This window comes from Kitasatospora sp. NPDC034533, assembly GCF_055575155.1.
The window spans coordinates 1-43,838 of record NZ_JBVITE010000070.1 but is presented as its reverse complement, the minus strand read 5'-3'; the positions used below and the strand labels follow the sequence as shown (position 1 = coordinate 43,838).

General features: G+C 73.0%; 42 protein-coding genes and 1 pseudogene. 19 read left to right on the top strand and 24 right to left on the bottom strand.

All coding sequences use genetic code 11. From position 1 onward, the window contains the following. Nucleotides 1-119 precede the first annotated feature (119 nt). The 5 genes from ACZ55U_RS33230 to ACZ55U_RS33210 all read right to left on the bottom strand — a co-directional run bounded on the left by ACZ55U_RS33230 (nt 120) and on the right by ACZ55U_RS33210 (nt 4,019). Nucleotides 120-794: a phosphonatase-like hydrolase gene (locus tag ACZ55U_RS33230; protein ID WP_465532219.1), complete on the bottom strand. Its 675-nt coding sequence runs from the start codon at nt 792-794 to the stop codon at nt 120-122. Nucleotides 795-803: 9 nt separating this feature from the next. After that, nucleotides 804-1,925 (bottom strand): TIGR03364 family FAD-dependent oxidoreductase, encoded by a 1,122-nt coding sequence (locus tag ACZ55U_RS33225; RefSeq protein ID WP_465532217.1) that lies wholly within the window; start codon nt 1,923-1,925, stop codon nt 804-806. 96 nt (nt 1,926-2,021) lie between these two features. Beyond that, nucleotides 2,022-2,537 (bottom strand): pyridoxamine 5'-phosphate oxidase family protein, encoded by a 516-nt coding sequence (locus ACZ55U_RS33220; protein WP_465532215.1) that lies wholly within the window; start codon nt 2,535-2,537, stop codon nt 2,022-2,024. Between the two features lie 151 nt (nt 2,538-2,688). Next, a complete protein-coding gene (locus tag ACZ55U_RS33215; protein ID WP_465532213.1) occupies nt 2,689-3,351 on the bottom strand; it encodes a phosphatase PAP2 family protein in 663 nt (220 codons plus the stop codon). Continuing rightward, complete coding sequence (locus ACZ55U_RS33210; protein ID WP_465532211.1) at nt 3,351-4,019, bottom strand: DedA family protein; 669 nt, start codon at nt 4,017-4,019, stop codon at nt 3,351-3,353. Before ACZ55U_RS33210 ends, ACZ55U_RS33215 begins: the two co-directional genes overlap by 1 nt. 114 nt (nt 4,020-4,133) lie before the next feature. Here ACZ55U_RS33210 and ACZ55U_RS33205 point away from each other — a divergent pair, with 114 nt between their 5' ends. From ACZ55U_RS33205 to ACZ55U_RS33195, 3 genes are all read left to right on the top strand, one after another. Continuing rightward, nucleotides 4,134-4,538: a BlaI/MecI/CopY family transcriptional regulator gene (locus tag ACZ55U_RS33205; protein ID WP_465532209.1), complete on the top strand. Its 405-nt coding sequence runs from the start codon at nt 4,134-4,136 to the stop codon at nt 4,536-4,538. Beyond that, the gene (locus ACZ55U_RS33200; RefSeq protein ID WP_465532207.1) at nt 4,535-5,749 is read left to right on the top strand and encodes a M56 family metallopeptidase; all 1,215 of its coding nucleotides are present in this window, start codon (nt 4,535-4,537) and stop codon (nt 5,747-5,749) included. The genes ACZ55U_RS33205 and ACZ55U_RS33200 overlap by 4 nt, the downstream gene beginning before the upstream one ends. A gap of 230 nt (nt 5,750-5,979) precedes the next feature. After that, on the top strand, nt 5,980-7,422 hold the full coding sequence (locus ACZ55U_RS33195; protein ID WP_465532205.1) for a GAF domain-containing protein: 1,443 nt from the start codon (nt 5,980-5,982) through the stop codon (nt 7,420-7,422). A 59-nt stretch (nt 7,423-7,481) separates the two neighbouring features. Here ACZ55U_RS33195 and ACZ55U_RS33190 read toward each other — a convergent pair whose 3' ends face one another. After that, a complete protein-coding gene (locus tag ACZ55U_RS33190; RefSeq protein WP_465532203.1) occupies nt 7,482-7,982 on the bottom strand; it encodes an SsgA family sporulation/cell division regulator in 501 nt (166 codons plus the stop codon). Nucleotides 7,983-8,318: 336 nt separating this feature from the next. Here ACZ55U_RS33190 and ACZ55U_RS33185 point away from each other — a divergent pair, with 336 nt between their 5' ends. The 3 genes from ACZ55U_RS33185 (at nt 8,319) to ACZ55U_RS33175 (ending at nt 12,254) form a co-directional block, all read left to right on the top strand. Continuing rightward, on the top strand, nt 8,319-9,611 hold the full coding sequence (locus tag ACZ55U_RS33185; protein WP_465532201.1) for a hypothetical protein: 1,293 nt from the start codon (nt 8,319-8,321) through the stop codon (nt 9,609-9,611). Nucleotides 9,612-9,834: 223 nt separating this feature from the next. Beyond that, nucleotides 9,835-11,163, top strand: coding sequence for a TerD family protein (locus tag ACZ55U_RS33180; RefSeq protein ID WP_465532223.1), 1,329 nt, complete (start codon nt 9,835-9,837; stop codon nt 11,161-11,163). Between the two features lie 125 nt (nt 11,164-11,288). Continuing rightward, on the top strand, nt 11,289-12,254 hold the full coding sequence (locus ACZ55U_RS33175) for an SGNH/GDSL hydrolase family protein (RefSeq protein ID WP_465532199.1): 966 nt from the start codon (nt 11,289-11,291) through the stop codon (nt 12,252-12,254). Between the two features lie 56 nt (nt 12,255-12,310). Here the strand turns inward: ACZ55U_RS33175 and ACZ55U_RS33170 are convergent, their stop codons facing one another. Then, entirely contained in the window at nt 12,311-13,003 is a 693-nt protein-coding gene (locus ACZ55U_RS33170; protein ID WP_465532197.1) for an RraA family protein, read from the bottom strand. Between the two features lie 148 nt (nt 13,004-13,151). Here ACZ55U_RS33170 and ACZ55U_RS33165 point away from each other — a divergent pair, with 148 nt between their 5' ends. Beyond that, nucleotides 13,152-13,751: a Uma2 family endonuclease gene (locus ACZ55U_RS33165; protein WP_465532195.1), complete on the top strand. Its 600-nt coding sequence runs from the start codon at nt 13,152-13,154 to the stop codon at nt 13,749-13,751. 61 nt (nt 13,752-13,812) lie between these two features. Here the strand turns inward: ACZ55U_RS33165 and ACZ55U_RS33160 are convergent, their stop codons facing one another. Beyond that, nucleotides 13,813-14,742: a proline dehydrogenase family protein gene (locus tag ACZ55U_RS33160; RefSeq protein ID WP_465532193.1), complete on the bottom strand. Its 930-nt coding sequence runs from the start codon at nt 14,740-14,742 to the stop codon at nt 13,813-13,815. 206 nt (nt 14,743-14,948) lie between these two features. Beyond that, on the bottom strand, nt 14,949-16,577 hold the full coding sequence (pruA, locus tag ACZ55U_RS33155) for an L-glutamate gamma-semialdehyde dehydrogenase (RefSeq protein WP_465532191.1): 1,629 nt from the start codon (nt 16,575-16,577) through the stop codon (nt 14,949-14,951). A 424-nt stretch (nt 16,578-17,001) separates the two neighbouring features. Here pruA and ACZ55U_RS33150 point away from each other — a divergent pair, with 424 nt between their 5' ends. After that, nucleotides 17,002-18,603 (top strand): PucR family transcriptional regulator, encoded by a 1,602-nt coding sequence (locus ACZ55U_RS33150; RefSeq protein WP_465532189.1) that lies wholly within the window; start codon nt 17,002-17,004, stop codon nt 18,601-18,603. A gap of 30 nt (nt 18,604-18,633) precedes the next feature. Here the strand turns inward: ACZ55U_RS33150 and ACZ55U_RS33145 are convergent, their stop codons facing one another. After that, complete coding sequence (locus ACZ55U_RS33145; protein WP_465532187.1) at nt 18,634-20,124, bottom strand: alkaline phosphatase PhoX; 1,491 nt, start codon at nt 20,122-20,124, stop codon at nt 18,634-18,636. Between the two features lie 250 nt (nt 20,125-20,374). Further along, nucleotides 20,375-21,589 (bottom strand): hypothetical protein, encoded by a 1,215-nt coding sequence (locus ACZ55U_RS33140; RefSeq protein WP_465532185.1) that lies wholly within the window; start codon nt 21,587-21,589, stop codon nt 20,375-20,377. 207 nt (nt 21,590-21,796) lie between these two features. Here ACZ55U_RS33140 and ACZ55U_RS33135 point away from each other — a divergent pair, with 207 nt between their 5' ends. Then, nucleotides 21,797-22,270, top strand: coding sequence for a VOC family protein (locus tag ACZ55U_RS33135; protein WP_465532183.1), 474 nt, complete (start codon nt 21,797-21,799; stop codon nt 22,268-22,270). A 4-nt stretch (nt 22,271-22,274) separates the two neighbouring features. Here ACZ55U_RS33135 and ACZ55U_RS33130 read toward each other — a convergent pair whose 3' ends face one another. Beyond that, a complete protein-coding gene (locus ACZ55U_RS33130) occupies nt 22,275-23,900 on the bottom strand; it encodes a hypothetical protein (protein ID WP_465532181.1) in 1,626 nt (541 codons plus the stop codon). Nucleotides 23,901-24,258: 358 nt separating this feature from the next. Between ACZ55U_RS33130 and ACZ55U_RS33125 the strand changes: the two genes are divergently transcribed. Then, on the top strand, nt 24,259-25,593 hold the full coding sequence (locus tag ACZ55U_RS33125) for an MFS transporter (protein ID WP_465532179.1): 1,335 nt from the start codon (nt 24,259-24,261) through the stop codon (nt 25,591-25,593). 199 nt (nt 25,594-25,792) lie between these two features. Here ACZ55U_RS33125 and ACZ55U_RS33120 read toward each other — a convergent pair whose 3' ends face one another. Together ACZ55U_RS33120 and ACZ55U_RS33115 are read right to left on the bottom strand one after the other, a co-directional pair. Next, the gene (locus ACZ55U_RS33120) at nt 25,793-26,323 is read right to left on the bottom strand and encodes a GNAT family N-acetyltransferase (RefSeq protein ID WP_465532177.1); all 531 of its coding nucleotides are present in this window, start codon (nt 26,321-26,323) and stop codon (nt 25,793-25,795) included. After that, on the bottom strand, nt 26,320-27,216 hold the full coding sequence (locus ACZ55U_RS33115) for a tetratricopeptide repeat protein (protein WP_465532175.1): 897 nt from the start codon (nt 27,214-27,216) through the stop codon (nt 26,320-26,322). The genes ACZ55U_RS33120 and ACZ55U_RS33115 overlap by 4 nt, the downstream gene beginning before the upstream one ends. Before the next feature lie 594 nt (nt 27,217-27,810). Between ACZ55U_RS33115 and amcB the strand changes: the two genes are divergently transcribed. The 5 genes from amcB to ACZ55U_RS33090 all read left to right on the top strand — a co-directional run bounded on the left by amcB (nt 27,811) and on the right by ACZ55U_RS33090 (nt 31,063). Continuing rightward, nucleotides 27,811-28,956, top strand: coding sequence for a cyclophane-forming radical SAM peptide maturase AmcB (amcB, locus tag ACZ55U_RS33110; protein WP_465532173.1), 1,146 nt, complete (start codon nt 27,811-27,813; stop codon nt 28,954-28,956). Next, entirely contained in the window at nt 28,953-29,135 is a 183-nt protein-coding gene (amcA, locus tag ACZ55U_RS33105) for a multiple cyclophane-containing RiPP AmcA (protein WP_465532171.1), read from the top strand. Before amcB ends, amcA begins: the two co-directional genes overlap by 4 nt. A 68-nt stretch (nt 29,136-29,203) precedes the next feature. After that, the gene (locus tag ACZ55U_RS33100) at nt 29,204-29,890 is read left to right on the top strand and encodes a pentapeptide repeat-containing protein (protein WP_465532169.1); all 687 of its coding nucleotides are present in this window, start codon (nt 29,204-29,206) and stop codon (nt 29,888-29,890) included. Nucleotides 29,891-29,912: 22 nt separating this feature from the next. Further along, nucleotides 29,913-30,629, top strand: a complete 717-nt coding sequence (locus ACZ55U_RS33095) for a hypothetical protein (protein WP_465532167.1) — start codon at nt 29,913-29,915, stop codon at nt 30,627-30,629. 80 nt (nt 30,630-30,709) lie between these two features. After that, a complete protein-coding gene (locus tag ACZ55U_RS33090) occupies nt 30,710-31,063 on the top strand; it encodes a hypothetical protein (protein ID WP_465532165.1) in 354 nt (117 codons plus the stop codon). A 356-nt stretch (nt 31,064-31,419) separates the two neighbouring features. On the opposite strand, the gene ACZ55U_RS33085 is transcribed toward ACZ55U_RS33090, so the two are convergent. The 8 genes from ACZ55U_RS33085 to ACZ55U_RS33050 form a co-directional block, all read right to left on the bottom strand. Further along, nucleotides 31,420-31,797: a metal-sulfur cluster assembly factor gene (locus ACZ55U_RS33085; RefSeq protein ID WP_465532163.1), complete on the bottom strand. Its 378-nt coding sequence runs from the start codon at nt 31,795-31,797 to the stop codon at nt 31,420-31,422. Between the two features lie 22 nt (nt 31,798-31,819). After that, on the bottom strand, nt 31,820-32,272 hold the full coding sequence (sufU, locus tag ACZ55U_RS33080; protein WP_380455912.1) for a Fe-S cluster assembly sulfur transfer protein SufU: 453 nt from the start codon (nt 32,270-32,272) through the stop codon (nt 31,820-31,822). Nucleotides 32,273-32,285: 13 nt separating this feature from the next. Continuing rightward, the gene (locus ACZ55U_RS33075; RefSeq protein WP_465532161.1) at nt 32,286-33,545 is read right to left on the bottom strand and encodes a cysteine desulfurase; all 1,260 of its coding nucleotides are present in this window, start codon (nt 33,543-33,545) and stop codon (nt 32,286-32,288) included. Beyond that, entirely contained in the window at nt 33,542-34,306 is a 765-nt protein-coding gene (sufC, locus tag ACZ55U_RS33070; protein WP_316527098.1) for a Fe-S cluster assembly ATPase SufC, read from the bottom strand. The genes ACZ55U_RS33075 and sufC overlap by 4 nt, the downstream gene beginning before the upstream one ends. A 6-nt stretch (nt 34,307-34,312) precedes the next feature. After that, a complete protein-coding gene (locus ACZ55U_RS33065) occupies nt 34,313-34,630 on the bottom strand; it encodes a bifunctional 3-phenylpropionate/cinnamic acid dioxygenase ferredoxin subunit (protein ID WP_153463212.1) in 318 nt (105 codons plus the stop codon). Nucleotides 34,631-34,635: 5 nt separating this feature from the next. Further along, nucleotides 34,636-35,868 carry a Fe-S cluster assembly protein SufD gene (gene sufD / locus ACZ55U_RS33060; protein ID WP_465532159.1) on the bottom strand — a complete coding sequence of 411 codons (1,233 nt, stop codon included), beginning with the start codon at nt 35,866-35,868 and terminating at the stop codon, nt 34,636-34,638. Nucleotides 35,869-35,931: 63 nt separating this feature from the next. Beyond that, complete coding sequence (gene sufB / locus ACZ55U_RS33055; RefSeq protein ID WP_465532157.1) at nt 35,932-37,347, bottom strand: Fe-S cluster assembly protein SufB; 1,416 nt, start codon at nt 37,345-37,347, stop codon at nt 35,932-35,934. Between the two features lie 9 nt (nt 37,348-37,356). After that, nucleotides 37,357-38,199: a helix-turn-helix transcriptional regulator gene (locus tag ACZ55U_RS33050; RefSeq protein WP_465532155.1), complete on the bottom strand. Its 843-nt coding sequence runs from the start codon at nt 38,197-38,199 to the stop codon at nt 37,357-37,359. Nucleotides 38,200-38,375: 176 nt separating this feature from the next. Here ACZ55U_RS33050 and ACZ55U_RS33045 point away from each other — a divergent pair, with 176 nt between their 5' ends. Beyond that, nucleotides 38,376-39,302 (top strand): ABC transporter ATP-binding protein, encoded by a 927-nt coding sequence (locus tag ACZ55U_RS33045; RefSeq protein WP_465532153.1) that lies wholly within the window; start codon nt 38,376-38,378, stop codon nt 39,300-39,302. Nucleotides 39,303-39,349: 47 nt separating this feature from the next. After that, nucleotides 39,350-40,069 carry an ABC transporter permease gene (locus tag ACZ55U_RS33040; protein WP_465532221.1) on the top strand — a complete coding sequence of 240 codons (720 nt, stop codon included), beginning with the start codon at nt 39,350-39,352 and terminating at the stop codon, nt 40,067-40,069. A gap of 106 nt (nt 40,070-40,175) precedes the next feature. Here the strand turns inward: ACZ55U_RS33040 and ACZ55U_RS33035 are convergent, their stop codons facing one another. Together ACZ55U_RS33035 and ACZ55U_RS33030 are read right to left on the bottom strand one after the other, a co-directional pair. Then, entirely contained in the window at nt 40,176-40,871 is a 696-nt protein-coding gene (locus ACZ55U_RS33035) for an LAETG motif-containing sortase-dependent surface protein (protein WP_465532151.1), read from the bottom strand. Nucleotides 40,872-41,191: 320 nt separating this feature from the next. Then, on the bottom strand, nt 41,192-42,499 hold the full coding sequence (locus tag ACZ55U_RS33030; RefSeq protein ID WP_465532149.1) for a choice-of-anchor A family protein: 1,308 nt from the start codon (nt 42,497-42,499) through the stop codon (nt 41,192-41,194). Between the two features lie 291 nt (nt 42,500-42,790). Here ACZ55U_RS33030 and ACZ55U_RS33025 point away from each other — a divergent pair. Both ACZ55U_RS33025 and ACZ55U_RS33020 read left to right on the top strand, forming a co-directional pair. Then, nucleotides 42,791-43,261 (top strand): annotated as a pseudogene (locus tag ACZ55U_RS33025) (COX15/CtaA family protein); the annotation flags it as partial. Between the two features lie 178 nt (nt 43,262-43,439). Then, nucleotides 43,440-43,718, top strand: a complete 279-nt coding sequence (locus ACZ55U_RS33020; protein WP_465532225.1) for a hypothetical protein — start codon at nt 43,440-43,442, stop codon at nt 43,716-43,718. The last annotated feature ends 120 nt before the right edge of the window (nt 43,719-43,838 follow it).

The window sequence follows — 43,838 nt, the reverse complement described above, 5'->3', positions numbered from 1 at the left end:
CCCCCCTCCCCCCCCCCTCCCCCCCTCTCCCCCCCCCCCCCCCCCCCCCCCCCCCCCCCCCCCCGCCCCCCCCCCCCCCCCCCCCCCCCCGCCCGATGCCCGCCCCGCCCGGTGCCCGGTCAGCCCAGCAGCGCGGGCAGTTCGGCGATCGAGCCGAGCACGTGGGTGGCGCCGTCGGCGCGCAGCCGGGCCTCGTCGTGGGCGCCGGTGAGGACGCCCGCGACCACAGAGGCGCCGGCCCGGGTGCCGGTCAGCATGTCGTAGCCGGTGTCCCCGGCGACGGCGATCTGCCGGACGGAGTCGGTGCCGGTGCGCAGCAGCGCGGTGAGCACCATGTCGGGGTACGGGCGGCCGCGGCCGGCCGCGGCGGGGCAGAGGGTGAGGTCGGCGATCGACCGCCAGCCGAGGGCGTCCAGGATGCGGTCCTGGGTGGCCCGGGAGAAGCCGGTGGTGAGGGCCACCTTGCGGCCCCGGCCGCGCAGTTCGGCGATGGCCTCCTCGGCGCCGGGCAGGGCGGCGCAGTGGCCGGCGTCGACCAGGTCGTGGTAGGCGGCCTCGAAGGCGGTGTTGGCCTGCTGGGCCTTGTCCTCCTCGCCGAACAGGTGCCGGAAGACGGAGATCTTGGACTCGCCCATGGTGGCCCGGACGTGGGCCAGCATCGGGTCGAAGTCCGGGCTGCCGGCCTCGACGCCGAGCTTCGCGGCGGCGGCGGTGAAGGCCTGCTCGACGAGGCCGTCGTCGGCCACGGTGGTGCCGGCCATGTCGAGGACGACCAGGCGGATGTCGGTGGTCACGGGGGTTCCTTACAGGTTGGCGAGGTCGGCGGTGGTCTCGGCGATGGCGGGCGAGCAGGTCATGCCCCGGCCGCCGGGGCCGGTGACCAGCCAGACGCCGTCGCGCACGCGCTCGCGGTGGACGACCCGGGTGGAGTCGACGCACTGCGCGTACACCCCGGCCCAGCGGCGGCGGATTCGGGGCAGCGGGCGGCCGAGCAGGTCCTCGACGACGCCCGCCAGGTGGTCGTACGGGTCCTCGACGACGTCGAAGCCGAACGGCTGGTCGTACTCGTGGGTGTCGCCGATGGTCAGGCCGCCGTCGCACCGCTGGACCATCAGCAGCTGCATCCTGTGCTCGGCGGCGACCGGAGGCTGGGGCTGGGTCTCGCGCAGCCGGTCCAGGGCGGTGCCGGCGAAGGCGGGGTAGTAGCGGAAGCTGTCGCCGTCGGCGACGGAGGTGGTCAGGGTCTCGCCGAGCGGATCGGTCTGCATCATCTGGAGCCGGACCCGGCGCACCGGCAGTTCGGGGGCGAGTTCGCGGACGAGGCCGCCGAGCCAGGCGCCGGTGCACAGGACGACCAGGTCGCCGGTGTGGACGTCGCCGTGGTCGTCGCGGACGGCGTTCTCGCCGATCACCTCGCGCACCTCGCGCCCGGGCAGGAAGGTGTACCGGCCGGTGGACTCCAGGTGCCGGCGCAGCGCGGGCTGGGCGGTGCGGGGCTCGACGGCGGCGTCGCGCCCGCACCACAGGGCGCCGAGCAGTTCGCCGCGCAGGGCCGGGTTGGCGGCGCGGGTCTCGTCCGGGTCCAGCAGCTTGTAGCCGCGGGCGGCGGCGTCGGGCAGGGTCAGGGCCTGCTCGGCGACGGCCAGTTCGGCTTCGGTGCGGATCGCGGTGAGCGATCCGTTGGCCCGGAAGCCGAGGTCGGGGACGCGGGCGCCGATGGACTCCCACAGTTCGCGGGCGCGCAGCGCGGTGTCCAGTTCCTCGCCCTGGGCCCGGCCGCTGACCCAGACCAGGCCGAAGTTGCGCACCGAGGCACCGCGTGCCTCGGTCTCGCGCTCCAGGTGGACGACCTCGTGGCCGCGTTCGACTGCCTGCCAGGCGTGCATGGTGCCCAGCACGCCCGCTCCTACGACGATGACTCTCATGCGTCCAGGCTGGTGCGCCCAGGTGTCCCAGGGGCGTCGCCACGCCGTCCCGCAGATGAACCACCCGGGAAGTTGTACAGACAACCCATCGGGCTGTCAGGGCCGGACCACCCGCGCGCGCAGGTAGTTGCGCCGCCCGAAGTTCGGCTCGTCCACCGCCGTCAGCTCCTCCACCTGGAAGCGGTAGAGCGCCGCCGCGCCGCCCCCGGTGAGGAACTGCCGCCGGGTCTCCTCGTCCCGCGCGAAGGCCGGGTACCGCCCCTGGTACGCGGTCAGCGCCGCCTCGGCCTGCCGCCCCCAGGCCTCGCTCGCGCTGCCGGTGAGCTGGAGGCCGCGCAGCTGCTCGCCGAAGACCGGCGGCGGCAGGAAGACGGTGGCGGCGGCCCGGGCCTCCTCGGCCAGGTGGTGGCTGTGCCGGGTGGAGCGCTCGCTCACGAAGTAGAGGACGAGGTCGTCGTCGTACGCGAAGAAGGCCAGGTTGGCGTGCGGGCCGTGCTCGTGGCCGGCGGTGGCGAGGGTGAGCACCATGGCCTCCGCCAGCAGTCCCTCGACGCCCTTGTGCAGCAAGTCGCCCGGCCAGTCCCCCTGCGTGATGTCGAGTCGGTACGGCATTCGGCACTCCCTCCGCTGGCACGCCCGGCGCCCTCGCGCCCCGAGCACGACTGAGCCGGGCGGGCGCCCCCCGAGGGAGGCCCCACGCCCGGCTCACATGCTCCACCCGCCGTCCGAAACCGGACAAGGGGCGGCCGCCCGGAAATCCGTGCTACCGCGCCCGGTGCGACGCGTACCCGCGGGTCACCACCGGCAGCGAGCCGGGGCCCAGCAGCGGGCGCAGCGCGCCCGACCGCATCCGGTCCACCAGCGGCCCGCAGCGCGCGACCAGCGGTGCCAGCAGCAGGGCGACCAGGGCGCCGACCAGCGCGCCGACCGCCACGTCGTGCGGGTAGTGCACGCCGACCCAGACCCGGGAGGCGGCCATCAGCGCCGCGAACACGGTGGCGACGGCGCCGAGCCGCCGGCCGGCGAACCAGAGCGAGACCGCCGCGGCGAAGGCGATCACCGAGTGGTTGCTCGGGAAGGACCAGTCCCCGGTGCCCGGGCAGGTCTCCAGCGAGACGCTGCCGGGGATCTGGGCGCACGGCCGGAGTTCCTCGACGGAGTCCTTGAACACCGAGTTGACGGCGTAGGCGACGACCACGACCACCGGCGAGGCCAGCACCTTGGCCATGGTCACCGAGTCCGCGCCGCGCGCCCGCCACCAGGCGTAGAGCATGAAGACCGCGAACAGGCCGAGGCCGATCGCGGACCAGACCTTGATCAGCTCGTCCAGCCAGTGCGGGGCCGACTGCGCCCAGCCGTTGACCCGGGTGTACAGGCTGCCGTCGATGCCGCTGCCGTCGTACACGGCGAGCGCCCGGGAGGACATCACACGTCACCTCCGTGACGCCGCGCCTTACGGGCGCGGAACAGTTCGAGAACAATGGGGAGCACGGAGACAACTACTACCAGACCGATGATCGGCAGCAGGTACTGGTCGATGCCCGGGATGGACGAACCGAGCCCGTACCCGGCGAGCACCACGCCGACCGTCCACACCGCGCCGCCGGCCACCTGCCAGAGGGTGAACGAGCGGACCGGCACGTCCAGTACGCCGCAGAGCGGATTGAGCACCGTCCGGACCACCGGGATGAACCGGGCGAGCACGATCGCCTTGCCGTGGCCGTACCTGGCCAGCAGTTCCTCGGCCCGCGCCACGCCCTCCAGCAGGCTCCTCCGGCCGCTGCGGCGCAGCAGCGCCCGCCCGCCGCGCCGCCCGACGAGGTAGCCGACCTGGGCCCCGACCAGCGCCCCGGCCAGGGCGGCGGGCAGCACCTGCCACAGCTCCAGTTGCGGGCCCTTGGTGGCGCCGGGCACGCAGAGCAGTCCGGCGGTGAACAGCAGCGAGTCGCCGGGCAGGAAGAAGCCCACCAGCAGGCCGGTCTCGGCGAACAGCACCACGGCGATGCCGAGCGCGCCGAACGCGGCGAGCAGTGAGGACGCGTCCAGCGGGTTCACCGCGAGGTGAACGGCCGGATCGGCGAGGAACTGGAGCAAGGCCGACGGACCTCCCGTACGTTGGAGGGCGGTTCGCACCGAACCCGCCCGAACCGTCTACAGTGCCGTAGACGGTCTACATGACTGTAGACGAAACTTGGAGGAAGCGCCGCCATGCCCGACGTACCGTCCGCCCGCCGGCCCGCCGGGGAGCTGGAGGCCGAGGTACTGGCCGCCCTCTGGTCGGCCCGGCAGCCGATGACTCCGCAGGACGTCCAGGCCGCGCTCGGCGGCGAGCTGGCCCGCACCACCGTCGCGACGATCCTGGCCCGGCTCTTCGACAAGGGGACGGTCGAGCGCACCCGGGCCGGCCGCGCCTACGCCTACACCCCGACCGTCCAGGACACCGCCGGGCTCGCCGCCCGCCGGATGCACACCGAACTCGGCCGCGAGGCCGACCGCTCCACCGTGCTGGCCCGCTTCGTCTCCGACCTCTCCGCCGAGGACGAGCAGCTGCTGCGCGACCTGCTCGGCGACGGCACCCCGGGGGCGGGCCTGCCCGGAGCGGCCGACCGATGATGCTCGCCGTCTGGGTCCCGCTGCTGCTGCCCTTCCTGGCCGCCCCGCTGGCCCGCCGCCTCGCCGAGGCGCTGGCGCCCCGGGCCGCCGCCTGGATGCTGGCCGGCACCGCCGCCGTCCTGGCCGGCGGCACCCTCTGCTCGCTCGCCCTGCTGGCCGCCGCCGGTCTGCTCCAGCTCCCGCCGGTCGCCGCCCTCGGCCACCTCTCGCTGCCCTGGCTCACCGCGGCCGCGCCCGACGCCCCCTTCGCGGCCGCCCTGGCCGCCCTGGCGCTCCTCGCGCTCGGCGCGCTGGCGGTGCGCACCGCCCGCCGGCGCACGCGCGAACTGCGCGCGGCCCGGGCCGCGCTGCCGGGGCCGCTCCATGCCCCGCCCCCGGACCGCGGCCACCGCGCGGAGCCTGCGGACAACCGCGCCCCGGGCCTCGTTCCGGACCACACGGAGGACCACACCGAGGAGCGCACCGAGGAGCGCACCGCCGTCCGGACCGGCGCCCGTCGGGCCGGCCGCGCCCCCTCCCCTGCCCAGCATCCGGACATGCGCCCCCCGCACGCCTCCGTGCGCCGGACGCGCCCCACCGACCGGCTGGCCGCCCTGCTGCGGCCCGTCGACCACCCCCTGACCGTCCTCGACGACGAGCGCGCCGACGCCTTCGCCCTGCCCGGCCGGCTGGGCCTGCCCGGCCGACCGGGCGAGCCCGGCCGGATCGTGGTCACCTCCGGGATGCTGCGCGCCCTCGGCGGCCCCGAGCGCGCCGCGCTGCTCGCCCACGAACGGGCCCACCTGACCGCCCGCCACCACGTGTTCCTCGCCCTCGCCGAGCACGCCGCCGGTATCCACCCGGCCCTGCGCCCGCTGCGCGCGCCGCTCGGCTACCACCTGGAACGCTGGGCCGACGAGGTCGCCGCCGCCCGGGTCGGCGACCGCGCCGTGACCGCCCGCGCGGTCGGCCGGGCCGCCCTGGCCGCGAGCCGGTCCCCCTGGCCGGCCCGCCCCCGGACGGTCGCCGCCGCCCACTCCGGCCCGGTCCCGCGCCGGGTCGCCGCCCTGCTCCAGCCCCGCCCGGCCGCCACCCCCGGCACCCGGCTGCGGGCCGCCGCCGTGGCCCTGGCCGCCTGCCTGGCGCTCAGCACCGGCGCCGCCCTGGAGGCCACCGCCGACCTGCACCACACGGTGGAAGCCGCCCAACAGGGGCCCGGCGTCCAGCACTGACCCTCCCGCCCCCCGGGCCGGTCGCCGGCGGCCCGGCCGGGGCACCTCCCACCGGCTCTCCGGCCCCTCCCCTCGACCGCCCGCCGGTGGGCACCCGCCCCGGCACCCGGCCCGCATTCCATACGTCCGGTATGCCGACTTGCCCGACCCCGTCCCCAGCGGCGCACCACACCCGTACGCTTTCGTCAGCGCGTCGGCCCCGGCGCGTCCTCGAACGGCGGCGAGGAGCGATGCGAGTGCGGCAGACCGGACGGCAGTCCCGACGGCCAGAGCGCCGCACCCCGCCGAGCGCCGCGGAACTGGCCAGGGTCCACGACCGCGCCCTGGCCGACGCCGCCGCCCGCGACCTGGCCGTTCCTCCCTTCGGCGAGGAGGACGGCGGCCCCGGCCGACTCGCCCCCCGCCCCGAGATCGGCGACTCCTGGGCCCGGCTGCGCCGCCTGGGCCTCGACCCCGACACCGGCGCCGCCGCCCCCCTGCTGGGCCCCGGCGAAATAGAACAGCGCCGCCGCGCCAGCGGGCTCGACACCGTCATGCCGGTGCTCCGCGACACCCTGCTGGAGACGGGCGGCGCCTCCCCGCTGCTGCTGGCCATCGCCGACGCCGAGGGCCACGTGCTCTGGCAGGAGGGCGAGCGCGGCCTGCGCCGCAGCGCCGACCGGATCGGCTTCATCACCGGCGCCCGCTGGATCGAGGAGAGCGTCGGCACCAACGGCATAGCGGTCGCGCTGCGCGCCCGGCGCCCGATGCACGTCCACTCCGCCGAGCACTACCTGCGCAGCCACCACTCCTGGACCTGCGTGGCCGCCCCGATACGCGACCCCGGCACCGGCCGGCTGGTCGGCGCCATCAACCTGAGCGGCCCGGCGCACAACGTCCGCCCGTACCTGCTCCAGCTCACCGCCACCGCCGCCCGGCTCGCCGAGACCGAGCTGCGCGCCCACCGGCTGGAGGCGCTGCACCAGCTGCGCGCCCTGGCCGCTCCGCTGCTGGCCCGGGTCGGCGGCCCGGCCCTGGTGGTGGACGCGGCCGGCTGGACGGCCGCCGCGGCCGGGCTGCCGCCGCCCAGCCGGGTGCGGATGCCCAGCGAGGGCTGGACCCCGGCCGCCGTGCACTGGGTGCCCGGGCTCGGCGAGTGCCTGCTGGAACCGCTCGCCGACGGCTGGCTGGTGCGCCCGGTCCGGACCCCGCCGGAGGACGGCTCCGGCACGGTGACCGCCGAACAGGCCGAGGGGGCCCGGCTCCGGCTCGACCTGCGCCGCCCGGACCGCCCCGAGCTGTCCGTCCGGGGCGCCGCCGACAGCTGGTCGCACCCGCTCAGCCCGCGCCACGCCGAACTGCTGCTGCTGCTCGCCACCGCTCGCGAGGGCAGCACCGCCGCCCAGCTCGCCGAGGCGCTGTTCGGCGACGCGGGCCGGACGGTGACGGTCCGCGCCGAGCTGTCCCGGCTGCGCCGCTACCTGGGCGGGCTGCTGGCCCACCGGCCGTACCGGATCGCCGAGTCGGTGCTGGTCACCGTGGACGGCCCGGACGACCCGTACGACCTGCTGCCCGCCTCCTCGGCCCCGGCCGTCCGGCGGCTGCGGGCCGAGCTGGCCGCGGGGACGGCCCGGCTGCCCGGCTCGCCGCCCCGCCGGCCGCTGCGCGCGCCCGGGGACCGGGAGCGCCGCTGACGCCCGGCTGCGGCGCCGCGGCGCGGCCCTGCCGTGACGCCGTCCCGCCGTTCGGTGCCTCAGCCGCTCGCGAGCAGCTCGGCCAGCTCGGCGTCGGTGGGCCCACAGCTGCGCTCCCGCTCCTCGGAGACCAGCGCGTAGGTGCGGTCCAGCCAGGCCTGCACCCGGGGCCTGGAGGCCTCCAGCAGCGCGCTGCCGTGCGGGGATTCGAGCGCCAGGTGCAGCGTCGAGCCGTGGCACGGGCAGGAGGCCGGCCACAGCTTGACGTCGCCGTGGCCGCTCAGCGCGTGCAGGCCGTCGCGCAGCAGCTCGCGCGAGAACACCCAGTCGGCCTCGTCCGGCCGCCCCAGGTGGAAGGTCAGCAGCACCTCGTACGGGCGCGCGGCGTCGAACCGGAACCGGGTGCGCACATCCCCGACCACCTCCTCGCCCAGCGAGATGCGCAGCGTCAGCACCTCCTCCACCGCCGCCGGAGCGGCGGTGGAGCCGTCCCCATCGCCGCCCGTGGGGGTGGCGGCGAGGGGTGCACTGGAGGCTGCTGACAGCGGGTCGGGCGGCATGACGGTCTCTCCGGGACGGCGTGGGATGCCCTCAGCCTGCGCCACCTCCGACCGGCCGGGCAAGGGTTGCAAGGAGGTTGCAATAATCCCCCTCCGGGGCAACCGCCCCTTACCGCGCTTGTCAGACAGATCGTCAACTTCCGTACGGCGAAGGGGTGTCCACGAAGTGGATACGAGCCGACCACGATGCGGTCACCCGCTGGTACGCTCTCCCCCTCCCCGCGCGGGCCCGCGGCGGAACGGCCCTCGACCACCCCCGACGGCCGGATCGGGACCCGGCGACGGCGCGTGGGAGAATACGGCGACGCGACGGCGGCTTCGGGGAGGAGGGGTCCGGTGGCTGTGCGCGAGGACACCGCGCGGGACGTGCGGCACGAGCCCGCACCACACGGTCGGCACGGTCGTCCGCGACCGTTCGGCGGCTGGTTCCGGCTGCCCACCGTGCGCTTCTCCGGTGCCGCGATGGCGATGTCCACCGTGGTCGGCATCAGCATCGCCACCACCCTGCTGCTCAACGAGCAGCAGGGGATCGGCCGCCGGGACGGCGTCGCCCGGGTCGGCACCACCCCGCCACCCACGCCGGGCGCCGGCGACCAGGCCGAGGCGGTCTCGGCGCAGACCCCGGCCGGCGGCGCCTCACCGTCCGACCGCGGTGCCGCGGGCCGCCCTTCGACGGTCCCCTCCGCCCACCCCTCGGCCGCCGCGACGGCGGTGGCCACCGCGCCCGCGCCCCGCACGACGGCCCCGGCCGCGCCCCTGACCGGCGGCCAGGCCTCGACCGGCCAGGAGACCGGCCAGGACGCGCCGCACTCCGGCGCCCTGCTCGCCGGCACCGAGCCGGACGGCCGGGCCCCGAGCGGCCCGTCGCCCTCCCCCTCCGCCGCTCCGGCCACGACCGACCCCTCGCTCGCCGCCCCGGCACCGCCCCGGCCCGGTGCCCGGCCCACCAGGCCCGGCCACCCGGCGCCGCCCGCCGGCTCCCACCACCCGGCGCCACCGCCCGCCGCGCCCGGGCCGGACGGCGCCGACGAGGCCGGCGCCCCGGACGCGGACTCCCTGCCCGGCATCCCGGCCCCGGACTCCCTGCCGGACGCCCCGGGCTCGTCCTCCTGGCCCGGTCCGGACTCCCCGGCCGGCCCCACCGATCCCCCGGACGCTCCGGACACCGACCGCGCGCTGTCCGGCACCGCCGTGGCCTCCCCGCTCGGCCCGGCCGGGCTGCGGCACCGGCTCACCCTCGACGTGACCGAGCGGGTCACCGCGTTCCAGGCCGAATTCCGGCTCGCCCCGGCCGAGTTGGCCCCGGGCGCCGGCACCGTGTGGACCGACCTGCCGGACGCCGTGGTGACCGTCCAGCAGGAGCGCGGCACCCTCGTCCACCGCTTCACCACCCCGCCCGGCGTCGACGTCCGGCCCGGCCACTACACCTTCGCCGTGCGCGGCGCCCGTCCGGCGGCCGAGCCGTCCGCCGGGGTGCGCAAGGCGGCCCCGGCGGAGAACTGGAGCGTCTCCGCCTTCGCCCTCGACCACCCCCGGGCGGTCGCCGCCCTCGGCGGCTTCGGCCAGGCAGCGGCGCAGCCCGACACCGCGACCGCCACCTCCTCCACCTCCTCCACCATGGCGCGCTGACCGGCCGGCGGTCGCAGGTCGCTGCCGTACGGCGCTGCCGTTCGTCACTGCCGTTCTCCGCGGTCGTACGTCACGGTCATCCGACGATCCGACAGTCGGCCGTTCGGACGGGCGCATCGCCGTACCCTCGTTCGTTACTGTGGGCAGCACCCGGCCCGGAGCCCCCCGACGGGCCCGGCCGGGCCGCCGTTCCGCACCCGAGGAGGAGTCCGTGTCCACCGTCCTGACCCAAGGCGGCAACGCACCGCTGACCGCCGCGCGAGTGACCGTCGAGGTCAGCGCGCCCAAGGCGCTGGACGTCTCCGGCCTGCTGCTGACCGACGCCGGCAAGGTCCGCTCGGACGACGACTTCGTCTTCTTCAACGCCCCGAACGGCCCCGGCGTCAGCCACCACCCGGCCGCCCTCGGCACCCCGGACGCGATCACCGTCGACACCCGGGCCGTCCCGGCCGGCATCAGCAAGGTCGTGGTCACCGCGAGCCCCGCCGACCAGGTCTCCACCTTCGCCGGGATGGAGCCCACCGCCACCGTCCGCGACGCCGACACCGGCGAGGTCCTGGTCACCTTCACCCCGCCCCGGCTGGGCCTGGAGACCGCGCTGATCGTGGTCGAGGTCTACCGGCGCGGCGGCGCCTGGAAGGTGCGCGCCGTCGGCCAGGGCTACGCCAACGGCCTCGCGGGCATCGCCACCGACTTCGGCGTCACCGTCGACGACTCCCCGGCCACCGCGGCCCCGGTCACCCCGCCGACCCCGGCCGCCCCGCCGGCTCCGGTCACCCCTCCCCCGCCGCCGGCGGCCCCGACCCTCCAGTTCCCCACCCCGCCGAGCGCCCCTCCCGCACCGCCCGTCGCACCGCCCACCGCCCCGCCCGCCCCGGCGGTCGACCCGCGGATCGCCCTCGCCACCGGCCAGACCACCGTCCCGGCCATGCCCCCGGCACCCCCGGCACCTCCGGCACCTCCGGCCGCACCCGCCAAGGTCACCCTGGACAAGGGCCGGGTCAACCTGGTCAAGGGCAGCTCGGTCTCGCTGGTCAAGAACGGCCGCCCGTTCCTCTCCTCCGTCCGGATGGCCCTCGGCTGGAAGTCCGCCGCCCGCGGCCGCGACATCGACCTGGACGCCTCCTGCCTCGCCTTCGACGCCGGCCACAAGCGGCTGGAGACGGCCTGGTTCATGAAGCTGAACATCTTCAACGGCGCGATCTCCCACTCCGGCGACAACCTGGTCGGCGGCGAGGGCAGCGACGACGAGGTGATCACCGTCCACCTGGAGGGCCTGCCGGCCGAGGTCCACGGGCTGGTCTTCGTGGTGAACTCCTTCTCCGGCCAGAAGTTCACCGAGGTGCGCGACGCGTACTGCCGGCTGCTGGACGCCCGGACGGAGGAGGAGCTGGTCCGCTTCGACCTCACCAACTCCCAGCCGCAGACCGGTGTGGTGATGTGCAAGCTGGTCCGCCGCCCTGGCGGCGAGTGGGAGATGACGGCGCTCGGCGAGTACGTCGACGGCAAGACCGCCCGGGCGATGGTCGAGCCCGCCGCCGCGCTGCTGTAGCCGCCGACGTCACCTTCACACCCGGCGAATTCACCCTCCTGAGGCATCAAGTCGTCCACACGGCGACTCGATTGACTCTCAGGGGGGTGAATCGCACTCTCCCCCGCACCCCGAGGAGGAGAGCCGTGCCACGCTTCCTGTCCCGCCTCGCCGTCGCCGGCACGGCAGCCGTGCTCGCCGCCGGGCTGATCTCCCCGACCACCGCCCAGGCCGCCGCCCCTCCGGGCACCCGCGCCGGCGCACTGCGGTGGGTGGCCCTCGGCGACTCCTACACCGCCGGCGTCATCGAGGCCACCGGCGACGAGACCGCGCCGCTCGACGGCTGCGCCCGCACCGTCGGCTCCTACCCCGAGCTCATCCGCCGCGACCTCGGCCCCCTGGTCGACCTGCGCGACGTCAGTTGCAGCGGCGCCACCACCGAGAACGTCTACGCGAGCAAGCTGTCCCCGCTCGGCCGCCCGCTCCCGCCGTTCGGCACCGACCCGAACGCCCCCTACCCGCCCGTCCCGCCGCAGATCGACGCCGTCGGCCCGGACGCGGACGTCGTCACCGTCGGCATCGGCGGCAACGACCTCGGCTTCGCCGGGATCCTCAAGGACTGCATCGAGCTCGGCGCCACCCACCTCGGCCTCGGCACGCCCTGCAAGGACAAGTACGAGGCGAGCCTGCCCGGCCGGATCCAGCGGCTGAGCGGCGACTACGGCGCCATGCTCGACGCGCTGCACTCCAAGGCCCCGTCCGCCCGGGTGATCACCGTCGGCTACCCCCACCTGATCCCCGAGAGCGCGAACCTCTGCCAGTTCGGGAACCTCCAGCAGTTCGGCACCTTCACCACCGGCGACCTCGCCTGGGCCCGCACCGCCGTCCTGGAACCGCTCAACGGGGTCATCGCCGCCCAGACCGCCCGCCACCAGGACACCTTCGTGGACCTCTACCCCTCCACCGCCGGTCACAGCGTCTGCGACGCCGACCACTGGCTGGACGGCGTGCTGACCAGCGTCATCCCCCTCAAGTACGCCGTGGTGCACCCCAACGCCGCCGGCCAGGCACACACCGCCGCCCTGGTCGAGGACGCCGTCCTCGGCGGCTGACCGGCCGACGGTCACGTCCGACCACACGTCATGTGCCGTGTGTCGTCGGCGGGTTGCTACTCCTCGATCGCCCCGCCGACCCGCCGCAGGTGCTGCCGGAAGGTGTACGAGGGGTCGGCGGCGCGGCGCTCCAGGTACTCGTCGAAGGCGGTCTGCCGGCGCAGCGTGTCCCCGGAGGCGATCCGCCCGGCCTGGGCGCGCTCGGTGCGGGCGATCGCGCCGGCCGCCTCCAGCACCTCGGCGACCCGGTCGGCGGGCACGAACAGCACCCCGTCCGCGTCGGCGAACACCACGTCCCCGGCGCTCACCGGGTGCGGCCCGAACTTCACCGACAGCGGCGCCTCCGGCTCCCGGTCGTCCAGCCGCACCGGGCCGAGCGGCAGCGCGCCGTAGCTGAACACCGGCAGCCCGATCTCCACCAGCTCCGGGGTGTCCCGGTGCAGCCCCCACACCACGATCCCGGCCACCCCGGCGGCCCGGGCCTCCAGGACGGCGAGGTCCCCGATGCAGGCCTCGTCCGTCCGCCCGCCGTTGTCGATCACCAGCACGTCCCCGTCCCGGGCCGCCCCGTACGCCTCCAGGAAGACGTCCACGCTCCCGTAGTGCCGCACCGGCAGCACCCGCCCCGCGACCCGGCTCCCCGCGACCACCGCGCCGACCCCCACCGGCGCCACCCGCAGCCCCACCCCGAGCCGCACGCAGGCGTCCGCCACCAACGGCGTGGACAGCTCCGCGAATTCCTTCAGCATCCCCAACTCCTCTCGCCGACGACCAAGTTCACCAGCTCAGGATCCTATGCCGGGCCTCAAACTCACACCATCGAGTGAAAGTCCGCCGTATACGGCATAGCCCCGCTGATCAGCGAACAGCGTGACGGCCACCTGAAGGAGGGGCATCATGAGTGCTGTGGCGCATGAGCAACCGATCACGGGCTCCCCATCGCAGGCCGACATCCTGCTGGAGAGCTTCCTGAGCCTGCACTCCCCCGAAGGCTTCCGGGCCGAGCTCATCGAGGGAGAGATCATCGTGGCACCACCGCCGGACGGCAGGCACGAGTACTACTTCGACCTGCTGATCGACGAGGTGAAAGCCAAGTCCGCGATCCGCATGCAAGGTTCCGGCAACAAGGGGCTGCGGCTGGCCAGGGGCGGCCTCTGCCCCAAGAACTACGTGATCCCGGACCTGACCTTCGCCCCCCGGGATCTCGACCTGTTCTGGGACGCCCCGCCATGGATGGACCCGGACGGGGTCGCGATGGTCGCCGAGATCACCTCCAGCAAGCCCGACCAGGACCGTATCGTCAAGCGCCACTGCTACGCGCGTTCCGGCATTCCGCTCTACCTCCTCGTCGACCGCGAGAAGTCGCAGGTCAGCCTCTTCAGCAGGCCGCACCGTGAGGAGTACACCGAGGTCCACCTGGCAGCCTTCGGTGAGCCGCTCACCCTCCCCGCGCCCTTCGACTTCGAGCTGGACACCAAGTTCTTCGCCCGCTCCTAGGCATGCGCGACGGCCCGCACCCCCCGTCAGGGGTGCGGGCCGTGGTCTTGCGGGCGCCGGGTCAGCCGCGGGTGGCCATGGCGCGCAGGAAGAAGGTCAGGTTGGCCGGGCGCTCGGCGAGGCGGCGCATGAAGTAGCCGTACCACTCCTGGCCGTACGGGAGGTACACGCGCATCGTGTTGCCCTCGCCGGCGAGGCGCAGCTGCTCCTCCGGGCGGATGCCGAACAGCATCTGGTACTCGAAGGAGTCCCGCTTGCGGCCGTTCCACTGGGCCAGCTGGCCGGCGATCTTGATCATGTTGGGGTCGTGCGAGGCGATCATCGGGTAGCCCTCGCCCGCCATCAGGACCTTCAGGGCCCGGACGTACGCGAGGTCGACCTCGTGCTTGCCCTGGAAGGCGACCGACTCGGGCTCCTTGTAGGCGCCCTTGCACAGGCGCACCCGCGAGCCGGGGCCGGAGAAGTCGCGGCAGTCGGCCTCGGTGCGGCGCAGGTAGGCCTGGAGCACGACGCCCACCCAGGGGAAGTCCTCCCGCAGCTCCCGCGCGATGGCGAGGGTGGAGTCGGTGGTGGTGTGGTCCTCCATGTCGAGGGTCACCGTGGTGCCCGCGTCGGCGGCGAACTCGCAGATGCGGCGGGCGTTCTCCAGCGCGATCTTCTCGCCGTCCACCGGGAGGAACTGGCCGACGGCCGACAGCTTGACCGAGACCTCGGCGCCGGCCGCGAGGCCGGTCTCCTTGAGGGCCTTGAGCAGGTGCTCGTAGGCCTCGGCGGTGCCGGCGGCCTGGGCGGCGTCCTGGGTGTCCTCGCCGAGGTGGTCGAGGGTGACCTTGCGACCGGTGGCGATCAGGTCGTCGGTGGCGGTGACGGCGTCGTCGAGGACGTCGCCGGCGACGAAGCGCTCGACTATCGCGTGGGTCGGCGGGAACTTCTCGACCACGGTGCGGACCTGCGGGGACCGGGAGGCCGCGAGAAGGGCGGAACGGAGCATCGTGACTCCTGGAGCTGGTGTTTCCAAGGATGGCAGAGGGGCCGGGACGGCGGCATCCGGGGTGCCGCGCGGCGCGCCCCGGGAGGGGCGGCGGTGGGCGACGGGTGGGAGGGGCCGCCGCCCCGGCGGGCGGCGCCCGGCTGCGGGACCGGGCGTCGCGGGGTGACCGGTGGCTACGGGACGAGCCGGCCGGCCGGAGGGGCTGGTCAGCCCATGTGCGGGTAGCGGTAGTCCGTCGGCGGGACGAAGGTCTCCTTGACCGAGCGGGTGGAGGTCCAGCGCGCCAGGTTCTGCTTGGCGCCCGCCTTGTCGTTGGTGCCCGAGGCCCGGCCGCCACCGAAGGGCTGCTGGCCGACGACGGCGCCGGTCGGCTTGTCGTTGATGTAGAAGTTGCCGGCCGCGAAGCGCAGCTTGTGCATCGCGTCCTGGGCCGCGGCGCGGTCCTGGGAGATGATCGAGCCGGTCAGGCCGTAGGCCGACACCGACTCCATCTGGGCCAGCATCTCCTCGTACTTCTCGTCCTCGTAGACGTACACGGCGAGGATCGGGCCGAAGTACTCGTCCTTGAAGTACTCGCTGGCCGGGTCCTGGCAGACCAGGACGGTCGGGCGCACGAAGTAGCCCACCGAGTCGTCGTAGGTGCCGCCGGCCAGGACCTCGACGGAGTCGTCGGCGTGGGCCCGGTCGATGGCGGCCTTGTTCTTGGCGAAGGCGCGCTCGTCGATGACGGCCGACATGAAGTTGGACAGGTCGGTGACGTCGCCCATGGTGAGGCCCTCGACCTCGGCGGCGAACTCGTCCTTGAGGTCGGCCCAGATCGACGCCGGGACGTAGGCGCGGGACAGCGCCGAGCACTTCTGGCCCTGGAACTCGAAGGCGCCGCGGGTCATCGCGGTCTTCAGGACCTTCGGGTCGGCGGACGGGTGGGCGACCAGGAAGTCCTTGCCGCCGGTCTCGCCGACGATCCGCGGGTAGGTGCGGTAGCCGGAGATGTTGTTGCCGACCTCGCGCCACAGGTGCTGGAAGGTGGCGGTGGAGCCGGTGAAGTGGATGCCGGCCAGCGCCGGGTGCTTGAGCGCGACCTCGGAGACGGCCAGGCCGTCGCCGGTCACCATGTTGATGACGCCCTTGGGCAGGCCGGCCTCCTCCAGCAGCTGCATCAGCAGGTGCGCGGAGTACTGCTGGGTCGGGGACGGCTTCCACAGCACCACGTTGCCCATCAGCGCGGGCGCGGTCGGCAGGTTGCCGGCGATCGCGGTGAAGTTGAACGGGGTGATCGCGTAGACGAAGCCCTCCAGCGGGCGGTGGTCGCTGCGGTTCCACACGCCGTCCGAGGAGATCGGCTGCTCGGCCATGATCTGGCGGGCGAAGTGCACGTTGAAGCGCAGGAAGTCGACCAGCTCGCAGGGGGTGTCGATCTCGGCCTGCTGGGCGGTCTTGGACTGGCCGAGCATGGTGGCGGCGGCCAGGGTCTCGCGCCAGGGGCCGGCCAGCAGGTCGGCGGCCTTGAGGAAGATCGCGGCGCGGGAGTCGAAGGAGAGCGCCTGCCAGGCCGGGGCGGCGGCCAGGGCAGCGTCGATGGCGTCCTGCGCGTCGGCCTGGGTGGCGTTGCGCAGGGTGCCGAGCCGAGCCGCGTGGTTGTGCGGCTGGACGACGTGGATCTCGGTGCCGCCGCCCATCCGGCGCTCACCGTTGATCGTCATGGTCAGCTGGACCGGCTCCTGGCCGCCCAGCTCCTTCAGCTTGGCCTCCAGACGAGCCCGTTCCGGGCTCCCGGGGGCGTAGCTGTGGACCGGCTCGTTCACCGGCGCGGGGACCTGGGTCACAGCGTCCATAGAGCGCACGCTCTCCTTCGTTCAGTGCGGGGGGATTGCCGGCGCGGGTCACGCACCGGCCACAGCACGAACGCTATTCCTGGCCACCGGGCCACTTGATTGGCCGGGCGGCTAAATTCCCCCGTACGGCGTTGTCCGGCCCGACGAACCGGGTCACGTCCCGGTCACGAACCACCCCCTGGCGCCCCACGCTTCACACCTCCCCGCACCACGTCGCGCCTCCGGGCTCACGCCCCCGGCGCCCGTCACCGGCTCGCACGCCGGCGCCCCCCGTCCGGCCGCACGCCACCGCGCCACCCCGGCGCGCGGCAGGGTACGGGCGCGGGGGCGCGGGCCTGCCCGACGGCGTACGCCGGAGGGATCTCTGTCCGATCGGCTAAAATCGACGACAGACCGTTGTCCGAGCGGATGAAGGAGGACCGGCGTGACCACCCCCGGCCTGCCGCTCCGTCAACTGCTGATGTCCCTCGGTGAACCGCTGGTCGAGCTACAGGCCGCCCCGCAGGGGCTGGACGTCCCGGTGCGCGACGTCGCGATCCTCGACCCGGAGGACCCGCCGACCGCCGCCCCCGGCGAGCTGGTCCTCGCCATCGGCGCCCGCGGCCGCGCGGCGCTGCCCGCCCTACGCGCGGCCGGCCGGGCCGGGGCCGCCGCCGTCGCCGTCAAGCTGGACGGCCCCGGCCAGGCCGACGCGCTGCGCGAGGCCGCCACCGACGCGGGCGTCGCGCTGCTCTCGGTGCGCCGCGAGACCCGCTGGGAGCACCTGGACTCGCTGGCCCGCGCGATCATCGCCGGGCCGGACGCCCCGGACGCCCCCGGCGCCCCCGAGCCCAACGCGGGCGACCTCTTCTCCCTCGCCCAGACCGTCGCCGTGCTCACCAACGGCATCGTCTCGATCGAGGACACCTCCAGCCGGGTGCTGGCGTACTCCCGCTCCTCCGACTCCGACGAGGTCGACGACCTGCGCCGGCTGTCCATCCTCGGCTGGCAGGGCCCGGAGCCGTACCTGTCCAAGCTCCGCGAGTGGGGCATCTTCCAGCACCTGCGCAGCTCGGACACCCCGATCGCGGTCGAGCCGCACCCCGAGCTGGGCCTGCGCCGCCGTCTGGCGGTCGGCATCCGGGCCGGGGCGCAGCCGCTCGGCACCATCTGGGTGCAGGAGGGCGCCCAGCCGCTGGCCCCGCTGGCCGAGCAGGCCCTGGTCGGGGCCGCCCGGGTCGCGGCCGCCCAGCTGGTGCGCCGCCGCCGGGAGCTGTCCGCGGACGTCCGGCTCACCCAGACCCTGCTCACCGGCCTGCTGGAGGGCTCGACCGGCCCCCAGTCGCTCGCCACCCACCTCGGGCTGGACCTGCGCCGCCCGGCCACCGTGCTGGCCTACAGCGCCCGCACCACCGACGCGCTGCACCGCGCCGACGTCATCGGCCTGATCTCGGTGCACACCGCCGCGCGGCACCGCACCGCGCTGCTCGCCCCGATCGAGTCCCGGGTGTACGTGCTGCTGCCGGAGCTCCCGGCCGGACTGCCGATGGCCACCGTCCGCGGCTGGGCCGCCGAGGTGGTGACGGCCGCCCGGGACCACCTCGGCGTGCCGCTGCGCGCCGCGATCGGCTCGACCGTCGACGGCCTGGCCCAGGTGCCCGACTCCCGCGCGCAGGCGGACCGCATCCTGGACGCGATGGGCCGCGGCGGGGTGGACCTGGACGTCGCGGCGCTGATCGACGTCCAGGCGGAGGTGCTGGTCAGCGAGGTGCTGGCGCTACTCCAGGAGCACACCGGCCTGCGCGACCCGCGGCTGACGGCGCTCACCGAGTACGACCGCCGGCACGGCACCCGGCTGGCCGAGTCGGTGCTGGCCTGGCTGGACGCGCTCGGCGAGGTCCGGGTGGCCGCGGACGCCCTGCACATCCACCCCAACACCCTGCGCTACCGGGTGCGCCGGGCCGAGCAGTTGACCGGCATCGACCTCGCCCAGCCGCAGCAGCGGCTGCTGGCGATGCTGCAACTGCGGCTGCCCGCGGACGAGTAGTCCACGGGCAGCCGGATTGCCGACGTGCCGTCAGGCGCCGTAGCCCTGGCCGCGCTTGTGCTCGTTCAGCCGGCGCCACGGGCCGCTGATGGCCAGCTGGATGCCCGGCTCCTGGATGTTGGCGAACAGGGTCTTGCCGTCGTCCGAGAAGGTCACCCCGGTGAACTCGCTGAACTCGGGCTTCTCGGCGCTGCCGATGTTCAGCTCGTTGCGGGCGATCGGGTAGACCAGCCCGTCCTCGGTGGCGCCGAACAGGTGCGAGATGCCGTTGCCGTCCTCGGCGATCACGATGCCGCCGTACGGCGAGACGGTGATGTTGTCCGGGCCGTCGAAGTTGTCGTGGTCGCCCCAGACGTCGTTGTTGACGCCCAGCAGGACCTTCAGGGTGATGGTGCGGCGGTTCGGGTTGTAGAACCAGACCTGGCCGTCGTGCTGGACCGGGCTCTCCGAACGGGCGTAGCTGGAGACGAAGTAGAAGCCGCCGTCACCCCACCACATGCCCTCCAGCTTGCGGGCGCGGGTGACCTCGCCGTCCTTGAACTGCTTGCGCACCGAGACGGTCCTGGCGTCGCGGTCCTGGACCTTGACCCAGTCCACGCCGTAGGTGGTGCCGACCTTGGTGGCGCGGGAGAGGTCGTCGACGAACTTGCCCTGGGCGTCGAAGACCTTGAAGGCCTCCAGCACGCCGGCGTCGTCGGCCAGCTTGCGCAGCTTGTGGCGGCCGTGCTTGAAGCCGGCCGGCGGGGTCCAGCGGAAGAGCAGGCCGTTCGGGTTCGAGGCGTCCTCGGTCAGGTAGACGTGGCCCTTCTTCGGGTCCACCACGACGGCCTCGTGCGCGTAGCGGCCGAAGGCCTTGATCGGCTGGGGGTCGCGGTTGTAGTCGTCGTCGAACGGGTCGACCTCGAAGACGTAGCCGTGGTCCTTGGTGAAGCCGTTCTTGCCGGCCTTGTCCTCGGTCTCCTCGCCGGACAGCCAGGTGCCCCACGGGGTCACGCCGCCGGCGCAGTTGGTGGCGGTGCCGGCGATGCCGACCCACTGCTCGACCGAGCCGTCCCGCTTGGCGTGCACGATGGTGCAGCCGCCGGCCGCGCCCGGGTCGTAGACGTGGCCCTCGATCAGCGGCACCGGGTGCGGCCAGTTGGCGCGGGCGCCGGCCAGCTCGTGGTTGACGACCATCAGGTTGCCGCCGCGCTCGTCCTCGAAGGCGGAGGTGCCGTCGTGGTTGCTCGGGGTGAACTCGCCGCTGCGCAGCCTGGTGACGCCGGCCCGGTTGAGGACCTTGTACGAGAAGCCCTTCGGCAGGGACAGCAGCCCGGCCGGGTCCTGGACCAGCGGACCGTAGCCGACGGCGGTGCCGGCGGCCGAGTTGGTCCCGGCGGACGCGGCGGCCGGGGCCTCGCCGCCGGCCGGGGCGGCGATCGCGCCCGGGGCGCTGGCCAGCGCCTCGGCACTGCCGGCGATCAGCACGCCGGCCCCGACGACGGTGGAACGGTTGACGAAGTCCCGGCGGGACAGCGACATGGCAGCAACTCCTGAAGGATGAGCGGGAGCGTCGGTGCGGGATGCCGACGCCCAGCAGGCTCCGCCGGTCGGGTGAACCAGGCGTGACGGCCGGCTCACGTCGAGGCGGCCATTTGCCGACCGATGACGTTCACATGACCAGTGCTTTACCTGGCGCCCGTCGGGCCTCCTCCCCCGTCGGCGCCGCGCCGCCCGTGGACACCCCGCTCCGGGGGCCACGGTCTCCGGCGCCTTTGTCGCGGACCTCCCCTCAGCGCCGCGCCGCCCGCCACTGCTCCCAGGCCGACAGCCACAGCTGTTCGGCCAGCCGCTGCTCCTCCCAGACGCCCGCCCCGCCACCGCCCGGCCGCTCCCGGAGCAACTGCTCCCAGGCCCGCTGCGCCGGCAGGCTCGCCACCTCGCTCGCGAACACCGTGTACCGGACGACCTCCTCGACGGCCGCCGCGCCCTCCTCGGTGCCGACCAGCCAGTGCGTCTGCTGGGAGAGCCGGGTGAGGTGGTTCACCATCGAGGTCACCGCCGCCACGGCCTCCTCCCGGGTCTCGGTGGCCAGCCGCATCTGCTGGCGCACAGCCGCCTCCCAGCGCACCGCGCCGACCTCCCCGCGCAGCCCGCGCGGCAGCCTCGGCGTGCGCCCGACCCGCACCTGCGCCTCGATCGCCGCGGACTGCGCGACGGTCTGCGCGATCAGCTCCCGGTGCGCCTCCATCCCGACGACGGGCGGCAGTTCGCGCTCCTCGACCGGGACGCGGTCGGCCCGCCGGGCGGCGAGGTCGCGCAGCAGCTCGGTCCGTCCGCGCAGGTAGCGCTCGAAGTCGCCGATCGAGCCGAGTTCCACGGCTCCGGGGGCGACCCCGCGCCCGCACACCGTCACCGTGAGCCCGCCGACCCGCAGCCGCCCGGCCCACACCGGCACCGGCCCGTTCGCCAGGCCGGTGCCGGGGCCCGGCACCGGCCGGTCCTCGTGGACCTCCACCGCGCGGGGCTCGCCGTCCACCGTGATCCACTCGCGCAACGCCCGGACCCGGCCCGGCCCGTCGCCCTCGTCGATGCCCGACTGCTCGTAGAGGCGGTCCCGTTCGTCCTCGACCAGGTCCTCCAGCTCGGGCAGCCGCTCGCCCCGCTCGGCCCCCGGCCGGTAGGTGCGCACGGTCAGGTACGGGCCGGCCGCCGAACGCCAGTCCCCGCACTGGACCTCGACCCAGCGCAGCTCGCCGGCGGACGTCTCGAAGGCGGCCAGCGCGGCGCCGGCGGGGGCCGGACCGGCGGCCGCGCCGTACACCGGGAAGTCGGCTGCCGCCAGGGTCCGGCGGGAGAACTCCTCCTGGTCGGCGAGTTGGTCGGCGAACCGGTCGGTGAGCCGGCTGTCGGGCCGCCCCTCGGACCGGCTGTCGGAGCGGCCCTCTCCCTGCTCCGCCGTCCGGCCCTCGCCCTGCTCCCCCGACCGGCCGGCGGATGGGCCCACCCGTCGGTCCGCGAGCCACTCCGCGGGCTTCTGGTGCCTGCCGCCGCTCTCCCGCATCATCCTGTGCCGCACCCCCGCGTCCTCGCACCCGCACCGCTGACGCCACCTTACGTGCCCGCAGCTGCCGGGTCATCAGCTCGACCGCCGCACGCGCCCGGTGGCCGTGTCAGGACACCGGTTGTCAGCCGTCCTCCCTAACCTGGCGGCATGACAGCACAGGACGACACCACCCAGGACCGTACCGAGCGGGGCGCCTTCCCCGCCCGGATCAGCATCGTCACCCTCGGCGTGACCGACCTCGACCGCAGTGCCCGCTTCTACGAGGCCCTCGGCTGGAAGCGCTCCACCGCCTCCAGCCCGGAGATCGTCTGGTTCCGCACCGCCGACTCGGCGCTCGGCCTCTTCCCCACCGAGGAGCTGGCCGCCGACGCGGGCGTGCCCGCCACCGGCGAGCCCTCCTTCCGCGGCGTCACCCTGGCGGTGAACCTGGAGTCCCCCGCACTGGTGGACGCCGCCCTGCGGACGGCGGTCGAGGCCGGCGCCGTGGTGGTCAAGCCGCCGGTCCCGACCGACTGGGGCGGCTACTCCGGCTACTTCGAGGACCCGGACGGCCACCTCTGGGAGCTGGCCCACAACCCGTTCTTCCCCTTCACCGAGGACGGCTCCCTGGACCTGCCCTGACCCCTCAGTTCCTGGAACGCGCCTTGAAGGCCGCCTTGCGCGCCTCCTTGGCCAGCGCCCGATCGGGGTGCAGCTCCCCGATCGCCTCCAGGACGTCCGCCGTGTACGGGTGGTCGACCCGCCACAGCTCGCCGAACCAGCCGGCCGGATCGCCGTTCACCGGCAGGTCCGTGATCAGCTCGCGCAGCAGTTCGGCGTCCCCGCCGCTGTCCAGCAGCTGGGCGGCGAAGGTGTCGACCACCGTCCACAGCGCCATCGCCCGGTCCGGCACCGGCACGTCCGTCGCCCCCTGCGCGGTCAGCCAGGCCCGCGCCGCGCCGCCCAGCTCCGGGTCCTCCAAGACCTCCCGGACGGCCGGCTCCGCACCCGCCCCGAGCAGGTTGAGCGCCGAGACGCAGAGCATCCGCCGCAGCGGGCCGTACCCGTCGACGCCGCGCGCCGCCGCGAGCAGCTCGCGCGCCGCAGCCACCGGCTCCCGGCCGGCGACCCACACCCGCAGCTCCTCCTCCGGCAGCACGTTGGCCGACTCGCACACGGCGCGCAGCAGCTCGGCCGCGTCCCCCCGGGCCAGGTCGCCGACGAGCGGCGCGTCGTAGCCGTCCTCCAGCAGCCACTGGCGGATGCCGTACTGGCCGAGCGGGGTGAGCCGGACCAGCCCGAAGCGGGCCGACTCCTCCTCGTCCAGCGGCTCCTCCCCGACCACGGCGGGCTCCTCGCCGTCCTCCTCGTCGAACAGCTCGGGGTCGATCGGGCGGTACTCCAGCACTCCGAGCTCGGCGAGGTCGCCCAGCATCGGGTCCAGCGCGACCATCACGTCCGTGATGTCGCCGAGCAGTTCCTCGCTCGGCTCCTCGCCCTCGGGGACGACCAGCAGCGCGGCCAGCACGCCCAGCGGCACGGTCTCGTTGCCGGGCTCGGCGAAGGCGGTGGTCTCGTAGAGCACCTGGAGGGCCTCGTCCAGCAGCTCGGCGGCCTCGTCGCGGGCCTCCTCCAGCTCGGAGAGCGCGTCCTCGTCCTCCTCGCCGTCCCCGGCCGGCTCGCCCCCCGACTCCTCCCCGGCCTCCTCCGGGAGCGAGTCCGCCTCGACGGCCAGCTCCCGGACGATCCCGGCGGCGGTCAGCCACAGTTCCAGGACGGTCTCCGGGTCCCCCTGCTCGGCGGGCTCCAGGTCCGGGCCGGGGACGGCGACGTGCTCGCCCTCCGCGGTCGTGCCGAGCTCCACCAGGTCCAGGTCGCAGGCCAGCGACCAGGCCCGCAGCGCCTCGACCTCGGCCTCGTCGGGCACCTCGCCCTCGGCCGGGGCCAGGCCCAGCAGCCGGGCCGCGGGCCCCCTGTCCGCCTCGACGAGGTCGCCGAACTCGTCCACCACCCGGTGCGGGGCGGCCCAGCGGGCCAGCGCCAGCGCGTAGCCGAGCATCGGCACGGCCTTGGCCTGCTCGGCCAGCTCGCGCTCGGTGGGCAGCTTCACCGGCGGGACCAGGACGGCCGCGTCGTCCAGGTCCTCGTCGTCCAGCCCGTGCGCGGCGAACGCCCCGTAGAGGTCCTGGAGCTCCAGGTCGGCGGGCAGGACCGCTTCGGCCGCACTCTCACCCGCCGAAGCCCCGGTGTTCTTCCGACGTCGTCCGGCCATATCCGTGCGCTCTCCCTCAGCCAGCGGTCAGCCCAACAGCGCCGCGTACCAATCCATCACCTCAGCGTATCGGTCGGGCACCCCCCACGCCCGACCGTACGGGGCGCACCCAGGGGCGCGCGCCGCGGGCGTACGCCCACCCCTTATCCTTCGGTCTGGTACCGCGCACACCCCGCGCGGGCCACGGGGCAACGAAGCCCGACCGCCCTCCACCCGACCCCGGGCCGGAGGGGCCCTCTTCAGCTCACCTCGCCCCACCAGGGAGCCCGAACCGCGGCCACCACCACAGCGCCTCCGGACGGGCGCGCCGGCACACCCCGCCGACCCCGGTGGTGCCCGGCCACAGGAGACCCCTGCCATGGCGGACCTCTCCCCCGCCGGCTCCGGCCTGCGCACCGCGCAGCTCGACGGACGCCGACTGTCGGAGGCCCTGCTTCCCCTGGAGCTCGCGCCGCGCGCCCAGCTCCAGCTCTCCGCGATCAGCCGCTGGAACGCGCTGCGCGGTGTCCGCGTCGGCCTGGTGGCCGCCGCCCTGCTGCTGATGCTGATCGGCGCCAACCTCGCCACGCCGATCTACTCGCTCCTCCAGCAGCGGCTGCACCTCACCGCGCTCGACACCACCGTCCTGTTCGCGATCTACGTGCTGGCGCTCGTCCCGGTGCTGGCCGTGGTCGGCCACTGGTCCGACCACCTCGGCCGACGCGCCCTGATCCTGCCCGCCGTCGCGCTGTCCGCGGTCGGCGACGTCGTGTTCGCCACCTCCGGCAGCTTCTGGCAGCTCGCCGCCGGCCGGGCCGTCCAGGGCGTCGCCGTCGGTCTGTCCACCGGCGCCGCCGGGGCCGCGCTCGGCGACCTGCTGCCCGACCGGCCGACCCTGGCCGCCAAGATCACCCTGGCCTGTTCCGCCGGCGGCGTCGCGCTCGGCCCGATCGTCGGCGCCCTGCTGGCCGGCGGCTCCGACCCGCTGCTGACGCCCTTCCTGCTGCACGCCGTCGCCCTGCTCGCGCTCTGCGTGCCGCTGGCGCTGCTGCACCCGCGGATGCCCGGCCGCAACCGCCCGCCGGCGTCGCCGCCCCGGATCACCACCCCGGCGCACCTGCGCCCGCAACGCCTGCGGCTGCCGCGGACCGGGCGCCGGGAGTTCCTGCACGCCGCCACGGCCGGGTTCGTCTCCTACGCGGTGTTCGGCGTCTACCTCAGCCTGGCCCCGGCCTTCGCCGCCAAGCTGCTGCACACGGACTCCAAGCTGGTCGGCGCGATCGTGGCCGCGCTCCTGCTCGGGTCCTCGGCCGCCACCCAGCTGGTCGTCCCGCCGACCTCGGACCGCGTGGTGACCGCCCTCGGCATGACCGGCCTGGCCACCGGCCTCGGCCTGGTCGTCGCCGCCCAGTACACCGGCACCCCGGCGCTGCTGTTCATCGGCAGCGTCCTCGGCGGCATCTCCCAGGGCGTGGCCTTCCGCTCCCTGTTCACCAGCGCCGTCGCCGCGATGGACCCGGAACGCCGCGGCTCCGAACTGAGCGCCCTCTGGGTCATCGTCTACCTCGGCAGCTCCGCCCCCATCATCGCCCTCGGCGCCCTCGTCCAGACCTACGGCCTGCTCCCCTCCGTCAGCGGCTTCGCCGCCCTGGCCGCCGTCCTCTGCGCCGCCCTCGCCCTCGCCGTCGCCCGCAAGCCCAAGCCGACGGCCTGACCCGCACGCACGAACGCCGCTGCCCGGGACTACATCGGTAGTCCCGGGCAGTGGCGCTTCCACACGCGAGCGGCGCCGGGTGAACACCCGCGCGCCATCCGCTTCGTTGAGCACCTTCACCGCCGTTCCCCACCATCCACCCCCCACCCGCCCGTCGGCGGGTGCCCGCCCCCACCCCCACCGTGCTGATGGAGCAGGCTCAGCGGGTCGGACGGATCATCGCGGTCAGCCGGGGCGACTCCGGAGAGGGCTGCTGAGCGTTGAACGCCTGGTAGCCCCACATCTCGTAGAGCCGCTGGACCTTGCCGTCCCCGGCGAGCGGGTTGACCAGAAGCGTGACACAGTCCTCGACGCGGCGGCGCAGCAGCTCGTCGTGGATCCGGCGCGCGACGCCCGTCCCGCGCCAGCGGATCCGGACGCCGATCTCCTTGATGGCCAGAGCCGGGGCTTCGGTGCAGCCGTCCGGCAGTGGCTCGGTCATGCGTTTCCAGTAGCGGTCACCCGCCTCGATCGTGTTGCCGTAGGCGTAGCCGATCGGCACCTCGCCGTCGTAGCCGAGGACGAGCTCGAAGCCAGGCTCGGCGGCATGCCGGTCGAGGCGTTCGGCGAACACGTCGACGCGGTAGTTCGGCAGGTGCAGCAGGGGGGCCCGCACGTCGGCGTAGACGTCCAGCAGGTTCTGCCGGGCCTCCGGGGAGAGGGTGGTGTGGCGGCGGAGTTCGACAGTCACGCGGCGGTCCTCCAGGCGTTGTGGGCGTATGCCGTCCAGGTGCGGTCCGGGCCACTGCCGCCGGCCGACTCGTGCAGCGAGGTGCCGAAGGCGGCCAGCATCCGGGCGACGCGGGGGTGCGCGAAGTCCTCGGCCGGGACGGACATGGCGGTGGCGACCGCGGGCTCCAGATCGCCCTGCCCGAGCTGGGCGCGGGCGAGCCGGACGGTGGTGATCGCTCGGGACCTCTGCATGGTGTCGCGCCGCTGGGCGATGCTGCGGTGCGCGTGTGCTTCCGCGTCCTCCCAGTTCCCGGCCGCGAGGTGGGCGGCGAGGGCGAGGGAGTCGAGTTCGGACTGGTCGTAGAAGGCGGTGATCCATACCGGTCGGGAGACATCGGGGTCGGCTCGGCTGAGCGCGTCCTGTGCGTACCCGATGGACCGACGGACCGCGTTGGAGTCCCGGGTCAGACCGTGGATCGCCGCATGACGGGCGTGTCCGAGAGAGGCGAACAGCGGGTCGCGTCGGGTGATCGGCAGGCTGCGGGCGACCTCATTGGCCGCGAGCGCGTCGCCTGTCTGCCCGAGGTGCCGGTACAGGCTCCCTGCGTGGGACCAGATGCGGAACTGGATGCCGGAGTCTCCGGACATCGCCGCCAGGGTGGCTGCCTTCTGGTGGTGTTCGAGGGCCGCGTCGAAGCGACGGCCGTCGATCGCGGCCCACATCGCCGAGGACATGAACGATGCCGCGCACGCGTACAGCTGGGCCCGGACCCGCTGCGTCGCGGTGCCGTTCTTCTGCAGGTCCAGGGTTTCCTCTGCGAGCGCGGTCGCCCTGGTCTCGATGCTGAGTCGACCGCCGTGGCGGTGGTCGCTGGCGATGACCTCGGCGAAGCGGGCCTGCAGTCTCCGCACGTCACCGACACCGATCCGGCCCCCCGCCGCCACGGCAGGCGGGCTCGCGAGCACGGTCACGGCCACGCCTCCGGCCGCAGCTATGAATTGGCGTCGCCTCACATCGTCCTCCGGTGTGGTGCGGGCCCGCCCGGTCGGGACGAAGCCCAGGTCTTCGGGCGCACATGCGAATACTGCCCTGAGTGCGAGGCGGATCTTCAACGGCGGCCACCGGGTCGCGCCGGTCAGCCAGTTGTGCACCGTGCGCTCGGACACGGAGCCGAGCGTCCCCGTGAGAGTCCTGATCTCGGTGTTCACTTCGCGCGCCAACTCGGCCTTGGTCATGCGGCGTTCGGACATTCGGAGCCGGAGCGGGACATTGGCCAGCATGCGGTCAACGTAGTCGTATCACTACATGCCGTGCACGGTACCAGGTAATGGGATGGTCAAGTTTTCCGGTTGAGATGGACCAGCGCGCCTCGCAACTTTGCCTCACCGTACGGTCCGTGACGGTCGTTCACTGACTGCACGCCGCTCGGCCCCGGGCGGCCCCGGCGCAGGGTCCGCCCTGAACCGCCCTGTGTAGGCCCGGTCTTCGCCCTTTGGAGGAGCAGCATGACGCACTCTCCGGCCCGATATCGGCACCGCATCGCCCGTCGTCCGACGACGGTCGTTGTCCAAGCTGACTCCTTCTGCAACCTGGACTGCGCCTACTGCTATCTGCCCGACCGCAAGCGGCGGGTCCCCATGCCGGTAGCGATCGCCGAGGCGGTAGCCCGTTCCGTCGCCGAGTTCGCCGATACCGCATCACCGGAGCCGATCGAGGTGGTCTGGCACGCCGGCGAGCCGCTGGCCGTCGGCCGCACGCGGCTCGCGGAGCTGCTGGCCCCGTTCGAGCCATTGCGGCAGGCCGGGTTGGTCGAGCACTCGGTGCAGACCAACGCCGTACTGATCACACCGGCCTGGTGCGACTTCCTCACCAGGTACGGGTTCCGTGTCGGAGTGAGCATCGACGGCCCTTCCGCCCTCAACCGTCGGCGAGTGGACCGGTCCGGACGTCCGGCCTTCGACCGGATCATGAAGGGCATCGGGTGCCTGCGCGAATACGGCGTACGGTTCTCGGCGATCGCGGTCGTCAGCGCGGAGAGCATCGACGCCCCCGAGTGCCTGCTCGACTTCATGGCCGACCTCGGTTGCCACACGGTGGGTCTGAACATGGAGGAGAGGGAAGGCGTCAACACCGACCGGGCGGCACCCACCGCCGAGCAGGCCCGCGCGTTCTGGCGCCGCACCATTGCTTGGTCACGCCGTAACCGCGCCCTGACCATCCGCGAGATCGACCGACTCGGCGGCTACCTGAGGGACGTCCGCGCCGGACACCGGGCTGCCTGGGACCGCGTGTTGATCGACCCGATCCCGACCATCGCCTCCAACGGCGACGTCGTCCTGCTTTCGCCTGAACTCGCCGGGATCACCGACCCCGCCTATGAGGACTTCCGGGCCGGGAACGTCCTGGAGCGGAGCATCGGCTCGATGCTGGACCACGCCCACCGACTGCGCTATGTACGCGAGTTCCTGACCGGCCTGGACGCATGCGAGGCCACCTGCGACATCTTCGACTTCTGCCGAGGGGCCCAGGCCGGCAATCGCTATTTCGAGAACCGCCGCCTGGACACCACGGAGACGAACTACTGCCGCGTGTCCCGACAGGCCCTGGTCACCGCCCTGTCCGATACCGTCCAAGAGGAGATGGTCGCATGACCCTGCTCGAACTGCTGGCCGTCGGCAACACCGCCGTCGTCGCCGACCTCACCGGCCTCACCGTGACCGACCCCATCGCCGGGCCATTCGACAACCGGCCCACCTGGGACAACAACGGGCCGAAGTTCGACAACCGCCCCACCTGGGACAACTGGTCGAACAAGAACAAGGGCAAGTAGCACCAACCCCGAACCACTCCGGGCCCGCACCGGCGGTGCGGGCCCGACCCTAGAGAGCGGAGCCCCTCATGGATGGCATCACCTTCGGCCGGGTCACCGTGACCCTGCCCCACCTGAACGAGCCCGGCCTGTACCTGTCCAACGTCACCACTCTCGACTCCGCCCGGGGTATCGTCCAGGACTTCCAATACGGTGACGCCGACCTACGGGACCTGGATCTCGCCGAGACCAGCCTCGTCACCGGCCGTATCTCCAACCTGCGGGTCGACCGCATGCAGCTCAACCAAGTCCGCCTCGACTCCGTCGCGTTCGACACCTGCGACCTCGCCTCCGCCCGCATCACCGACAGCAAACTCTCCCGGGTCGTCTTCCGTAACTGCAAGATCATGGGCGCCGGACTCATCGGCGTGACACTGGACAACGTCCTCTTCGACAACTGCAAGCTCGACTACACGACCTTTGAGCAGATCCGAGCCACCGGTGCGGTCGTCTTCTCCAAGTGTGGGCTCACTGAGGCGTCGTTCACTGGTTGCGACCTCAGCGGCGCGGTCCTCGACGCCTGCCTCCTGCGGCTGACCGAGTTCGGCCGGGGCAAGTACCAAGGCCTGGACCTGCGAGGCAACGACCTCACTACGCTGCGGGGCATCGCCAACCTCGACAAGGTCCTCATCGACCGCACCCAACAGGCCGAACTCGCCGAAGCCCTGGTCACCGAGCTGGACGTGACCTTCGCCGACACCCTCGACGACCGGTAGACCCAGCTTGGGAGGAATCCGCGTGACTCTCGCCATCGCCCACATCGATCCCGACGCCCTCATCGCCAGGTGCGACATCACCGGCGTCCGCGTCGCTCGCGGCGAGCCCGACTACGAGGACGGGGCCGTTCTCCCCGTCGGCCCCTGGCAGCCCCTCACCGCCCTACTGGCGGCAAAACTCCGCCCGAGCGAGCGGAGCGCCGACAGCGCACTCGTGGAACTGGTGAAGCTGCCCGACGGCCCTCCGCCGGTCACCCTTGCCCGCCTCGCCGACCACCTCGGCGACCCCGACGCCGTTCACCTCGGCCAAGCCAGGAGCCCGGCCAAGGCGCTCACCACCACCCCGAACCACCAGGACGGCCGCCGCATCGGCCTGCACATCGACAATTGGGACAGGCTCCACTACCAGGCCAAGCACACCGGTCGCCGACGCCTGTGCTTCAACCTCGGTCCCGGAACCCGCTACCTCCTGCTCGGTGGCCTCGACATCCAAGCCATCTACCGCGATCTCCACGCCGATCCCGAGGACCGCTATCCACACACCGACGACCTGCGAGCCTACGCCGCCCTTGGCCTTCCCCTGCGTGTCTTCCGGCTGCGGATCGACCCCGGCGAGGGCTACATCGCCCCCACCGAACTACTGCCCCACGACGGCTCCACCGAGGACCAGCCCCGACCGTCCACCGCCGTGTTCTGGCTCGGCCACTGGCAACGCGGCGTCCTGGCCTCGCTGGTCTGACACCCCCACGTGCGAGGTGCTCCGCTGCCCGTGATGGTGGCAGCACCGCGCTCAATCCCCATTCGTGTAGGAGAACTTCCATGGCTGCTGCGCCACCGCAAAGCCCCCGTCCGGTCATGCCCCGGCCTCCGACCAGCCCGACCTTCGACGAGGAGCTGTGCGGGCTCGTGCTCGATACCGCACCTCGCCTGTTCGCCGTCGTCCAAGTTTGGGACGAGGGCCTCCCGGACGTCGACGGGTCGGTCGTGGCGTGGGGAGTCGCCGACCACGGTGGGCGAGCGCACGTGATCAGCATCGGCGGGCAGGCACGAATGACCCTCACGTCTCCTGATCGGGCCTTGCGCCATTTCGCCGGACGACCGGGGATCACCGCACGGCTGGTCTGGCTCGCACAGCCGAGCGCAGCCGCAATGGACCGGGCCGAAGCCTCCTGACCTCCGACCTGCTGGCGCGAGCGGGCCGTGAAAGACGCGGCGGCCTCGGGTCTTGAGGGCGGTCCCACCCGGTTGGGCCGGGTAGGAGCTCTCCTGCGGAGTTGGTTAGCCGCTGACTCAAAGGGGCCTGGGCAGTGCAACCGGGCATCTCACCCGGCTCCGGCCTCGCCGCGCGCCGCCTGGCCGGGCGACGCACGGCCCGGACGGGGGCGGGCAGCCGCCGACAGGCGGGTGGGGGGCGGATGGTGGGGAACGGCGGTGCACCCGCTCAACGAAGCAGATGACGCGCGGGTGAAACACCGCTGCCGCGCGAACCCGTGGGTTCGCGCGGCAGCGGTTGACGAAGAGGCCGTCCGTCAGACGTTGAAGCCCAGCGCCCGCAGCTGCTCGCGGCCGTCGTCGGTGATCTTGTCGGGGCCCCACGGCGGCATCCAGACCCAGTTGATGCGCAGGTCCTGCACCAGGCCGTCGGTGGCGGTCTTGGCCTGGTCCTCGATGACGTCGGTCAGCGGGCAGGCCGCCGAGGTGAGCGTCATGTCGATGGTGGCCACGTCGGACTCGTCGATGTGGATGCCGTAGATCAGGCCCAGGTTGACGACGTCGATGCCCAGCTCCGGGTCGACGACGTCCATCAGGGCCTCGGTCAGGTCCTCGACCGAGACGGTGCCGGCGGTGGTGCCGGTGATGACACCGTTCGGCTGCTCCTCCACAGCGGAGGGGGTTTCGTCAGTCATGGTCTTGTCCTCCTCTGCGGATTCAGTCGTTCACGGCGGGGTTCTGGGCGAGCGCCTGGGCGGTGGCGTCCTTCCAGGCCATCCAGCTGAGCAGGGCGCACTTGACCCGGGCCGGGTACTTGGAGACGCCGGCGAACGCCACCGCGTCCTCCAGCACCTCCTCGTCCCCCTCGCCCTGGCCCTTGCTCTGCATCAGCTCCAGGAAGGCCTCCTGGACCGCCTGCGCCTCGCCCACCGTCTTGCCGACCACCAGGTCGTTGAGCACCGAGGCGCTCGCCTGGCTGATCGAGCAGCCCTGCGACTCGTACGAGACGTCGGCGACGGTCGCGCCGTCGAGCTTCACCCGCAGGGTGATCTCGTCGCCGCACGTCGGGTTGACGTGGTGCACCTCGGCGTCGCCGTCCCGCAGCCCCTTGCCGTGCGGGTTGCGGTAGTGGTCCAGGATGATGTCCTGGTACATCGAGTCGAGCTTCATCTCACCCTGCCCGTCAGCCGAAGAAGTTCCGGACGTGGTGCAGGCCGTCGATCAGCGCGTCGACCTCGCCCGGCGTCGAGTACAGGTAGAACGACGCCCGCGTGGTCGCCGGAATTCCGTACCGCAGGCAGACCGGCCGCGCGCAGTGGTGGCCGACGCGCACGGCGATGCCCTGCTCGTCCAGCACCTGGCCCACGTCGTGCGGGTGGATGTCGCCGAGGGTGAAGGAGATCGCCGCGCCGCGGTCCACGGCCGTGCGCGGGCCGATGATCCGCAGGTCCGGGACCTCCAGCAGCCGCTCGACCGCGTACTCGGTGATCGCGTGCTCGTGGGCCGCGATCTTCTCCATGCCGATGCCCTGGAGGTAGTCGATGGCCGCGCCGAGCCCGACCGCCTGGGCGATCGGCGGGGTGCCGGCCTCGAACTTGTGGGGCGCCGGGGCGTAGGTGGACGAGCCCATGGTGACGGTCTCGATCATCTCGCCGCCGCCGAGGAACGGCGGGAGGTCCTCCAGCAGCTCGTGACGGCCCCAGAGCACGCCGATGCCGGTCGGGCCCAGCATCTTGTGCCCGGTGAAGGCGACGAAGTCGGCCTCCAGCGCCTGCACGTCCAGCACCATGTGCGGCGCGGCCTGCGAGGCGTCGATGACGACCAGCGCGCCGACCGACTGGGCCTTGCGGACGATCGTCTCGACCGGGTTGACCGTGCCCAGCAGGTTGGAGACCAGGGTGAAGGAGACCACCTTGGTCTTCTCGGTGATCAGCTCGTCGATGTCCGACAGGTCGAGCCGGCCCTCGTCGGTCAGCCCGAACCACTTGAGCTTCGCACCGGTGCGCTGCGACAGCAGCTGCCACGGGACGATGTTGGAGTGGTGCTCCATCTCCGTGATGACGATCTCGGAGTCGGCGTCCACCCGGTACGGCTCGTCGGCCCAGCCGAGCATGTTGGCGACGAGGTTGAGCGACTCCGAGGCGTTCTTGGTGAAGATCACCTCGTTGCGGCTCGGCGCGTTGACGAAGGCCGCGACCTTGTCCCGGGCGCCCTCGTACAGCGCGGTGGCCTCCTCGGCGAGCACGTGCACGCCGCGGTGGACGTTGGCGTTGTGCCGCTCGTAGTAGGCGTTCAGCGCCTCCAGCACCTGGCGCGGCTTCTGCGAGGTGGCCGCGTTGTCCAGGTAGACCAGGGCCTTCTCGTCGTGCAGCGTCCGCTGGAGGACCGGGAAGTCCTTGCGGATCGCGTCGGTGTCGAGCAGTCCCGTGAACGGATGCGTCACTCGGACGCGCCCCCCTTCACATACGCCTCGTAGCCCTCTTCCTCCAGCTTGTCGGCCAGCTCGGCACCGCCGGACTCGACGATGCGGCCGCCCGCGAAGACGTGGACGTAGTCGGGCTTGATGTACCGCAGGATGCGGGTGTAGTGGGTCACCAGCAGGGTGCCGACCTCGCCGGTCGAGCGGACCCGGTTGATGCCCTCGGAGACGATCCGCAGCGCGTCGACGTCCAGGCCGGAGTCGGTCTCGTCCAGGATCGCGATCTTCGGCTTGAGCAGCTCCAGCTGGAGGATCTCGTGGCGCTTCTTCTCACCGCCGGAGAAGCCCTCGTTGACGTTGCGCTCGGCGAAGGCCGGGTCCATCTGGAGGGCGGCCATCGCCTCCTTGACCTCCTTCACCCACAGCCGCAGCTTCGGGGCCTCGCCGCGGACGGCGGTGGCGGCGGTGCGCAGGAAGTTGGAGACCGAGACGCCGGGGACCTCGACCGGGTACTGCATGGCCAGGAAGACACCGGCCTTGGCGCGCTCGTCGACGGACATCTCCAGGACGTCCTCGCCGTCCAGCAGCACCGAGCCGCCGGTGACGGTGTACTTGGGGTGGCCGGCCAGCGAGTAGGCCAGGGTGGACTTGCCGGAGCCGTTCGGGCCCATGATGGCGTGGGTCTCGCCCTGCTTCACGGTCAGGTCCACGCCCTTCAGGATCTCGCGCGGGCCGTTCTCGGCTTCCACGGAGACGTGCAGGTCGCGGATTTCAAGGGTTGCCATGTGTACTCAGGACTCCTGGTTGACGGAGACGAGCACATCGTCCCCTTCGATCTTTACGGGGTAGACAGCGACCGGCTTGGTGGCGGGCAGGCCGGAGGGCTTGCCGGTGCGCAGGTCGAAGCTGGAGCCGTGCAGCCAGCACTCGATCATGCAGTCCTCGACCTCGCCCTCGGAGAGGGAGACGTTCGCGTGCGAGCAGATGTCGTTGATCGCGAACACCCCCTCGTCGGTGCGGACGACGGAGACCGGCACGCCGTTGAGGTCCACGCGCTTGGGAACGTCCTCCTGGAGGTCGCTCAGCGCGCAGGCACGGAGGAAGGTCATGGCGCTCAGACCGCCGATTCCAGCTCGGCGTCGATCTTCTCCATGAGCTGGTCCTGGACCTCGGCCACGCCGATCTGCTGGAGCAGTTCGGCGAAGAAGCCGCGCACCACCAGGCGGCGGGCCTCGTCGGCCGGGATGCCGCGGGCCTGGAGGTAGAACAGCTGCTCGTCGTCGAAGCGGCCGGTCGCCGAGGCGTGGCCGGCACCGACGATCTCGCCGGTCTCGATCTCCAGGTTCGGGATCGAGTCGACCCGGGCGCCGTCGGTGAGCACCAGGTTCCGGTTGAGCTCGTAGGTGTCGGTGCCGAAGGCGGCGGCGCGGATCAGGACGTCGCCGACCCAGACGGCGTGCGCGTCCTGGCCCTGGAGCGCGCCCTTGTACGCCACGTTCGACCGGCAGTGCGGCGTGTCGTGGTCGATGACCAGGCGGTGCTCCAGGTGCTGGCCGGCGTCGGCGAAGTAGAGGCCGAACAGCTCGGCCTCGCCGCCGGGGCCCGTGTAGTTGACCCGCGGGTGCAGCCGGACGAGGTCCCCGCCGAAGGTGACGACCACGGACTTGAACGAGGCGTCCCGGCCGACCAGCGCGTTCTGCTGGGCGACGTGGACGGCGTCGCGGTCCCAGTCCTGGACGGAGACGAAGGTGAGCTTCGCGCCGTCGCCGACGAGCAGCTCGACGTTGGCGGCCCGGGTGCCGGTGCCGGTGTGGTTGAGCACCACGACGGCCTCGGCGAAAGGCTTGACGTCGATCACCACGTGGGCGAAGCGGACCCCGCCCTCGCCCCGCACGTCGATCTTCACCGGCTCGGTGAGCACCGCGTCCTTGGGGACGGTGACCACCAGGGCCTGGTCGAAGGCGCTGAACGCCTGCGCGGCGACCCGGTCGACCGGCGTGCCGGCCTTGCCCAGGCGGGCGTCGTCACGGCCGACGGTCTCGGCGGTGACGCCGTCCGGCAGCGTGAACTCGACCTTGTCCTCGCCTCGCCCGGCCGCCGCGGCGGTGCCGTCGTGCAGCCCGCCGAGGCGGTGCAGCGGGGTGAAGCGCCAGTCCTCCTCGCGGCCGGTGGGCACCGGGAAGTCGTTCACGTCGAAGGACGGCTTGACCGCGACGCGCGCGTCGATCGGCTGCTGGACCGCGGTGCGGCCGGTGCCGGGGCCGGCGAGCTGCGCGCCCGCGCCGGCGGTGCCGACCTCGATCGAACCGGCGGTGGTGGAGCCGGTGGGGGTGTTGACGTCAGCCATGGCTGTCGTAGTGCTCTCTTCCTCGAAAACTCGAAAAGTCGGTGGACGGTCTACGGCCGGACGTCAGCCGACCGCGCCCTCCATCTGCAGCTCGATCAGCCGGTTGAGCTCCAGCGCGTACTCCATCGGCAGCTCACGCGCGATCGGCTCGACGAAGCCTCGGACGATCATCGCCATCGCCTCGGTCTCGGTCAGGCCGCGGCTCATCAGGTAGAACAGCTGGTCCTCGCTGACCTTGGAGACGGTCGCCTCGTGGCCCATGGACACGTCGTCCTCGCGGACGTCCACGTACGGGTAGGTGTCCGAGCGGGAGACGGTGTCGACCAGCAGCGCGTCGCACAGCACATTGGACTTGGCCCCGTGCGAGCCCTCGCCGATCTCGATCAGACCGCGGTAGGAGGTCCGGCCGCCGCCGCGCGCCACCGACTTGGAGACGATGTGCGAGGAGGTGTTCGGCGCCATGTGGACCATCTTGGCGCCGGCGTCCTGGTGCTGGCCCTCGCCCGCGAAGGCGATCGACAGGGTCTCGCCCTTGGCGTGCTCGCCCATCAGGTAGACGGCCGGGTACTTCATGGTGACCTTGGAGCCGATGTTGCCGTCGATCCACTCCATGGTCGCGCCCTCGTACGCCACGGCGCGCTTGGTGACCAGGTTGTAGACGTTGTTCGACCAGTTCTGGATGGTCGTGTAGCGGCAGCGGCCGCCCTTCTTGACGATGATCTCCACGACCGCCGAGTGCAGCGAGTCGGAGGAGTAGATCGGCGCCGTGCAGCCCTCGACGTAGTGGACGTAGGCGTCCTCGTCGACGATGATCAGCGTCCGCTCGAACTGGCCCATGTTCTCGGTGTTGATCCGGAAGTAGGCCTGGAGCGGGATGTCCACGTGCACGCCCTTCGGCACGTAGATGAACGATCCGCCGGACCACACCGCGGTGTTCAGCGCGGCGAACTTGTTGTCGCCGGCCGGGATCACGGTGCCGAAGTACTCCTTGAAGAGCTCCGGGTGCTCCTTCAGCGCGGTGTCCGTGTCCAGGAAGAGGACGCCCTGCTCCTCCAGGTCCTCGCGGATCTGGTGGTAGACGACCTCGGACTCGTACTGGGCGGCGACACCGGCGACCAGGCGCTGCTTCTCCGCCTCCGGGATGCCGAGCTTGTCGTAGGTGGCCTTGATGTCCGCCGGCAGGTCCTCCCAGGACTCGGCCTGCTTCTCGGTGGAGCGGACGAAGTACTTGATGTTGTCGAAGTCGATGCCGCTGAGGTCGGAGCCCCAGGTCGGCATGGGCTTCTTGCCGAACAGCTTCAGGCCCTTGAGCCGAAGGTTCAGCATCCACTCGGACTCGTTCTTCTTCGCGGAGATGTCGCGGACGACCTCCTCGCTGAGCCCGCGCTTGGCCGCGGCACCGGCGGTGTCCGGGTCGGCCCAGCCGTACTCGTAATTGCCCAGGCCTTCGAGTTCCGGGTGCGAAACGGTGTCAGTCATGCGAGCTTCCTAACGCGCGGACGCAGAATCTTCGGTGGACGTACCGGCAGTCGGCAGCGCATCGGAGCCGTGGCCCGAAGGGCGCCGGGCGGACGACGATGCGGCACCGGATGCCGGCACGTAGGTGGTGCAGACCCCGTCGCCGTGGGCGATCGTGGCCAGCCGTTGCACATGGGTGCCCAGGAGCTGGGAGAAGACCTCGGTCTCCGCCTCGCAGAGCTGCGGGAACTGCTCGGCGATGTGCGCGACCGGGCAGTGGTGCTGGCAGAGCTGGGCGCCCGCCGGGGCCTTGGCCGCGGCCGACGGGACACGCCGCACCGTGGCAGCGTACCCGTCCGCGCTCAGCGCCTGGGCGAGTGCCTCGGGGCGCTCCCCGGCGGCCGCCAGGCGCAGGGCCTCCAGGTACTTCTCGGCCTGCTTGCCGAACCGGGCGCGGGCGAAGGCGGCGACCGCCTCCTCGCCCGCCTTGCCGCCGCCCACCGAGTCCGCGATCCACCGCAGCGCGTCGGCCGCGAGCTGGTCGTACGCCTGGTAGAAGGCGTCCCGGCCGGCGTCGGTGAGGGCGAAGACCCGGGCCGGGCGGCCCCGGCCGCGGCTGCCGTAGACCCGCTGCTCGCGGGACTCGACCAGACCGGCGGCGGCGAGCCCGTCGAGGTGGCGGCGCACGGCGGCGGCGGTGAGGCCGAGCCGGTTCGCCAGGTCGGCGGCGGAGGACGGGCCGTGGTCCAGGATCGACCGGGCGACCCGGTCCCGGGTGGCCCGGTGGCCCTCCAGCAGCACCTCGGCCGCCGTCACGGGCACGTCACAGGAGGAGGCCGACTCGGCCTCCTGCTGCTGGGCGTGCTCGCGCATGTTTTTCACAACACCAGTGTTGCGTAATTCCTTCCGCCGGGACAAGCCGTGATCCAGGCCTCACCGGTGTCATCTGTCACGCAGGCAAGCCTTACCTGGCCTGGGCGGCGGCCCGCGGAAAACGATCACCGAGCCGCCGTCCGGCCGACGCGTCGGACACTCTTACACTCGCCGGTATGCACTCCGAACCCGCGGTCCAGATCGCCGGGCTGGTCAAACGCTACGGCGACAAGTCGGCCGTGGACGGCCTCGACCTCACCATCCCGGCGGGCGCGATCACCGCCGTACTCGGCCCCAACGGCGCCGGCAAGACCACCACCATCGAGACCTGCGAGGGCTACCGCCGCCCCGACGCCGGCACCGTCCGCGTCCTCGGCCTCGATCCGGTCGCCCAGAGCGCCGCACTGCGGCCCCGGATCGGCGTGATGTTGCAGTCCGGCGGCGTGTACGCGGGCGCGCGCGCCGTCGAGATGCTGCGGCACACCGCCAAGCTGCACGCCCACCCGCTGGACGTGGACGCCCTGGTCGAGCGCCTCGGCCTCGGCTCCTGCGGCCGCACCGCCTACCGGCGGCTGTCCGGCGGCCAGCAGCAGCGGCTCGCCCTGGCGATGGCCGTGGTCGGCCGCCCCGAGCTGGTCTTCCTGGACGAGCCCACCGCGGGCCTCGACCCGCAGGCCCGCCGGGCCACCTGGGAGCTGGTGCGCGACCTCCGCCGGGACGGCGTCACGGTGGTCGTCACCACCCACCACATGGACGAGGCGGAGCAGCTCGCCGACCGGGTCGCCATCGTCGACCGGGGAAAGGTGATCGCCCACGGCACCACCGAGGAGCTCTGCCGCGACGGCGCCGAGAGCGCGCTGCGCTTCGACGGCCCGCCCGGCCTCGACCTCGGCCCGCTGCTCAAGGAGCTGCCCGAGGGCGCCACCGCCGCCGAGACCGCCCCCGGCAGCTACCGCGTCGAGGCGCCTGTCGACCCCCGGCTGGTGGCCACCGTCACCGGCTGGTGCGCGGCCTCCGGGATCCTGCCCGAACGGCTGTCCGTCCAGCGCCGCAGCCTGGAGGACGTCTTCCTCGACCTGACCGGACGGGAGCTGCGCTCGTGAGCACTACGGACTACTCCCCCAGGCCCGGGGCCGCGCCGGTCGGCCGGATGCTGCTCGCCCAGACCGCGTTCGAGACCCGGATGCTGCTGCGCAACGGTGAGCAGCTGCTGCTCACCGTGGTCATCCCGACCGTGCTGCTGGTGCTGTTCTCCGCCGTGGACATCGTCGCGGTCGAGGGCCCGGGCAAGCGGGTCGACTTCCTGGCCCCCGGCCTGCTCGCGCTGGCCGTGATGTCCACCGCCTTCACCGGCCAGGCCATCGCCACCGGCTTCGAGCGCCGCTACGGCGTGCTGAAGCGGCTCGGCGCCAGCCCGCTGCCGCGCTGGGCGCTGCTGACCGCCAAGACCGGCTGCGTCCTGGTGACGGAGGCGCTCCAGGTCGCGCTGCTGTCGGTGATCGCGCTGGCCCTCGGCTGGTCCCCGCAGGGCAGCCCGCTGACCGTCGCCGCGCTGCTGGTCCTCGGCACCGCCGCCTTCTCCGGGCTCGGCCTGCTGATGGCCGGCACCCTGAAGGCCGAGGCCACCCTGGCCGGCGCCAACCTGGTGTTCATCCTGCTGCTGCTCGCCGGCGGGGTGATCGTGCCGCTGAGCAAGTTTCCCTCGGCCGTACGGTCGGTGCTGGAGCTGCTGCCGATCTCGGCGCTCTCGGACGGCCTGCGGTCGGTGCTCCAGGCCGGCGCCGGGGTGCCCTGGGCGGACCTCGGCATCCTGGCCGGCTGGTCGGTGCTCGGCCTGGCCGCCGCGGCCCGGTTCTTCCGCTGGGAGTAGTCCCGCGTTGGGAGTGGCCCCGCACTGGGCAGCCCCGCACGACAACACGCGACGCCCCCCGGCCACTTGAGGCCCGGCGGGCGTCGCGCTGACACCTCACGGTGCGTCAGCTCTCGCTGCCGCCACGGCGCTTGCGGGCGAGCAGGACGAGCGCGCCGCCGACCAGCAGCACGCCGCCGCCGGCCGCCGCGATCATCGGGGTCGCGTCGCTGCTACCGGTCTGGGCGAGCGCCGGAGCGCTGGGGCTGGGCGCCGGGACGGGCGTCCTGCTCGGAGCGGGGGTGCCCGACGGGGTCGGGGTGGGAGTCGGCGTGGGAGTGGGAGTGGGGGTGGGCGTCGGCGTGGGAGTCGGCGTCGGGGTGGGGGTCGGCGTCGGCGTGGGCGTGGGCGTGGGAGTCGGAGTCGGCGTCGGGGTGGGAGTCGGCGTGTGGCACGGCTCGATGGTCTTGGTCTCGTTGATGTTCCACCCCTTCTCGTTCGGGTTCTCCGTGGTGGAAACCACCAGGGTCGCCTTGATCGGGGCGTCGTGATCCTTCACCCGGAAGGTGTTGTGGTACTCCGCGGGAAAGGTCGTGGTGTCCAGGACCTTCTCGCCGTCGATGGTCAGGCTGACGGTGTTCTTCACGTCGGCCTTGGGGCTGTACTTGGTCAGATCGACCACGACCTTGTCGCAGGTCACCGACCAAGTCGGCACGTGCGCCGAGGCGTTGGTCGCCAGCGCCAGGGGCAGTAGAAAACCGGCCGCAGCCGTTCCGGCGAGTGCCGTAGCGCCGATCGCGAAGTGCCGCTGCTGTCGCACCATTACCTTGTTCCCCTCCGAACGGTCTTGTGCAGCAGGCGTGTTGAGTGGTTCGCGGTGGCCCGCTACGACTGTCCGGGGGACTCTACCGGCACTCCCGCACCCCGCCACACCCCGCCGTACGACCGGATTTCGACTGTCCGTCCGTCTTCCGATGTGCATGACCAGCCCATCACAGCCGCCACCTCGCAGAACGCGGATTCGGCAAAGCTCAATGAACTCGGTCACTTTCAAGACAGAACGGCGCCCCCGGTGATCGACTTCAGTCACCGAGGGCGCCGTTTCAGTCAGTCGACGAACTCACGTCGATCGACCCGGCCGGTTCAGGCCTTCTTGGCCGCCTTGCGCCGGGCGGCCACCACGATCGCACCGCCGGCCGCGATCACGACCGCGCCGCCGATCGCCAGCGGCAGCACCGGACCGGAACCGGTGTGCGCCAGGTTGCCGCCCCCGTCGGGCTGGGCCGACGGGCTGGCGGAGGCCGTCGGAGCGCCCGTCGCACCGGCCGACGGGCTGGCCGAGCCGCTCGGGCTGGGCGCACCGCTCGTCGGGGCGGACGGGCTGCCCGAGGGGCTCGCCGAGCCGCTCGGAGCGGTCGGCCCGCTCGGCGTGGCCGACGGCGAACCGCTCGGCCCGGTCGGCGGCACCGTCGCCGGGCTGGTCGGCGTCGGGCCGGTGGTCGGCAGGCAGCCGGTGAACGGGTAGTGGTGCGTCTCCGCGCCGCCCTTGCCCGTCAGCGAGGCGGCGATCACCGAGCCGTTGACCGGGCCGGCGCTGCCGAGGTCGAAGGCGGCGTTCGGCGCGAGCACCGAACCGGCCCAGGCGGCCGCGCTGTTCTTGACCACCTTGGTGGCGGTCGGGAAGTTCCACAGCAGCTTGGAGCGGACCGCACCGCCCGAACCGCTCTGCAGCTTGTCGTCCAGGAGGAAGGACTTCTTGCCCTCGTCCCACAGGTGGAAGCCGGTGGTCCCGGCCGCCGCCATGTCGTACGAGGCTCCGGTCACGTTGACGACCGTCACCGAGCCGAGCGGAACCCTGATGAAGACGTCCTTGGCGCTCTGGAGCTTCGCCGCGTCGATGGTGAAGCTGTTGTACTTGGCGTCGATGCCGGTGAGCGAGAGCTCGGTGCCCTTGAGCTCGACGCTGGCGCCGGCGCTCTGCGGCACGGCGGCCAGCGCGGTGGAGGTGGCGCGCAGCTTGGCGAACTCGGCCTTGAAGTCGATCGGCGACGGGCCCTGGGCGATGGTGCCCTGGTGGGCCTGGATCACCGCGCCGTCGGCCTTCGAGCCGTAGACGCCGTTGCCCTTCATCACCTGGGTGTTGTGGCCGGTGATCTTGCCGGCCACGACCAGGGCGTTCTTGCCGGGCAGCGCGTCGACCTGGGCCTGGGTCAGCTCCTGGCCGACCGAGAAGCCGCCGGTGAAGTCGGCGTTGCCGCCGACCGCGACCGCGCCCTCGGCGTCGGGGGTGTGAGTGTCGTCGCCCTCGATGAACTCTCCGTAGAGGTTGGCGATGCCGAGGCTGCGGCACTCCTGGCCGGGATCGGCGGCATGGGCGGCGGGGGCGATCAGGCCGGCCAGTGCGAGCGAGCCGCCGACGGCGAGCGCGGCGGCGGAAACGTGAATGCGCATGAACAGAATCTCCGCGTGTGTGCGGGAAGTGTGGGAGGGGCCCGAAGGTGGTATGGACCAAGCCGCACTCTTTCCGCCAAACGGGTGAATGGTCAAGACCAATGCAGATCTTGACCGAACTGTCCCGCTTCGTCCGCGTGTCGGTCCCCCGCGTGTCGTCGATCATCGACTAAAGACCTCCCGCCGCGCTGACCGCGCCCCGCCCCAAGATCGCCTGTAAGGCCGCCTACGATTGACCCCGTGCCTAATCCCTTCTCCCTGCTCGCCGAGCGCTGGCAGCCCTCGGCCGCGATGGTCCGGCGCGCCGCGTTCGCCGCGCTGGTGATGAGCGTGGTGATCGTCGTCACCGGCGGCGCCGTCCGCCTCACCGCCTCCGGCCTCGGCTGTACGACCTGGCCCCGCTGCACCGACGAGAGCCTGACGCCCACCGCCGAGATGGGCTTCCACGGCGTCGTCGAGTTCACCAACCGGATGCTCACCTACGTGCTGAGCGCCGCCGTCGGCTGGGCGATCCTGGCCGCCCGGTGCCACCGGCCGTGGCGGCACAGCATGACCAAGCTCGGCTGGGCGCAGTTCTGGCTGGTGATGAGCAACGCCGTGCTCGGCGGCATCACCGTGCTGACCGGCCTCAACCCGTACACCGTGGCGCTGCACATGATCGCCGCGATGGCCCTGGTCTGGGTCGCGCTGCTGATGTGGGAGCGGTCCAAGGAGGGCGACGGCCCGGCCGTGCTGTCGGTGGCCCGCCCGATCCACCAGCTCTCCTACGTGCTGGTCACCGTGATCGGCCTGCTGGTCGCGGCCGGCACCCTGGTGGGGGGGGGGGGGGGGCCCCCCCCCCAGGACCCCCCAAGAAAAAAAGAGTATCCCGCCCCCCCCGACCGACTACGAAAAAGCGGGGCCGTTCCCCGCCGACTTTGCCTTTGTTTCGGTTTGCCCTGTGATCGCGGTGATCTTCGTCTTCGCCGCCGTCAAGGCCCCGCAGCCCGCCAGGGCCCGCGCCAAGGAACTGCTCGCGGTGCTACTGCTCCAGGGCGTGCTCGGCTTCATCCAGTACTTCACGGACGCCCCCGAGCTGATGGTCGGCCTGCACATGCTGCTCGCCGCCCTCACCTGGATCGCCGCGCTTCGCGTCCCCCTCGCCCTGCGCACCCGCGCGGTCGAGGAGGTCGCCGCCGACACCCCGGCCCTGCGGACCCCCGAGACCGCCACCGTCTGACCCTCGCCGAAGGCCCCCATCCCCCGGCTTGGGTTCTAACGGTCCTCGCAACACCCGCGATCTGTGGGAGTTGCGAGGACCGTGGCCGTTGGACGCGATGATCTTTCGGGCTTGAGGGAG

What these genes read in the sequence shown, in the direction of transcription:
- pruA (WP_465532191.1), bottom strand. Translation starts at nt 16,577, where the DNA reads ATGGACGCTGTGACCCAGGTCCCCGCGCCGGTGAACGAGCCGGTCCAC.
- ACZ55U_RS33045 (WP_465532153.1), top strand. Translation starts at nt 38,376, where the DNA reads ATGCACTCCGAACCCGCGGTCCAGATCGCCGGGCTGGTCAAACGCTAC.
- ACZ55U_RS33035 (WP_465532151.1), bottom strand. Translation starts at nt 40,871, where the DNA reads ATGGTGCGACAGCAGCGGCACTTCGCGATCGGCGCTACGGCACTCGCC.
- ACZ55U_RS33200 (WP_465532207.1), top strand. Translation starts at nt 4,535, where the DNA reads ATGATGCTCGCCGTCTGGGTCCCGCTGCTGCTGCCCTTCCTGGCCGCC.
- ACZ55U_RS33220 (WP_465532215.1), bottom strand. Translation starts at nt 2,537, where the DNA reads ATGCCGTACCGACTCGACATCACGCAGGGGGACTGGCCGGGCGACTTG.
- ACZ55U_RS33085 (WP_465532163.1), bottom strand. Translation starts at nt 31,797, where the DNA reads ATGACTGACGAAACCCCCTCCGCTGTGGAGGAGCAGCCGAACGGTGTC.
- sufC (WP_316527098.1), bottom strand. Translation starts at nt 34,306, where the DNA reads ATGGCAACCCTTGAAATCCGCGACCTGCACGTCTCCGTGGAAGCCGAG.
- ACZ55U_RS33160 (WP_465532193.1), bottom strand. Translation starts at nt 14,742, where the DNA reads ATGCTCCGTTCCGCCCTTCTCGCGGCCTCCCGGTCCCCGCAGGTCCGC.
- amcA (WP_465532171.1), top strand. Translation starts at nt 28,953, where the DNA reads ATGACCCTGCTCGAACTGCTGGCCGTCGGCAACACCGCCGTCGTCGCC.
- amcB (WP_465532173.1), top strand. Translation starts at nt 27,811, where the DNA reads ATGACGCACTCTCCGGCCCGATATCGGCACCGCATCGCCCGTCGTCCG.
- ACZ55U_RS33125 (WP_465532179.1), top strand. Translation starts at nt 24,259, where the DNA reads ATGGCGGACCTCTCCCCCGCCGGCTCCGGCCTGCGCACCGCGCAGCTC.
- ACZ55U_RS33195 (WP_465532205.1), top strand. Translation starts at nt 5,980, where the DNA reads ATGCGAGTGCGGCAGACCGGACGGCAGTCCCGACGGCCAGAGCGCCGC.
- ACZ55U_RS33050 (WP_465532155.1), bottom strand. Translation starts at nt 38,199, where the DNA reads ATGCGCGAGCACGCCCAGCAGCAGGAGGCCGAGTCGGCCTCCTCCTGT.
- ACZ55U_RS33100 (WP_465532169.1), top strand. Translation starts at nt 29,204, where the DNA reads ATGGATGGCATCACCTTCGGCCGGGTCACCGTGACCCTGCCCCACCTG.
- sufU (WP_380455912.1), bottom strand. Translation starts at nt 32,272, where the DNA reads ATGAAGCTCGACTCGATGTACCAGGACATCATCCTGGACCACTACCGC.
- ACZ55U_RS33135 (WP_465532183.1), top strand. Translation starts at nt 21,797, where the DNA reads ATGACAGCACAGGACGACACCACCCAGGACCGTACCGAGCGGGGCGCC.
- ACZ55U_RS33205 (WP_465532209.1), top strand. Translation starts at nt 4,134, where the DNA reads ATGCCCGACGTACCGTCCGCCCGCCGGCCCGCCGGGGAGCTGGAGGCC.
- ACZ55U_RS33215 (WP_465532213.1), bottom strand. Translation starts at nt 3,351, where the DNA reads ATGTCCTCCCGGGCGCTCGCCGTGTACGACGGCAGCGGCATCGACGGC.
- ACZ55U_RS33145 (WP_465532187.1), bottom strand. Translation starts at nt 20,124, where the DNA reads ATGTCGCTGTCCCGCCGGGACTTCGTCAACCGTTCCACCGTCGTCGGG.
- sufD (WP_465532159.1), bottom strand. Translation starts at nt 35,868, where the DNA reads ATGGCTGACGTCAACACCCCCACCGGCTCCACCACCGCCGGTTCGATC.
- ACZ55U_RS33130 (WP_465532181.1), bottom strand. Translation starts at nt 23,900, where the DNA reads ATGGCCGGACGACGTCGGAAGAACACCGGGGCTTCGGCGGGTGAGAGT.
- ACZ55U_RS33190 (WP_465532203.1), bottom strand. Translation starts at nt 7,982, where the DNA reads ATGCCGCCCGACCCGCTGTCAGCAGCCTCCAGTGCACCCCTCGCCGCC.
- ACZ55U_RS33225 (WP_465532217.1), bottom strand. Translation starts at nt 1,925, where the DNA reads ATGAGAGTCATCGTCGTAGGAGCGGGCGTGCTGGGCACCATGCACGCC.
- ACZ55U_RS33090 (WP_465532165.1), top strand. Translation starts at nt 30,710, where the DNA reads ATGGCTGCTGCGCCACCGCAAAGCCCCCGTCCGGTCATGCCCCGGCCT.
- ACZ55U_RS33030 (WP_465532149.1), bottom strand. Translation starts at nt 42,499, where the DNA reads ATGCGCATTCACGTTTCCGCCGCCGCGCTCGCCGTCGGCGGCTCGCTC.
- ACZ55U_RS33170 (WP_465532197.1), bottom strand. Translation starts at nt 13,003, where the DNA reads ATGCTGAAGGAATTCGCGGAGCTGTCCACGCCGTTGGTGGCGGACGCC.
- ACZ55U_RS33065 (WP_153463212.1), bottom strand. Translation starts at nt 34,630, where the DNA reads ATGACCTTCCTCCGTGCCTGCGCGCTGAGCGACCTCCAGGAGGACGTT.
- ACZ55U_RS33165 (WP_465532195.1), top strand. Translation starts at nt 13,152, where the DNA reads ATGAGTGCTGTGGCGCATGAGCAACCGATCACGGGCTCCCCATCGCAG.
- sufB (WP_465532157.1), bottom strand. Translation starts at nt 37,347, where the DNA reads ATGACTGACACCGTTTCGCACCCGGAACTCGAAGGCCTGGGCAATTAC.
- ACZ55U_RS33040 (WP_465532221.1), top strand. Translation starts at nt 39,350, where the DNA reads ATGCTGCTCGCCCAGACCGCGTTCGAGACCCGGATGCTGCTGCGCAAC.